The sequence below is a fragment of the Ruegeria sp. C11 genome (assembly GCF_056537725.1).
Window position 1 is genome coordinate 279,940 of record NZ_JBQFSB010000004.1, and the last position, 57,671, is coordinate 337,610.

A 57,671-nucleotide genomic window follows, 5' to 3' on the forward strand; every position below is an offset into this window, starting at 1 on the left:
CCATCCCCTTGGGGAATCAACACCGCCTGCGGGATTCGTCCCGTTTGCATCGACTACCTCGTACAAATGCTGGATTCTCTGGCGTCACTGCCAAGATCAAGCGTTGTGAAAAAAGGTTCCGGAGTTACGGAACCGCAACGAAAAAGGAAAGTGACACGTGGCACGTATTGCCGGCGTAAACATCCCGACTGCCAAGCGGGTACCTATCGCCCTCACATATATCACCGGAATCGGCAACACCTCGGCGAACGCGATCTGCGAAGCCGTGGGCATCGACGTAACCCGTCGTGTGAACGAACTCAGCGATTCCGAAGTTCTGGCCATCCGCGAACACATCGACGCAAACTACACCGTCGAAGGCGACCTGCGCCGTGAAGTGCAGATGAACGTCAAGCGCCTGATGGACCTGGGCTGCTATCGCGGTCTGCGTCACCGCCGCAACCTGCCGGTTCGCGGTCAGCGTACCCACACCAACGCTCGTACTCGCAAAGGCCCTGCAAAGGCCATTGCCGGTAAGAAGAAATAAGGGAGGGTCTGACTGATGGCACGTGACAAGACACGCGTTAAGCGCAAAGAGCGTAAGAACATCGCATCGGGCGTCGCCCATGTGAATTCGACCTTCAACAACACCAAGATCCTGATCTCGGACGTACAGGGCAACGCCATCTCGTGGTCGTCTGCCGGTACCATGGGTTTCAAGGGATCGCGCAAGTCGACACCTTATGCCGCCCAGATGGCTGCAGAAGATGCAGGCAAGAAGGCGCAGGACCACGGTGTCAAGACGCTGGAAGTCGAAGTTCAGGGCCCCGGTTCGGGTCGTGAATCGGCACTGCGCGCGCTGGCTGCAGTAGGCTTTAACATCACGTCGATCCGCGACGTGACGCCGATCGCCCACAATGGCTGCCGCCCGCCGAAGCGCCGCCGCGTCTAAGCGAACGCAATTTTAAGCTGGGGCCGTGTCACGATGCGCGGCCCCGGTTCGCCGTTTTGAAACCTCGGGCGTCTGAGCCTTTTCTGGACATGGGGCGCAGACAGGAATGGAGGGATTACATGATCCATAAGAATTGGGCAGAATTGATCAAACCGACCCAGCTTGACGGCAAGCCGGGCAATGATCCTGCGCGCAAGGCCACCCTGGTTGCCGAACCGCTGGAGCGTGGTTTTGGCCTGACTCTGGGCAACGCGCTGCGTCGCGTTCTGATGAGCTCGCTGCAGGGCGCCGCCATCACCAGCGTTCAGATCGACAACGTATTGCACGAATTCTCGTCGGTTGCGGGCGTTCGTGAAGACGTCACCGACATCATCCTGAACCTCAAGCAGGTCGCCCTGCGCATGGAAGTCGAAGGCCCCAAGCGCCTGTCGATCAATGCTAAGGGCCCCGCAGTTGTCACCGCCGGTGACATCAGCGAAAGCGCCGGCATCGAGGTTCTGAACCGCGATCACGTCATCTGCCACCTGGACGATGGCGCCGACCTGTTCATGGAACTGACCGTCAACACCGGCAAGGGTTACGTATCGGCTGAGAAGAACAAGCCCGAAGATGCACCCATCGGTCTGATCCCGATTGACGCGATCTACTCGCCGGTCAAAAAGGTTGCCTATGACGTTCAGCCGACCCGTGAAGGTCAGGTTCTGGACTATGACAAGCTGACGCTGAAGATCGAAACAGATGGTTCGATCACGCCGGAAGATGCCCTGGCCTTTGCCGCACGCATCCTGCAGGATCAGCTGTCAATCTTCGTCAACTTCGACGAGCCGGAATCGGCTGGCCGCCAGGACGAAGACGATGGTCTGGAGTTCAACCCGCTGCTGCTGAAGAAGGTGGACGAGCTGGAACTGTCGGTCCGTTCGGCAAACTGCCTGAAGAACGACAACATCGTTTACATCGGCGACCTGATCCAGAAAACCGAAGCCGAGATGCTGCGCACCCCGAACTTCGGCCGCAAGTCGCTGAACGAGATCAAGGAAGTGCTGTCCGGCATGGGTCTGCACCTCGGCATGGATGTCGAGGACTGGCCGCCCGACAACATCGAAGATCTGGCGAAGAAATTCGAAGACGCGTTCTAAGCGCGTCTTCCCCAATGCCCGGGCTGCCGGGGACCATATGGGCACTTCCGCCCCAAGGAGAGCCGGTGACACGCATCGCCGGCCAGACAAAGCAAAACGCGAAAGAAGGAACTAGAAAATGCGTCACGCACGTGGTTACCGCCGCCTGAACCGTACTCATGAGCACCGCAAGGCGCTGTTTGCGAACATGGCTGGCTCGCTCATCGAGCATGAGCAAATCAAAACAACTCTGCCGAAGGCAAAAGAACTGCGCCCGATCATCGAAAAGCTGGTCACTCTGGGTAAGCGCGGCGACCTGCACGCCCGTCGTCAGGCCGCAGCACAGCTGAAAGAGGACAAAGACGTCGCCAAGCTGTTCGAAGTTCTGGGGCCCCGCTACGCCGAGCGTCAGGGCGGTTATGTCCGTATCCTGAAAGCTGGCTTCCGCTATGGCGACATGGCTCCGATGGCGATCATCGAATTCGTTGATCGTGACGTCGACGCCAAAGGCGCAGCCGATAAGGCCCGCGTCGCAGCTGAAGAAGCGGCTGCTGACGAAGAATAAGAAAGCCCGGCTTTCTGATTTGACCCCTGCGTCCCGGACGCGGGGGTTTTTTTGTTGCGGAACAAAAAACAGGCGGGGACTGTCCTAGTTGTCTTCTGCTTTGTGAATGTTGTCCTCTGACGCGCCTGCGGACAGGTCAGCATCGGAAAAGGCAGGTGTTTCCGGCAATTCCAAATGCAGGGACGACGTGTGGTCGATCTCCGCTTGCCCCCTTGTCAACGTATAGTCCAGAACGTGCCCTCCGGTCTTGAGGTCGTTGGAAATAAAGTGCAGGTGATAACCGGGAACTCCAATCCCCACGGCGTAATCGGGACAACGAAATCCAAGAATGGTGCCGTCCACGTCGTCCAATTCAAACTCGGCCTGTGTTTTCACGACTTCAAGCAAGGGTTTGTAGGGTCGTTCCTGCCGAAGCACGTTTCGATACCTGATATATTTGATCCGGCCGGTAAAGCGGATTGCGTAAAACAGGTTCCGCTCTGCCGCCCTTTCGTCCAATTGGCTTTCAAATTCTGGTTTGTCGGTCTCAACGTTCATTTCAAATGAATCCGTCGGCTGGAAATTGATGACGGCCGCATAAGGCGTAAGGTCGCTATCCTTTGCCATGTTGGCTTTACCTTCACCGTCCAGCCGATAGGCCACGCCGTCCAATACAATCATTTCGCCATCCAAAGCGTTGAACGTACCCAATCCAAAATCACCATGTTCGAGCAGCTCTTTGACCGACACCGTGCCGTCGTAGACCCCTTGCATAATCGCGCTGAGCAGTGAGGCCTGATAGTATTCGTGAGCGTTTTCTCCCGCGCCTGATCGCCTTGCCTGATGGTGGCTGGCGACCGCGGTTGCAAAAGTCAGTTCCCGATCCTGATCCATGAGGTGTTCTCTCTCACGTTCAATGGCGTTGTGAATAATGTCTTGCATCGTACCCGATTGAAACTGAGTGCGGTACCGCGTGCGCGGCTTGATCACTTGCATTCCGGCCTACAGCCCCGCATATCCGTCTGGCGACGTCGTTGGAGGGCTGTTTATGCTGCGAATCCTGATTTCCCTTTTGTTGCTTGCGGGGGTGGCCAGTGCCGAAACCCGGGTGCCAACATCGCAAGCTGAAATCAGTCTTGGTTTTGCGCCTGTGGTCAAGCAGGCGTCTCCGGCGGTGGTTAACATCTATGCCAAGATTGTGCGTCAGGGCCGCGTAAACCCGTTGTTTTCCGATCCATTCTTTCAGGATTTCTTTGGCAAAGGCTTTGGAACGCCGCGCCCGCGGGTTCAGAATTCTCTGGGCTCTGGGGTTATCCTTTCCGGGGATGGCTATGTGGTGTCGAATTATCATGTGGTTGGCATGGCGTCAGAGATTCAGGTCGTCACCACCGACAGGCGTGAATTCACCGCCAAGGTGGTTCTTGGGGATGAAGAAAGCGATATCGCCATTTTACGCCTGCATGAGGCCAGCGGGCTGCCCTATCTGAAGCTTCGCAATTCGGACCGCGTGGAGGTGGGCGAACTGGCATTAGCTATCGGCAACCCATTCGGTGTCGGCCAGACCGTCTCGTCGGGCATCGTGTCGGGGCTGGCCCGATCCGGGACTGCGACAGGCAATGCGCGCGGATACTTCATCCAGACCGATGCGCCAATCAATCCGGGCAATTCGGGCGGCGCGCTGATCGACGTGAATGGCGACCTGATCGGGATCAATACCTCGATCCTTAGTCGTTCGGGTGGATCGAACGGTATCGGGTTCGCTATTCCAGCCAATCTGGTTGGCGCCTTTCTGCGTCAGGCGCAGGACGGGAATGACAGTTTTGTCAGCCCCTGGGCGGGAATGGCCGGGCAGCATATGAGCGCCGATATTGCAGATTCACTCGGGCTTTCGTTGCCCGAAGGCGTTGTGATTTCCGATCTGCACTCTCTCAGCCCGTTGGCTGAGGCCGGGTTCCGGGTGGGAGATGTCGTTACACATGTGGACGGAGAAGAGGTCAATTCCCCGGCAGAGATGAAGTTCCGCATGTCCATTTCCGGCATAGGTGGCACGTCGGTTCTGTCCCGGTTGCGTGGCACTCACCGGGACGAAGTCGAGGTTGCGCTGATTGTCGCGCCGAATACGCCACCAGCCGAGGAAACGGTTCTGGATGATGGTACGGTGTTACCGGGATTGACCGTGGCGCGGGTCAATCCTGCTTTGATTTCAAAGATGGGTCTGCTGCTGTCACAGGCAGGTGTGGTTGTGGTCGATCCGGGCCGCTACGGCGCGCGCGCGGGCCTGCGACCCGGCGATGTTGTGAGCGAGGTCAACGGAAAGGACATGCAGCGACCGCGCGACGTGGTTCGAGCTCTGACCGATCCGGGCCGCCGAGTACAGCTCGAACTGTTGCGTCGAGGCCGGCCTTTGTCATTGCGATTCAGAATCTGAGGCATGGCTGACCTACCCGTAAGGCCTTGCGCAGCAATCCTGTGAGGGGGTAGTCATAGCCGCGGTTTCCCTAATTGGTTCGGCGGGGCTTTCTGCCGAGCCGATACACTGTCGCCGATACTGCCAGAACGGACCGACTATCCGGCATCTCTGTACAGCATATTCGTAGAGAGTGGGCGCGAAGGATCACACTGAAATCGGGATTTGGCGTTGGCGTTAACCTCGCTGCAAAATTTCTGGCTGGCCACCAATAAGGCTTGACTCTCATATAAATTAACTGACTAAAAGCATCAGATAAAAAATCCCGACACTTTTAGTCGGTTGTGAATAAGAGGGAAACCCCATGCTTAAGCCCATACTGAAACTCACTTCAGCGCTTGTCGTTGCAACGCTCACCGGTGGGGCAGCTCTTGCAGATCAGGCCTACGGTCCGTTTCCGGTCACCCTGAAAGGTTATGAGGGCAACAAAACCAACTCTGTTTCCTATTCCGGTCAGATCGCACGCCACGTGCTGCATGACAGCCTGAAAAAAGTGGCAGGCAAGGGCGACGGTGGCAACAACGCAGCCGAGGTTGAAGCGCTGTTGCTGGCCTATTTCAACGGATCCGAAGAAGACCTGGCCATTATTGCCCCGGCGTCAAAGGATGGCTTCCCGGTCAAGCAGTCGACCGTGAACGAGATTTCCAAAGGCAAGAACATCTCGGGCAAGTTCTACAAGGGCGCAATGACGGCATGGCCCGGCAACCAGTCCGGCGTCGGTGTTGCACTGCAGATGATCAAGATGGCGGCGTCCTCGAACCAAGGCTATGACCCGGTGAACGGCATGGACTGGGGTCAGTTGATCTCGAAATTCACGCTGGGCGCGATGGCGTACAATCAGGCGGTCGACAATTATCTCGACGAGAAGCTGGAAGCCGACAACAAGCCCAACAATGAGCCCTACAAAGAGGGTGCGCATTACACAGGCAAAGAGCATGTTTGGGACGAAGCATTTGGCTATTTCGGCGCTGCTGCGCATTCGGCCAGCCTGTCACCCGAGCAGAACTATGGCGTGTCCAAGCAGAAGGACATGGCAGCTGCCGACGCAAACGGTGATGGCGTTATCGACCTGAAGACCGAAATGGTCTTTGGTCCGGCCTACTATGCCGCAGGGGCTGACAAAGGTGGCAACAAGAACACCCAGTACATGACCACCATCTTCAACGCGTTCCGTGATGGTCGTGCACTGATCGCGTCGGCCAATGGTGAGGCGCTGACCGATGAGCAGCGCGCCGAGCTGAAGAACTATGCCGATATCATCGAAACCAACTGGGAAAAGACACTGGCGGAAGCCACGTTCAAATATGCCGGTTCGGTTTACAAGGACATCGACAAGATCAAATCGGGCGAGGACAGCGACAAGGCGCTGCGCAACTATGCCAAGCACTGGGGTGAACTCAAGGGCTTCTCGATGGCGCTCCAGTCGGGCAAGAACAACCTTGGTGCGACTGCTATCGATCTGAACTGGCTGATCGGTTTTGGCCCCGCGATGCCCGACGGCAAGATGGTTTCCGACATCGATGCCGACGGCAACTTTGTTCGCGACCGCGAGATGACGCTGGATGACTATCAGGTCAACATGCTGAAAGTTCAGAAACTGTTGATCGACACGTTCGGCATCGAATCCCGCGCCAATGACGCGACTGCCGAGCTGGCGGCGCTGGCTGAAAAGCTGGGCGAGAACGCTTCGGCGGAAAACGACTAAGGGTCTGTTGATCCCCCCCGGCGGCGTGGCTAGAACGCCGCCGGGGCACTGGCCGAAAGGCGTCATTTGGAACTTCTCGATCACATAGGCTCTGTTTTTGCGGATTTTTCCAACCCAAAGAAGCGTGTCTTCTTTGGGTATCTGTTTTTGACTATCCTGATCGCGCTGCTCTGGTTGGTGGCGGTGCGTGGTTCATCGGTCAAACTGGCGCTGCGGCAAGTCTTTGACCGCCGGATTCTGTTTTCGGCCTCGGCGATTGCGGACTACAAGATCTTTGTGATCAACCGCGTGTTCACACTGTTCATTTCACCGCTTCTGCTATCGCAATTGGCGATCGCAACTGCCCTGTACTATGCGCTGCATGACGTTGACTTCCTGCGGCGGGGTGTATTTTCGGATGCCCCGATGGGTGTGATTGTCGCGCTGTTCACAGCGACGATCTTTATCGTCGATGATTTCACAAAGTATCTGGTGCACCGCTGGATGCACCGCTGGCCGCTGCTTTGGGCCATTCACAAGACCCACCATTCCGCTGAAACCCTGACACCGATCACGGTCTATCGTACACACCCGCTGGAAGGTATCCTGTTCGGCCTGCGCAGCGCCGTGGCGCAAGGCACGACAATGGCAGTGTTTCTGTTCTTCTTCGGCAATGCAGTGGATCTGTATACGGTACTGGGCGTCAACGTCATGTCATTTGTCTTCCACGTGACGGGATCAAACCTACGGCACTCACATGTCGCGATCCGGTACTGGCCGTGGCTGGAGCATGTCCTGATCTCTCCGGCGCAGCATCAGGTGCATCATTCCATCGCGCGCGAACATCACGACAAGAACTTTGGTGTGGCTTTGGCTATCTGGGACTGGCTGTTCGGTTCGCTGCATTTGTCGGAACAGGACAGCCAGCTAAAATTTGGTTTGCACCGGAACGAAGCACACGCATCGAACATCATGGATATCTACCTGCGTCCGTTTGCCGATATGGCGCGGATTGTGCGGCGCAGAACGAGCAAATGGCGCGAAAATATCGAGTGGCGATCTCTGCGCAATCGCTGACGATCGTGGGTGCAGTTAACCCGGCACGGCGCGCTGACCTTTTGAGGCAGGTTCTCTGTAGCTCCTTTTAATCAAATGAGAATCGTCAAATAATAGGGTAACGCCTTGAAAGCAGGCCTTTTGTCCGCGCTTTTGGGAACCTGCCCGACAAGTGATAGAATTGCGGGTACCAAGGTTTGTTCCAAGCCGGATTGGGAACAGCAAGGGAGACCTGAGATGAAGGGCGACAATAAGGTAATCGAATATCTGAACAAGGCGCTTCGGCATGAGTTGACGGCGGTCAGCCAATACTGGTTGCACTATCGCCTTCAGGACGATTGGGGACTTGGCAGCATGGCCAAAAAAAGCCGCGAGGAATCCATCGAAGAGATGGAGCATGCGGACAAACTGATCGAGCGGATCATTTTTCTTGAAGGACATCCAAACCTGCAAAAGCTGGACCCCCTGAAGATCGGAGAGAACCCGCGTGAATCGCTGGAATGCGATCTGGCCGCAGAGCAAAGCGCCCGGGCCCTGTACAAAGAGGCACGGGATGTCTGCAAGGATGCCGGTGATTATGTTTCGATGGGATTGTTCGAGGAATTGATGTCAGACGAAGAGGGTCACATAGACTTTCTTGAGACGCAGCTTGACCTTTATGATCGGGTCGGTCCTGAACTCTTTGCTCAGCTTAACGCAACCAAAATGGAAGACGCAGACTGAACCAATTTTGTGGTGCAGAGTTGATCGTCATCTGCCAAGACGGCCAGAGTCGGGGCAAAGTGGATTGCGCCGGCTTCGTAAACTGATTGCTTGAGGTTCGCCGATTGGGAAATCCTTCGGACGAGAAAACTCTGATCACATCCGGACCGTTACTTCAGCCGGAAATTTTCTCTGTTCGATAAGAACATGTCATTCGTCGCTCGGGCGCAGATGATTGAGCATCGTCTGCCACTTACGATCCTGTCTGATGCCCGGCAGTTTCAAGTTGCCGAAAGGTAGCATTACTCTGGAGAAGGCTGTCGTAAGTTCCCAAGCCGACGATGCGACCGGAAGCCAACACAACTATATGATCGCAATATCTGACAGTGCTTGGTTGCAAAACTCAGAGCACCCGCTTTTGCCAGAATCCTGATGTCAGTGCCCGCGGCCTGTGCGCCTGTCGCAGCCATTCGGCTGATCAAGGCAAGGGCTGCGCAGATCACTCTTTCGCTGGTGACACTGCCCGCTGGTAGAGATGCCATGTGGTGTGACCAAGGATCGGCAATGTGAAGATCAGCCCCAGAAACGCCGGAACCATCGACAACAGAACGGTGACCGAGATGATTGCCGCCCAGCCGAGCATGACCACCGGGTTTTCCGTGACGACGCGAATGGACGTTAACATGGCAGACACGAAATTGGTTTCCCGGTCGAGCAGCATGGGCATGGCAACCACGGTCACCGAGAATAGAACCGCCGACAGAAATGCGCCGGCACAGGTGCCAACAGCAAGGAAGGTCCAGCCCTGCGGTGTGAAGAATACGGTGTTCAAGAACCCCTCGAAATCCGAGAAAGATGCATTTTGAAGGGTAATCGCAAGCCAAAGTCGAACCTGATAGATCCACACCCAGAAAATGAACAGGGTAACAAAGGCCATCCAGCCCATCTCGCGTTTGCGTTGATTGGCCATGACGGTAAGGATTTCCGACCAGCCGAAACTTTCCCCGTTCTGTAACCGGCGTGACATTTCATAAAGCCCGGCCGCGGCGAAAGGTGCGACCAGCGGAAACCCTACAATGGCGGGAATGATCATCCAGATCTTGCCGAGCCAGACCAGGCTCCAAACAAGCAGGATACCGAAAACCGCATAGAACAGGCCGAAGAACCCACTCATGACGGGGCGAGCCAGAAAGTCGGAAAATCCAGCCTTCAGTGACGCAGTAATGTCCCCTGCGCTCACCTTGTTGATCTTGGGCAGTCCCTGCTGCTGCGGCGTCAGATTGTCCGGTGGTGTGGAACCTGCGGTTTTGAATGTCATGACACACTCCTCCCAAAGCATGGCACTGTGCTGGTCCGCTTGCCATGAGGCGCAGCGGCGAAGCAGACATTTCTTTAACGTATTCAAGTTTGCATCAGATGACGCATCGCGGCAAGGAGGGAGTATAGTGGCCAAATCCGCATTCACCCACTTTGACACCCAGAAAGTGCTTCGGATGGCGTAACCATCCGAAGCCTTTAGAGAAGATGAAACTGAGATAGCGGAAACCGTCGCAACGACCCTTGAACCTTCAGATATTTCTACTTTGCAGACCGAGTGGCTTTGACCTCAGGGAGGTACTACAACCAGCCCATCTTATAGTGGTGGTGATCAAAGGTCAGATGTTGCCCGCAACCAGCCAGCCCCGAGCGGTGGTGACGATAAAGTGCCCGCCAATAAGGCTGAATAGCAACACCTTCGTCCTGAATCAGTTTCTGAATCTTTGCCATCACTTCGCGGCGCTGATCCGCATCGGCAATGGCAAGTGCCTCGTCTAGCAATGCGTCGAACTCCTCGTTTTCCCAGCCAAACTCGTTCCAAGCCTCACCCGAGCGATAGGCTACGTTCAGGATTTGCACCGCAAGGGCGCGATGGTTCCAGTTCGTTGCCGAGAACGGGTATTTGGTCCAGTCGTTCCAGAAGGTAGATCCGGGCAGTACCGTGCGTTTGACCTTGATCCCGGCGTCACGCAATTGGGCAGCGATCGCGTCGCAGGTGTTTTTGCGCCAGTCATCGTCGATCGAGATCAACTCGTGCTCGAAATCGGCCATTCCGGCCTCCTCCATCAACTGCTTGGCTTTGGCTGGATCGAATTCCGGTGGCTGCAATTCGGCATAGGCTGGATGTACCGGCGCGACATGGTGGTTCTCGGCCGGGGCGCCCAGATTGTTGTATCCCAGTTCAAGGCAGATAGCATTGTCGACCGCTAGGGCCAGCGCACGGCGCACACGGACATCCTCATAGGGAAGCTTACCGTTGACCTCGGCCAACTGGTTGGGACGAACCACCAGGGTCGAGGCGGTCACAACCTCGGATTTCTCCAGTCCAAGATCGTCGAGGATGGCGATATACTCGCCCACGGATTCATGCAGCATGTCAACTTCTTCGGCGTCGATTGCCGCAAGCCAGGCCGATGGGTCCGTGCCAAAATCAAGATATTCTATGCGGTCCAGGTAAGGGCCACCATAAACTTCGGTTCCCCACCAGATATGATCCGGTACCTGTTCTAGGACACATTTTTCACCCACCGCATATTCGACGATTTTGTATGGGCCTGTGCCGATATTGTTTAACAGGTCGTTGGTGTCGAAACCGGCGTGAATAATCTGCGCCGGATAGTCCGCCATAGCCGGGATCAGTGAGATGTCGGGACGCGGCAGATTCAGTTTGACGGTCAGATCATCGACCACCTGAACACTGCCCGCAATGACCTTGTCGGTTTCCTTGTCTACCAGCGTCGCCATGCGACCGGCCATCGAATTGCCTTCTACGGTCTTGTCGCACCAGCCTTCGATATTGCGAGCCACATCGGCGGCGGTGAAGGGATCGCCATTGTGCCATTTCACACCGGGGCGGACTTTGAGCGTGTATTCCGTGGCGGTGTCGTTCACTTCCCAGCTATCAAGCAACATGCCCCGGAACGATCCGTCATTGTTGTATTCAACAAGATACTCGAATGTTCCCCGGGTGATATTGCCGATTTGGGACCAGTCATAAACGCGTGGTTCTTTCAGCCCTTTAACATCCATCTGTATCCGCAAAGTACCACCCTGTTGCGGCGTCGCTTCCTGTGCCTGTGCTGGATTGGGTTCGCCCAGCAGGCCATAGGCAGCACCGGCGCTAAGACCAAGCGCGGTGGAACGCGCCAGAAAATCGCGCCGCGTGATCTTGCCGTCGCGCAATTCGCGCGCATGCATTTCAGCGGCGGGGTGCAATTGGTGCTTTGGTTGGTTTGGTAACATAGAAATCTCCGTGTGTTGGTCTGAGCGGGCGGGTTTCAGTAGGTTGCAAGAGATGGTCCGCCAGCCTGCGCCGCAGGCGGGAATTCATGCTCCATTCGCTCAATTAGGTTTTGTTTTCTGGTGCTGAATTCCGGGTCGAAGAACAGGTTGACGTGCTCGCCCGGGTCTTTGCGCAGGTCGAACATCTCTCCCCATTCCGGGTTCCCGGGATAGATCGTGATGCGCCAGTCTTCGGTCAGAAGGGTCTGGTTGTAAGTGTCCATACGAGTGCGGGGATGGTATTCGGCAAACAGAGCCTCGCGGCTGGACGCATCCGGTTTCGAAAGCAGTGGCATGAACGAGTGCCCGTCCGTTGGCTGCGACCGAAGATCCAGATGATCCTGCAGTGTCGCGCGCAAATCCAGATGGCTGGTGATGGTATCCCGTTCACCCGGTGTTATCCCCGGACCTGCCATGATCAACGGAACATGCAGCAGCGATCTGTAGGGGCTCGGGCCTTTGCGGATCAATCCGTGATCACCCAGCAGTTCTCCGTGGTCCGAGGTAAAGACAATCAGCGTGTCATCTGTCAGGCCGCACGTTTCCAGCTGGGCGATCAACCGTCCGACGCAGTCGTCAATCATCGATACCATTCCATAGGTGTGGGCGATGGCCTGACGTAATGAGGTGTCTGAAAACCGCGTCGTCGTCTGCATGAACCCCTGTTCGCGCGGGGGACCGGGGTTGCGCAGGAAATCCACATAGCTCTTGCTGGATTCCTCGCGATCGCCATCCAGTATGTACGAAGGCATGGCGGACAGTTCGTCCGGCTTCAATGCTGGTGCAGGTACGTCACTCGGGTCGTACATGTCGCACCATGGAGCGGGCGGTGAGAATGGGTGATGCGGATCTGGATAAGAGACAAACAGGAAAAAGGGTTGTTCCTTGTCTTGCGTCTGAACGAAGTCACAGGCCCTGTCGGTGATCCAGGTATTGTAGTGAAGCTCGGATGGGATCGCGGATTTCCAGACCTCATCCATGTCTTCGGCCTGTGGTTCCAACGCATTTTCAGGCAGATACAACGCCGCCGCCTCCGGCGCGGTCTTGTTCAGCCATTGTGCGTAATGCCCACCTTCTGTGGCACTTACGGATTCACCGATCAGAATATCCACTGTGTCGAAACCATAGAACGGGCCGTTCCAGTTTTCGCTTTCCGGTAAATCCCAAAAGGCATTTGAATCCGGCATTGCGTGTTCAGGCCCGGCCAGGATCGGTTGAAAGTGGAACTTCCCGATCCCATGCGTGCAATAACCTGCCCCTTTCAGATCATGGGTGATCAGCGGCACGTCACCGGGCAAGGCAACTCCGTTGCGGGTCAGGCCGTGATTGCGAGCGTAGAGGCCGGAAAACAATGTCGAGCGGCTGGGCGAACAGATCTGATGCGGGGTGAAATGTTGCCGAAACACGGCGCCACGTGCCGCAAGCGTGTCGATATTCGGGGTTTTGACGACCGGATTTCCAGTACAGCCCAGACTGTCGGCCCTTTGCTGATCGGTCATGATCAGGATGATATTTTTCGGCATCGGTACAGCCCACATTAAGGATGTGCAAAAGCGTAGCGATGAAATTACATTCAGAAAAATAGTACTTTTTGCCTATGATATTTGTTAAACGAATACCATGTTTACTCAGAAGCAGTTAGCGGTGTTCCGGGCCGTCATGCAGACCGGATCAGTTTCAGCAGCCGGGCGGCGCATGAACCTTTCTCAGCCCAGTGTCAGCCGAATCCTTGGCGATTTGGAAAGGCAGTTTGGGGTGCCCCTGTTTCAACGCAAAAGCAAAGGCGTCTCACCAACGCCAGAGGCCGAAGCGTTCCTTGAAGAAGTCGAACGGAACTATTTGGTTCTGGCGAACCTGGAAGAGGCTGCCGCCCAAATCGCCCGAAAGGAGCGCGGGACGTTATCGATCGCAACCATTATGGCAGCGTCATTGGAAATCGTGCCCCGCGCCCTCGCTCGGCTTCAGGTCGCCGAGAAAAACATCAAGGTGGTCTGGCAGGTGAAATCCTCAAAGTGGGTGCTGGATTTCGCACGCTCCGGAACACTCAGAACCGGCTTTGCGAATGTTCTGCACATGCCATCCGGAATGAAAGTTCTTCACGAAGGCGCACTGCCCCATATGTGCTTTGTGCCCGCTGGCCACCCGCTTAACTCAAAACAGGGTCCTTTGTCGTTGCGCGATCTGCGCCCCTATCCGGTTATTGGATTGCTGGGGCAAGTCCAGGATGAGTTGATGCTGCGCAACATCGGCAAAAACGTGCATTCACCTATGACTGCCGAGACGTCGCTGGCTGCACTCACCCTCAGCCAACATTGTGACGGCCTACCCATTGTTGATGCCTTTACGGCCCATTACTGGCAGAGGAACAATGATGGGCAGGCCAGAGTTGTTGAGGATTTGCCGCACTACAGGTTTGCTGTGTTTGAACCTTTGGGGATCAATGCATCCATGATAGACCGCGAATTTCAAACCTGTCTGCTGGAGGAGGTCGAAAAGATTCGAGAGTGGTCAGATTTTGTGTCCAGGCCATCCCGAAGTTGATGAAATACTCTATCCCGATCACCCAGAGAATCGCTGCGCGGAACACTGCTTTCTGGCATCGGTTGTCTAGCGGGCACCGAGTTTATTCTGAAAGAACGCATTGACGTGGGCACATTGGTGCTCGCCCGATAATCAACCCGAAGCTTAGTCGCAAGCTTTGCATCCGAGAATTGAATGGTCGCCCGGCAACCTTTGGCTTTGAAGCTGTGTGTCATCTCTGTTGGAACTTGATGGAACCTGACAGCCTTACGTTCTGGCGAATTCAAGGGCCGCCCTTTGAACGTTCCATCATGCAGATCACTTCTGCTTCGGAATGGAGGTTGAAGCAGCCAAACTCCAACTTGTTTCGGGCAACACTCTGCCAACAAACATTGAGGATCCTTTTTGGTTCATCCGGTGGATCAAAGTCAGTGCAGTGGAAAAACGTTGCAGTTCAGGCCTATTCTTTGGATGCTAAATGCAACGCAAACGTTCTCGCAAATGCTAACGACCGACAGCGCGGCGTGCAAAGCAGTCAATCTAGGTAAGACCGGGATAACATGGCGCTTGAGGATCCCTTCACAAACCTCAAAATAAGAACTCAGCGGACTGGGTTTTACAAAGGATATAGTCTTCCGATTGCGCTGGTGAGCAAGCTCTCGGTTTCCCTGCTGGTCCTTTGGGCGCTGGTGTGGCCACTATCTGCGAACGATACCCTGCGTTCTTGGAAGTCGGGAATGTTGTCCGAGTTCAATACCTTCTACAATCTTTCCGTTGGATTGTTTGTATTCTTCCTATTTCTTATCGCGTTCATTCCTTCAACCGGACGAATGCGGCTGGGTGTCGAAGATGAGAAACCCGAATTTTCGAACTTCTCTTGGTTTTCAATGATGTTTGGAGCGGGGCTTGGCGTGGGTCTCATGGTCTATGCAACCGCTGAACCACTTGGCCTATGGGAAACCAATCCATTGACCGTTTCCGGGGAAGTCACCCCCAAGAGCGAGGAGGCGATTGAAGGAGCTTATCGCTATACGTTTTTGCACACTGGTTTTCACGCTTGGGCAATATACGTAGTCACCGGTCTGAGCCTTGCCTATTACGCATTTACCAGGGGCATGCCGCTGACAATACGCACTGCTCTGACCCCGTTGCTCGGCGAATACTCAAACGGTGTTGCAGGTCATGTAATCGATATACTCGGCGTCGTGGCAACGATACTCGGCGTGGCGGTGACGATCGGATATGGCGTTTCCCAATTGGTGGATGGTGCGTTTCTGATTACCGGTGCGAATTGGCTTGTGGAGAATGCGACAACAACAATGAAGCCGTCGACCAACGGCCTTATCACGGCGTTGGTAGTTGTCATGATGATGTCGACACTCTCTGCCGTCTCTGGCGTAGGGCGCGGCGTCAAATACCTGTCAAATATTAACCTTCTTTTTTCGCTGGTTTTGCTGGCGGTTTTTATTGTTTATGGCTCATTCGCATTTGCGGCGACGACCTATGCTACGGCGTTGGTCGACTATATCAAAAACTTCATCCATCTGAGTTTCCAGACGTTTCGCCCGATTTCCGAAGTCGAGTTTGCATCCGTATTACCAGCGGAGGCGGTCCCCTTTGTCGGAGAGCTCTTCCCAGGTGCGACTGATCCTTGGAGAACAAAAGCAACCTTTCTTGAAGGTTTGAGCAATGATACCGCCGGTCTTTCCGATGCAACCAAGACTGCAGCTTATGACGCAGGCACACGAAGCAGGTTGTTCGGATGGCAGGCCGGATGGACTACATTTTATTGGGCATGGTGGATCGCGTTTTCGCCCTTTGTCGGCCTTTTCCTCGCACGTATCTCCAGAGGGCGAACCGTGCGCGAATTTATACTTGGAGCGGTCATTGCGCCGTCCCTGGTTTGTTTCGCCTGGATGGCCATTCTTGGTGGGGCTGCCATCGATTTGGAACTAAACGGGGATGCCAATGGGTCAATCCTCGCCGCATCAACGACGGCCACACTGTTCGTCACCTTGGGGGAGATGATATCGGGCAACTTGCTTACGGTAGTGAGTATCATGTGTGTTCTGTTAACCATGACATTCCTTGTTACATCCGCCGACTCTGGCATCCTTGTGATGAACAAGATCATGTCCGGAGGGTCTGAAGATACTGGCTTGCTTCACCGCGTCATCTGGGGCGTTCTACTGACCCTTGTCATTGGAACTTTGCTGATTGCGGGCGGCGGCGGATTAGAGGCTTTGACCAATTCCATGATAATCGGCGCGCTGCCGTTCAGCGTCGTCTTGCTGCTCATGTGCATCTCTCTGGCCAAAGCTATGATAAACGACTTGCGCCGATTGAACCATGAAACGTGAGCGGGTTCGCGATTATCTGCGCTTGGTTCCTAGTTGTTTCAGGCCCGGTCACCCGCCGAACGACTGGGTTTTAATGTGTTGTGGAAACACTGACTGCAATACAAACAGGAAGATATCTGAGTGCAAATGGTAGTCTGCCCAAAGTTCTTCCAGCAAAGTAATCAACGCGTCTGTTGCGAGTTTCCCCACCGCTAATCATTACGGAGGGCGAGTTGAACAAAATGTTCGACATTCTTGAAAAAGGGATCCGGCTGGCAACCGACGACCTGACGCGTCGCGGTGTATTTATAACTTAGGTACAACCACGAAGCGGCTTCGCAATGTTACGTGTTGCGAAGCCTGCTCGGCGCTCAGTACCGCTTACCCGGCGCGCATTGCCTCTGGGGGCAATTTGATCGGGAACTTTGACCGAACCTCTGCATCGGCTTTGCTGCCAAAGTAGTTCGGGTAGTGATTGGACAGAATGTCATCCACAACGGATCGGCTCCGTTCGAACATGTCCTGACGACCGGCTTTCTCCCAGGTATCTGTCAGCTCTCGGTCCATCAGTGTCGGGTAAACATACTCGGTTTCCATGAACTGCAAGGTTTGAGCGTTGCCGAGGAAATGCCCGGGGTCGATTGCACATTCATGAATGACGTCGACCGAAAGCGTGTCGTCGCTCACCTCGATCCCGCGAAGCGTTCGCGAGATCATGCCCGCAGCCTCGTTATCGATGACCATTGACTCAAAGCTACAGCCCATCAAGCTGCCGAGCATTCCACCAAATTCGCAGAGCCGGTTGGCTCCGGCATGGGCCGCCAAAGCGAATGTAAGCGCCTTTTCCAGCCCGTATTGCGCGTCGGGGATTTTGGAATCGGTCATGCCGCATCCGACACTGGTCGGCAGGTTGTAGAAATTGCCCATCTGGATGGCTGCGGCTGATATCAACGCCTGTTCGCCACTGCCGCCCGTAAACGATCCAGTTCGCAGATCGGTGATAAACGGCCATGCCGCAAAGACCACCGGCGTGCCCGGGTTGATCAGGTTGGCAATGGCTACACAAGAAAGGGTCTCAGCGACGGCCTGCGCCAGCGTGCCAGCCAACGGCGCAGGAGACGTAGCCCCGGCTTGCGGTGGGACGGCCAGATCGCAGACAAGCCCCATCTTCGCGGTATCAATCAGGATTTCCAGATTTTCCTGCCCAAACCGAAGCGGGGAGACGATGGGACAACCACCAAAAATCACCGAGGGTTTTTCAAGGAACTTACCCTCCCCACCCGAAGCGAAATCGAACAGATGGATCGCATCCTGAATATGCTCGCGCGTGCGGAATGTCAGACAGGATGGTTTTTCGCTACCCGCCAGAATGGCGTAAAGCATGCTCATGTCATGCTCATAATCCTGGGGTACATCCGTCGCCAGAACTGTGTCACCAGTCATGTGGATGTTGTCGAGCCGGTCCACCAGACGGGTGAAATCATAAATATCCTTGAGCGTTGACGGCCGGTAACTGCGTGTTTCCGCATCGAACGTGGTCACGGCGGTGCCGGAATTTGCATAGTACACCTTGTCCTTGGTGCAGTGCATGTCATCCTTACCGGCCCGCGATCCACGGGCATGGACATAGAATTCGCTGGCCGCTTTGGCCAAAAGGTCCTCCATCAACGCCCGGGGAAAGCACAGCCTGCCATGCTCGTTCACCGTCGCCCCCTTTGGCAACACGAGATCAAGAACTTCTTGCGTGGGGTCCCCGATCCCGGTCCGTTCCAGAATGCTGAGCGCGGCTTCGTGTATGCGCACCATATCTGCGTCTGACAGCGGCTTGTACCGGCCACCCGAGATGCCGGGCCAGATTGCCTGCGAGGCTGCGTTGCTGGTTCGCACAGCTGCTCGCGCTTCACGTCCGCCCCCGCGCCGCCTTGATCTGCGCTGAGTTAACTCTGTCATGTTTAGTCTCCGAATACTGAGCGTGTCAGATCATGCTGAAGTAGTTGCGATAGAAACCGGGAATGCTCCATTCCATCTCGGACAGCGGACCCGGGACGAAATGGTACGAATTCACGCCCTCCTGATTGTGACGGATGATCCGTTCGTCATCGAGCGACGTGACATGCCAGAGCCATGTCAAGGCGTCCTTATCATAGTCACGGCCTTCTTGAGCGTCGCCGCGCACGTACCAGACGATCTGAATATCTGTTTCTTGCAGGGCACGCGGCACAAACCGGTACCCAACCACATGATCTGCATAGACGAGGAAGTAGTTAAGGGTTCCGATCCCCAGATCAGTAGCACCCCCATCATGGCCCTTCAGTTCACCCAAGGGTGGCGCAAGTGGCGCACCATCCTTGCTGCCCGTCAGATAACCGGGGAACAGCGGGTAGCGTCGCCAATAAACATCCGCACCAGGCGCGATTGCGGTTTCTCCGGTCAGGTCCAGCTCCTCAGCAGGTATTCCGGCCTCTTCCATCCGCTCATGAAGCGCACCGCTGAACTCCAGAACCTGCGCTGGATCTTTCAGAGAATGGCTGCGCGAATAATCCTGATGGGACGGCGCGCAGTGATAGCATTCCAGATAATTCTCCAGTGCCAGTTTCCAGTTTGCCGGAACCGGATATGAGGCCTCATGCGCGACTTTCAGGTTTTCAAAATCGAACGGCCTTGAAAGCGGTGCCAGCCTGTCCAAAGCAGCATCCAGCGGCGGAGCATCTTCGGCTGCGCAAACAAAAATCAGGCCCTGGAAAATTTTCACCTGAACCGGGAACAATCCGTATTCGCTTGGATCAAAACCCGCCCCCATTGACCGCCCGTTTCTGAGCTTGCCGTTCAGGTCAAAGGTCCACGCGTGATAGGGGCAGATGAAATTACGCGCCTTGCCTTTTTTTTCAACGCAAACACGCGATCCCCGGTGGCGGCACACGTTCAGATGCGCGCGTACTTCGCCCTCTCGATCCCGAACGATAATCACGGACTCAGGCCCGTAGTCGAAAAGGAAGTAGTCACCGGGTTCAGCGACCTGGCTGACATGACCGACCCAGATCCAGTTACGATTCCAGAACGTACTGATATCGTTCTCGTATACAGCCTGAGACGTATAGAAATGACGCGGCAAGGCGAACCCTTCCCGTTGCGCTTTCATCAAGTCGCGCATAACTTGCAAGTCATCTTTTGGCATAGCGCACCTCATACAGATTCAAGGGAAACGATTTCCCGGCGGAAAAATTCGCGGTCGACATCGCCCGCATCGCGTTCGAAATTTCGGGCAGCCATGTGGCCGGAGTAAACGGCGTCAGCGATCAAACCGGGGTTCGCGGCATCACCGATCAATTCCAACGTAGTCAGCGGATTGTCGGCCAAACCGCGCAGCTCATCGTAAAGGGTGGTTTCGCGCATTCGCTGCGTCACCAACACGACAGAGCTGCATTCAATGGGTTGTTCTCGCCCAGTATAGACGCAATGCAATTTCGCTTGTCCGGGCGCTATACTGGCCAAGGACTGAGACAAAACCAGTCGAACGCCTTTTTCGAGCAGGCTGCGTTGCACTTTGGTCTGTTCCAACGTCAATTCCGTAAACGGCGAAACTACTGAGGCAGGCGTCACAAAGACGACCTCTCGTCCGGCCTGAGCCAAATGATCCGCCAAAACTCCTCCGAGGTAGGCTTGGTCATCATCGTAAACCATGATCGGGCCGTCCCCCGGCACAGCGCCTGACATGATGTCATCCGGAGTGAAAACCTGAGAGCCTGAACCTATCGAAACGCCCTGAAACGCTGACTTTCCGCGGCCATCTCGCCGCCATGTCGCGCCAGTGGCCAGAAAGACATTTGGAATACCCAACTCAACGACCTCGCTTGCTGATAAACGGCTGTCGGTGAACAGTTGAACATTCCCTCGTTGCCGAAGGTCATAAATCCTGTGATCTGTCACCCGCTTCCAGGCGGACAAACCGGTCAGGCCGGATTCCTGCAACACACGTCCACCAAGCTCTTGCTTGGCTTCGGCCAACGTTACCTCATAGCCCCTGCGCGCCAGTTGCATGGCGCATTCAAGCCCGGCGGGACCGCTGCCAACAACGAGCGCGGTTTCTTCTTTTCCCCGGCGTTCGATGGTCTCAGGGTGCCATTTCCTTCGCCACTCTTCGCCCATCGTCGGGTTTTGGGTACAGCGGATTGGAACGCCCAACGTATCGGACGAAACACAGATATTGCAGCCGATGCATTCGCGGATTTCTTCGACGCGACCTTCCTTGATTTTGTTAGGAAGAAACGGATCAGCAATGGATGGTCGCGCCGCGCCGACAAAATCAAGAACGCCTTTCTTGACAAGTGACACCATCAAATCCGGAGACGTCAGGCGTCCGACACCTACAACGGGCTTGGACGTGACCTGTTTGACAAATTCGATATACGAGGTTTGAAAGCCGTCGCGGGGTTCAAAGCGGGTCGTTGCAGAGTCGTTGCTCCAATCCGCGATGTTCACATCCCAGAGGTCTGGTAGCTCGGCCAGTAATTCGACAACGGTGCGACCTTCCTCCTGCGCTTGCATCCCGTCTGACCCCAGCATTTCATCGACCGCGAACCGCAGGGCAATGGCGCAATCGTCTCCAACCTCTTCCCGGGTTTCCTCCAGAAGCTCGCGGGTCAGGCGCACCCGGTTCTCCAACGAACCTCCGTATTCATCCGTCCGGTCATTGAACTGTGGAAGCAGAAAATGATGCGGCAGGGTCATGTGATGTCCGGCATAGACATACACGATGTCAAACCCCGCCTCACGCGAGCGCCGTGCCGCTGCGCGGTGCCACTTGCGAAACTCGCGAATGTCCGTCTTGTCCATAGCACGGGCCTGCTTGGGATACGGGGATTGCAGGGCGAGCTCAGAGGGTGCCAGCAAGGGCGCCCGGCTCAGATGGTTTTGCGCATGGTGGCCGTTATGCGCCAATTCAATTGCCGCCAACGAGCCCTTGTCATGAACCGCTTCGGTCATAAGACGCAGCGCCGGAATATCCCGCTCGTCCCACAGCCGGTTTTCGGCATAGGGAGATAGGTCAGAAGTCGGGTGAATCTCTGTCTCTTGATTGGACACGACAGCCCAACCGCCCTCGGCCTTCATTGCCCGCATGGCGGCTTCGGCCTGCGGTCGCAGGTGCCCCATACCGTTGCAGTGGGGCACTTGATAAAACCGGTTTCGAGCCGTCACTGGCCCGATCTGAACCGGCTCGAAGAGAACAGAGTATCCGTCAGCGCCTGACATTGCCGCGCTTCCTCCAAAAAATCGGAAATAGTTTCGTGGGAATGGAAGGGGTTCTACGTCCCCACCATTCCCGGCTGTGTCGTAAAGGTGCGCTTAGAAGCCAGCTTTGATGCGCTCGAACTCCTTCAACATCTTGGCTTCCAGCTCAGGGTTAACCGCGTCAAAGAAGAGAGATCCTTCAAAGAAGCTGTCCACGTCCGAGAACCCGTAGGTTTCAATCAGTGCCGGATCAGCCTGCGCAAACGCATCCTGGTTGGCATGGGCATACCCCCAACTTTCGATGATGTATTTTCCGCTTGCAGCAGAGCTGAGTGCGTTCAGCATGTCATAGACCTGCTCATCCGACTGTTTGGCGGATTTCAGATGCACGTAACCGCAGACCCAAGTGGCGATGCCTTTGTCCACATCACGCATCATGACGGCTGGGGTTTCGTTCCAGATCAGATTCAGTTCCGATTGGTTCCAGCCCCATCCCAGTGTGACCTCACCGCTGGCAATTGCCTGATCCAACTGGCCCGCATCGGACCAGTAGAAGCGCACATTCGGGTGAATCGACCGAAGGTAGTCTGCCGCTTTTTGGAATTCCTCGTCGCTCATATCGGTATAGCTGGAGGCGCCAGTTGCCAATGCAGCCATGGCAAACGCACTGGATGCTGCGTCCGGAACGGCAACTTTACCCTGATAGGCCGGATCTGCTAGCAGCTGCAGCGAAACATCGTCCGCCGAGATCATATCGGTGCGGTAAATCAGGCCGGTGTTGCCCCATTCGAACGGCACCATGTATGTCTGCCCGTCAATCGTGATGCCATCGACCTCTTTGATCTTTGGCATCAGTTTGTCCCAGTTCTCCAGCTTGCTGGTGTCGATCGGCTTGATCATGTCTGCCGCCACCCATTTTCTGAGGGCGTCCGTGCAGGGATGGGCCAGATCGGCCTCAAACCCGGATTGAAGCTTTGTAAATGCCTCTTCCACGCTGCCAAAATAGGTGTAGCTGGGCGCGCCACCGTACTTTTCTACGTAGTCGCCGTAAAACCCCTGATCCTCATATCCGGACCAGTCGAAAACAGTCAGGTCAGCCGCATTTGCTAGCGCTTGGCTGGCCGTAAAGGTGGCAACAACTGCTGCCGTAAGTGATGCTGCTTTATTCATGTTTCTCCTCCCAAAGATTCACGTTTGCCCAAGTCGATCACCGAGGCGCTTTGAACGCCAAGCCAGACGGTATCGCCGCGGCTATGATCGACTGTATGAAAATAGTTCGGTACTGCGACGGCGATGCTGTCCTTCAGACCATCGACACGCACATAGTAGTGGACGCTCTCACCATAGAAGGCGACGTCCGACACCTCGCCCTGAACAAGAGCATCGTAGCCATCCGGTTTATCCGCGCTGATCTCCAATTGCTCGGGCCGAACGCCGACAAGAAGTTTCTTGTCATGCACCTGAACGTTGGGGTTCACACCGATTTCCATCTGCCCAAAGCCCTGAATGTTGACTTCCAGCGTTTCAGCATTCTCTGAAGTCACCTCGGCATCCAGAAAGTTCATTCCACCGATGAAAGACGCCACTTCCCGGTTGCAGGGTTGGGAATACAGGACCTCTGGCTTATCCACCTGCTTGAGCTGCCCTGCGAACATGACGCCGATGCGGTCGGACATGGTCATCGCCTCGTACTGGTCATGCGTGACCATGACGAAAGTAATTCCTAGCTTTTGCTGCAAGCGGCGCATTTCCAGCTGCATCGCTTCGCGTAGATTTTTGTCCAACGCGGATAAGGGCTCATCCAGCAGCAACACCTTAGGCCGCATGACGAGTGCCCGGGCGAGCGCCACACGTTGCCGCTGACCGCCTGACAACTCATTGGCCTTACGGTCCTGCAAGCCGCCAAGCTCAACCATCTCAAGTGCCTCGGCAACTCGTTCTTTGATTTCCTTGCGTGCAAGCTTTGTCTTGCGCAATCCGAATCCAACATTGTCGCCGACATTCAGGTGCGGAAAGATCGCATAGCTTTGGAACACCATATTGGTGGGACGTTTGTTGGCCGGCACCGCACCCATCGTTCGACCATCAATCCGAATTTCGCCTTCTTCGTGATCCTGAAAACCTGCGATGATGCGCAAAGCCGTTGTTTTTCCGCAGCCAGAAGGACCAAGCAGTGAAAAGAACTCACCCTCTTTCAGGGTAAGGTTCAGGTCTGAGACAGCCACAAAAGATCCAAAGCGTTTTTCGACGCCCTGTATTTCGATGATGTTCTGTTCGCTCATCTTGTTCGTTTCCTTTGGCTTCAATCTGACGATTGGATGGAACGGCGGCGGAAATATTCGGCGATCAACAACAGCAGAACTGAGGACAGCAAAAGCAGCGACCCCAGCGCCAACGTGTTGGGCAATTTTGCCGGGAAGCGGATCTGGCTCCAGATATAGACCGGCAGCGTCGGGCTGTTGCCAGACAGGAAGAAGGCCAGCACGAACTCATCAAACGACACGGTAAATGTGACCAGAAGACTGGCGACTATGCCGGGCGCAACAATGGGCAGAGTGACACGCCGAAACGTCCCCACAACGCTTTCACCAAGGTCGAACGCGGCCTCCTCCAAGGATTGGTCGAAATCGTCAAATGCAGACTTCATGATCGACACGGAAAAGGGCAGCGCCACGAACACATGCCCGAGGATCACGGTGGTTAACGATGGTTTCAGGCCGATGCTGATGAATAGAACCAGCATCGAACTGGCAACGATGATGCCGGGGATGACCAGCGGGAGCATGACCAGGCCTTCGGACACCTCGCGCCCCTTGAAGCGGTATCGGACATATGCGCGCGCGGCGAACAGGCCCAGAGACGTTGCCATCAAGGCGGTCACACTGCCAACGATCAGCGAATTCACCATCGCCTGCAACAACGTGTCCTGCTGCCCCAACTGCGCGTACCACTTCAACGTGAAGCCCTTTAGCGGGAAGGCCACGATGGTTCCGTCATTGAACGAAAACAGCGGTAAAAGCAGTACTGGCAGGTATAGAAACACCAGATAGCTGACTGCGTAGACAAGTAACCATGGGATCCGGATGGTATTGGTCATCTGATCCTCCGTCCCAAAGCGGTGACTATGACCACGAACAGGATTGCAACGCAGCCAACCGATAGCATGGCGAGCAGAGACAGGGTTGCACCCAACGGCCAGTTATTGGCGGCACCGAACTGCACCTGGATCAAGTTCGCCACCATTTTACCCTGCGATCCGCCGACCAGAGCTGGGGTGACGTAGTCTCCCACCGTAGGGATGAAAATGATCAGACAGGCTGCAATGATCCCCGGCACCGTCAGGGGCAATGTCACGCGGACAAATCTTTCCAACTTGCTGCACCCAAGGTCAGTTGCCGCCTCCAACAGGCTACGGTCGATCTTTTGCAGCGACACATAGATCGGTAGGATTGCAAACGGCGCCCAGGCATGGGCCAGCGTTAGAACAACGGCGAACTCGTTATAAAGAAGGAATGTCAGCGGTTCCTGTATCAGCCCCAGCGAAATCAAAGCCGAGTTCAGCACCCCGTTAAAGCCTAGGATCAGTTTCCAACTGAACACCCGCAGCAGGTAGCTGCTCCAGAAGGGTATGGTGATTAGCAATAACCATAAGGTTTTCTTCTGCGTCCTGAACGCAATGAAGTAGGCGATAGGGTAGGCAAGACAGACTGTTGTCAATGTCACCGCTCCCGCAATCGCAACGGAACGGATCATCAGGTGTCGCACCAAGGGGTCGGTGAACGCCTCTTGGTAATTCGCCCAGGTCAGTGTCCGGTCAACCTCGACATATGTCTGGGTCCAAAAGCTGTAGGCGACAAGAATGCATAAAGGTACAGCCACAAGCAGGCCGACATAGAGCGTCGCAGGCGCGCTCAGTGCCAGGCCCTTGCCCGTTTCACTTCGTAGTACTCCGGTCATGCTTCCCTGCTGAACTTTGCTTTCGGTGGCGCAACAATGTCGATCACAAAATGGACAATCGTCCATTTAAATCTGGAATTTTTGGACTACTTGTGTCAACTGATATTTTCACAGCCGGGGTTGGCCAATTTCGCACAGGCCACTAGAAGGCACCGCAAGAGACTGAAAACAAACAGAACCGCCTGATCAAATGACTGGAAGACGACAAGAAATACGCGAACGAAATCGACTTTCCCTGATCGAGGCAGTACTCGACTCAGTCGCAGAGAAAGGGATTTCCGAGACCTCGGTCACCGAAATCATTCACCGCGCCGAGCTTTCCCGTGGCATGATTCACCTTCATTTTGGTGGCAAGGACAACTTGGTTGATGAAGCCGCCCGCTACTCATCCGAGCAATACTACAACGGTCTCTATGCTTTGCTGGAAAAGACCGGACAAACGGGTCAAGAACATATTGAGATGATCGTTAGGGGAGACTTGAGTGAAGCCATTCTCAACAAGAAAAATGTTTCAATTTGGTACGCATTTCGCGGTGAGGCCCGAAACAGAGCTGCAATCGCTGCGTTTTCAGATACCCGCGATGTTAAGCTTCGGACTCTAGTTTTCAACGCTTTCGCTCGAATTGCGAAGGAAGCTGGACTTGAACACCCCAATCAGGTCGCACGGGACGCTACGCACGGCACACTCGCAATGCTTGAAGGCATGTGGACCGATTATCTACTCCACCCGGATTCCTTCGACCGCAACGAGGCATTGAGAATTGTTTTTCGATTTCTGCGTGCAATGTTCCCAAAGCATTTTGACCTGAGCGGTGCCTTGCTATTTGAGTAGGATTTGCGACAAATTTTTTTATCTGACCACTTTTGAAGTGGCTAATCTCCATCTTCCAATCAACAAGATGGAAGCAGGGTACGGGCACAAGAAGTTCATTTGAACAAACGGCTAAGGCGCTGCCTCGACCCCCCAATGCGGCTTCGCCACGTGGCAGACCAGCAGGAACAGGCGACTTCGGAGTCTTATCGAACAGCCGTTCTTCTCTCTGCAACGGCGCTCCCTACTGTGAACTCTCGAATGTCTGCTGTGAGCCCTTTTCAACCGGCTTCTGCGAGCCGCGCGAAAGTCGGCTTTTCAACAGCCTTGAGGGGAATTGGCTATCCGAGCCGACTTTGGAGGTATCCTATCAGTTGCTTACTTCTCAGGGCTGAACCTTGACTCCAGCTCAGTGTGTGGAAGAAGCCCTATCATGGATACGAGTCAAATGCGTTTTCCGCGTCTAGTTGAGGACACCATGTTGGTCGATACTGGTTTTGCACGGTGCTTGAAATTTTAATTGCCGACGGGTCGTCGAGGCACCCAAGGGAGACTAGTCGCATCCCCGGGAACTTCTTGGGGTTCACCCAATGCACGTTCGAATAGCAATTGGGGCAAACGTATCGTTTAAGCCCCGGCCAATTCTCCATTTTGGGGTCAAGTTCGTGCGCATCTGTCATTGCCACGACGTCTTCTTCTCGAAAAAGCGCAACAGCATTTCCAACTGAACCAGTCAACCGTTGGCAGTAGTCGCAATGGCATACAAAACACTGGAGCGGTTCGTTGGCCAACTCTATTGATACAGCTCTGCAAGCGCATTGTGCTCTGAATGGCAAATTTCCGTTCCAACTCTGATCATTGAAAGGCCCGTTCTTTAGCCCAAGAAACACCACGAGGGACCATTTGTCTATCCGATGAATCCGGTAGATGGATAGGACCAACTATTTGAGTTTAGCCCACAGCGGAATTGATGTGACTACGATGAATGACCGCTTCGTCCGCAACTCGGAAATTCGACAAATTTTTGCGAACGGCTGCCGCTTGACGAAAGTGGTCGTGGATTGTCGCTGATCCGCGCCTTTGTGGCCTAAGGTCGGCTTAGCGGTGTAAGAAGACCTTCCTGAAAAAGGCTCAAGGTCTGAGTTGCGGATAAAAGCTGACACGCGGCGTAATTAAACATTCGATCAAAACAGAGCACATCGCCGCCCAGATGACAGTTCGGACATATCGCACGATTTCGTGTATGATGCCGCCGAGCCATACGCTCAAAAAATTTCGAACAACGGCAATTTTGGAGACGATAGATGCAGCATTTGTATGCCAAAGCCAGCAATACTTTTGTCGCCTGTATTAGCTCGTTTTTTGTTTTCGCACCTGCAGCCTCAGCGGAAGCTAATTTCCAGACGACATGCAACCAGAATGCGGATCAGGCTTTCAATGAAGGTCTGAACCTCATCCACAACATGATGTATATTCAAGCCGAAGAAGCGTTCAATAAAGCGGCGGCGGCAGATCCAACATGTGCTATGGCGCAATGGGGTATCGCGATGTCGAACTTTCATCCTCTTTGGCCCGGCACTCCAAGTGAAGCCGAAACAGAAAGAGGGTCCGCTGCAGCCGAAAGACTCGCGTCAATGTCATCCGAGAGCGCCCTTGAGCAAGCATTGATTGATGCTGCCGCTGCTTTCTATGCCCCGAACCAAGAAGGCTACCGTGCTCAGCTTACCTCGTGGGCGGAGAAACAAATCGCAGCTGCGGACCAACATACGGACGACGTAGACGCTGCGGCTTTCGCGTCGCTGGCGCGGCTTGCAACGGCGCCGCGGGGCTCCGAAGGGATCAAAGTGAAGTCGCAGGTGGGAGACACGCTCGACAAACTTCACCAAAAGGCACCAGACCATCCAGGTGTCATTCATTACGCTATCCATGCTTATGACAATCCGCCACTAAAGGATCGCGGCAGGCCATATGCTGAAATTTATGACAAAACGGCTCCTAGCGCTCCACATGCGCTGCATATGCCCGCCCATATCTTTACACGGACAGGGGAGTGGGAAAAATCAATCGACCTGAATGGCCGGTCGGCCGAAGCTGCTCTTGAGCAATCCAAGGACGTTGTGCAAAGCCATTATGCACATGCCATCGACTATATGGTTTACGGCCACTTGCAACTTGGCGACGTGGATGAAGCGGCAAGGCTCGTCGACGAAATGCTAGCAATCCAAAACCATCAAGTCAGTTTCGGCAGCGCTTATGCACTGGCGGCTGCGCCTGTTCGGCTGCCGCTGGAGCAAGAACAATGGGAAGTCGCCGCAGCGTTGTCGGAGGAGATGCATCCGGTCATCCCATGGGAGAAATTTCCTCAAACCGTTGCCATGCGGTTGTTCGCCATCGGAATAGGCTCAGCCCGTAGTGGCGATGTTGACAAAGCGCAGAACGCGGTTGCCGAGCTCAAGTCTCTGCACGCCGCAATGGAGGAACGCGGACAAGGCTACTGGGCGCAATTGACCGAAGCGCAGATATTGACAGTGGAAGCTTGGATTGAGTTGGCCAACGGTGAAGTGGAAAGTGCGGTAGTCAAGCAGGCTACTGCGGCCGATCTCGAGGATAAGATTGGCAAAAGCCCGGTTACACCCGGCCACGTACTCCCGGCTCGAGAACTTCTGGGGGACATGCTGGCGGTGCTAGGAAAGACCGATGAAGCTGCGGTCGCATATCAGGCGACGCTGGATATTTCTCCAAACCGAGCACGAAGCCTCGCAGCCCTTCAATAAGTGGGTATAACTAGCTCGGTTGGTGCTGGTAATTTTTGCAGTGGTATTGACCGCTGTGGGCTTGATGCGGTCTATCGCTAAATCGCAACGGATGTCCACTTTGCGGGACAAACCTGCGTTAGTGTTCTGAGCGCGAACGGCTGCTTTGTGCGCTCTGCTACCGCAGTGGAACGCACCTCGGGCGGAGAGCGGTCATTCGCTGCGTTTGCAGGGATTTTGGAATGGCAGGTGTACTGCAGGCGTTTGCCGTGTCGCCTCTGAGGTCCGCGATGAGCCCAAAGCGGACCCTGCGACCGGTGCATCAGCAGGTTTGCAATTGCATTGCTAATTTGCATTCAACGCTTGATCGATAGCTGGTAAAGATGACTTTAGACCCAATTTCACAGCATCATCGCGAAGTGCTTGCAGAACGGCGCGGCCTTCAGCACTTCTATGGTCGGAATGCCATGCTACAAGAGCACGAGCTCTAGCTACATAAAAGTCTGACCACGGCAGGTCCTCGTGCGCAAAAAAAGCCTTGAGAGATTCAGCATGTCGCTGGGCCTGCGCCCACTCTTTGCGCTGCAACATAACTTCGATAGCGTCGCGGTAGAAAAAGGGTTGATTGTGTCCCACACAGCCGTTGGCGATTATTTCTTCCGCTTCCGATATCGCTTGGTCTTGCTCTATTTTGTCCTGAGTGACGCGGGCAAAGTGACCAAGCATTCGGGGCCCACCGAAAGACATTCCCAGTTTTCTTGCTCCAATAATTGCCTGATTGATCGATTCAAGTGCTTCCTGATGCCGCCCGATTGCGTTCAAATAAATGCTATTGAACGACAATGCCTCCTGGATGAGCCTGCTCGCTCCCAGCTTTTCGCCCAGAGCTTTCACATGCTCACATAGCGTATCCACCGATGACCAGTCGCTGAGTTCAACAGCTGCAAAGAGCGCTGCAGCAGCAGCGTTCATTTCGGCACGGTCGTGTCCAACGCGGCGAGCTGCATCCACTGTCTTGCGAGCCTGTTCGAGTACTTCATCAAGCTCGAGCATATAGACCTTTGTGTGACAGACCTGCGCCGCGTTTGCCACTTCGGTCCGCCCATAACCATTGGCTCTACTAATTTCTACACAGCGTGACAGCATATCATGAGAAGTGCGCATGCGCCCGGCCACGTAGGCTGCATCGCCCAAACCACCGAGCCCTATTGCTTCGCCCTCAGTCGAACCGATCTGTCTTGCATATTCGATGCTTTGCCGATGCCCCGCTTCACACCCAGTGATATCGCCCTTCGGGAACAGCAAGTTCCCACGTAAATGATGAAGGCGCATCAAGGTTTCGATCAAATCATTGGCTTCTGCAATGGGTTGCACTTGGGCCACAAGGTCGAGTGCCTCGTCGGTGCGGTCTATGATGCGCATGCCTTCAGCAATGCCGAGTAATGCAACACATTTTTCCGTATTGTCCGAATGACGGGAAAGAGATTCCTGATACGCTTCAATCGACTTTTCAGTCTCACCCAGTTCCCTTAGCAATTCGCCTAGCAGGCAATACAAAGCGAAGGACATCTCAGTTTTGTCCGCCACGGCAACGCCGCGTTCAGCCAGCCGTTTTGCACTTTCAAACCGCAACGCCGCCTGTTGAGCTTCTGCTGCGTGAAGATAAGCCTGTGCCGCGTCCTTGTGGCCGGCACAGTCCAGATGTTCGGCATGCAGTGGAAGATCCTTGTCTGCAAACCAGTCCGCGGCGGCAAGGTGAATTTCATTTCGACGCGCTCGAAGCAGTGAACCATATACACCATCTCTGACCAGCGCATGAGCAAATAGATATCCGTCACCCTGCTCGCGGATAAGTTGATGGTCTACCAATTTCGCACTGTCATACGAGTCATTGCTGATCAACCGACGCAACGAAGCCAGCGTAAACCGTTGTCCCAGAACTGAAGCGGCTTGAATGGCCGATTTGTCAATCGCTGGCAGACGGTCAAGTCTTGCTTGTACAATGCTCTGAATTGATCCCGGAACTTGAACGTCGTTGGCCTCATGAGCGCTTCTGAGCAATTGCTCTAGGAACAAGGGGTTTCCAGCTGCCCGCTCTACACAAGAACGAGCGAATTTGTTGGCGATGTCGACAAAGTTGGCAGCCATTCCCATGGCGTCGGCCTCGCCAAGAGGACCCAGATCCAAGGTTATGAAGGGTGCGCCAGCCAGGGCCCCACGCCAAGCTGGATCAATCGGGTCGCCTTCAACCCTCGAAGTAAGAACGATCATGATGGGCGCGCCAATTGAACCAAGTCCCAAACTGGCAATTTGCTTTAGCACAAGCTTGTCCGCCCAGTGGATATCTTCGAAAACGATAAGTCTAGGAATCTTCTTACTGAGCGCCCGGACAAGCGCGACAACAGTATCTACCTTACCGGTGTTACGCGTCAGATTGTCCATAGCGTCGTAAAGCGCCTGGTCCTCTGGCGATCGCGGCAGGTTCAGGAGGTCGTTGAGATGGATTTCATTTTCTGCGGTAACAAAACCTTTCGCAACCGCGTTCTTGGCCGCTCCCCACCGACCTTCAAGATCTTCTCCTATCGGCACTTCGAGTAGACTATGGACCAACGAGCGTATCGGATCCTGCCCCAGGCCGACACCGAAATCGAGGATAAGAGTGCGGTGACACGAAAAGCCGTCTTCTTCGGCCAAATGGCAGTATTCATCCGTTAGACGGGTCTTTCCGATCCCGGGATCGCCGCGAACTTGGATCAGCTGCCCTTCTTCGGCGTCCTTACACACTTTCAGGGCACTCTTGAATTGCTGGATCTCAGCCACGCGGCCAAGAAATGGACTTGCACGCTGCGTTTTTGGAGAGTCCTGGCTACCTTGCACTGAATGCACTCGCACGGGCTCCAAAAGACCTTTGACGGAAACGTCCCCTACATCTGTAGCGCCAACTTTCCCTTCTATGGACTGGCGGACCAACTCAGATATCAGGATTTCCCCAGCGGAAGCCTTATCTGTAAGTCTGGCGGCTAAGTTCACCGACTCTCCGACAACAGTATAATGGCTATCAGGACCAACGCCGCTTGCGACGACCTCGCCACAGGCAATACCAATGTGAGTTTCGAGCGGCCGACCAACCTGTTCTGAGACACCTGACATCGCTTCTTGGATCGCTATAGCTGCGCGGACAGCCCTTTCAGCGTCATTCCCATGTGAAATTGGTGCTCCGAACACAGCCATAACGCTGTCGCCCACATGCTTATCAACCGTTCCTCCGAAATCATTGACTATGCCGTCGGCAGCTTCGAAGTACGCAGCCAAAAGCTCGTGAGCCGCTTCGGAATCAATCGATGAAGATAACTTGGTGAATCCACAGATGTCCGAAAACAAAACAGTTACTTGTCTGCGCTCACCTGAGCGCTGAGCGGCAGTCTTTGCTTCGGTATTTTTTTGCGCTGTCTCCGCTTTTTCATTTGCGGTTTCGTCGATTTTCGCAATCGCCTCTAGCAATTTCCGCCTGTGGCCGACGGCAGTCACGCCGATATCTTTCAGGTCTTCTACTGTGAGGTGCGCAAGAACATGCCCATCGACAAAGTTCTCCTCAAAGGCATCGGCATATTCGCCGAGCCCGAGGTCTTCGAGCCAGGTGCGTACGTCGATTTCCATGCAGGCTCTGTTTTTTGTTTCGGGAGCAAACTAGCATGGAAAGTGTCAAATGGTCCATCGAGGCGCCCCCAAAGAGCTGTGTGACACAGCCTGATCGCCACGCGATCACTGAGCAGCCGATCGACAGTCGGCAGGCTGTACAGCAATGCCCTTGCACCGATGTAATCGCTGACCTGCCCAACGGTCACAAACAGGTTCAGTGGGCGGCGTTTGCTATCGCAGATGGCGTGCAGTTTGGTATTCGTGCCGCCCTTGGTTCGACCGATCAGGCGTCCACGCCCCCTTTTTTTGCGCCCAAACTGGTCGCTGTGCGGTGTGCTTTCAGGTAGGTCGCATCTATCATCACGGTCCTATCTTCGCCGTGCTCAGCGGCCAATCCGGCCATCATCCGGGCGAAGATGCCTTTGTCGCTCCACCGTTTCCAACGGCTGTAAAGCGTCTTGTGCGGGCCGTATTCCTTCGGCACATCGCGCCAACGCAAACCATTGCGATTAATGAAGACTATCCTGCTCAACACCCGCCGGTCATCGACGCGGGGTTTGCCGCGAGACTTTGGGAAGAAGGGCTCAAAATGCACCATCTGCGCGTCGGTCAGCCAAAACAGATCAGACATGTACACCGCTCGTTTTTCAACCGTGAATCACGCAACCCCGCAGAAATCAATGGGTCCTGACCCTAACGACCTCCAGGCCAAAAAACCGCTGTTTTCCGAGCCTCGGTTGGCCTAATGGTCGAATGGTTCAAGCGAGTCGTCGAAGGTTCAGGCGTAGGCCAGACGCCAAAGAGAACAACACTTCAGAACAAAGAAAGTGATGTACAGAATTGCTTTGGTAGGCCGTGGTTTAATTGGTGTTGCGGGCCAGAACCCAAGGATTACAGGCCTTGCGGGATTGTACCGGTTTGTACCCGCGCCAAAGCGAATTGCAGTGAACTTTGAAATTATGAAAAGTTCGTATAATATCTTGGGTGCGCGCGCTTGAACTTGGCGAAGTTACCTAAACACTTGGCTAGGATATTTGATCAGGTAACCCATTCGAAGACTATAAACTTTCTTGTTGGTCAAAGGCAGAAAATTAGGAAAGGGGGGGCAAATTTTATTGAAAACAACCTCAATCGGAAAACAGAAACATCTCTGTGACTACGACTTCTGATTTCGGAAATAACCCATACTGCTGCCAGATCTCGCCAATAAAATCTTTGGCGAAATACACAAAATAGATGACCTGCAATGTTCCACGTTGGTTATTTAGGCAGCCCTTCTGAGATGTGAAGCTTTTGAAGAACCGCTGACTCAAATGGAAATGAATTCGATTGTGAAATGAGCTGACAAACATCCATTGTGCAGTTCACCTTGAGAGGTGGTTGTGTTCATCTATTTCAACATGCGCCGCTTGGGGGTATCTTGGCCTGAAAGAGGCGAAACGGATAACAACTGAATGCTGTCGCAGTGAACGGCGCCCGGATTCCTCAATCAGAGCTTGTGCGGTGTTCGGGTAATCCGCAAAGCGATCCCATTCGAAAATACTCCAGCGAGTATCAGGGGAATTGAACTGAGATTCCAAAGTCCAGAAAGCTTGAATTATTCCCGTATTGCGGTCTTTCGTACGCGACCCAAAAAGTAAGAAGCTCGCACCAATACGCAGAAGACCCCGGCGCTGCAAATTTCTTCATCAAAGAGTATGATTAATGCCATCGAATAATTTCACTAATCAAAACAAGGGCCACGAACCCCATTTTGGGTCGCCATCAGTGTTGACCAAACTCACCGCGAAAACTAAGTCGGCTGCCGCGCGCCTTAAGTACTCAGTTTCAGTTTACCTGCTAAACAATCCAAGGGCAGCGCGAGTCGGTTTTGCCATTGCGCGGCGAATTCGGCCTATTTTTTGCATTGGAACGACATTCATTGCAGTACGGGACCGTGATGTTCAAAACCTCTTGCATCGAGACGAGGACCTGCTGGTCGGTAAATTCATGAACCCACGCATGGTCTGTGGTCCCTTCATTTTGGGCATTGACTGGCGGGAACAACACACATCAGAGCGCGCCGCCCTTGAAAACGCACGACATAAGAGTGCCGACCAACGGATAATCCGCGATTATGCTGTCAACTCTGCGCAGCGTCTGATCAATAATGCCACAAATGGTGCAGTACATGGTCGAGCACATCTCGACATCGCGCGAGGATTTTCCGAAATCGTGGCGATTGAGGTTCTCACTCGCTATCTGGGGCTGAAAATTCCAACTGATGCGAAAGCGCGCGATGAGCTGCGGAATATCTCTACAGCGATTCTGGATCTTCCGCCCGAAGGATCGGTACAGGCGGACCAGCTCTTTCGCTCGGCGACGACAATATCGGAACAGGTTGAGCTCGAAATCAGGCGGATCTTCAGCGCGGCTAACCTGAAGGGTTCGGTACAGGGCGGACCAAGCAACAGCTTCATAAGTCGGCTGGCGCAGGGTTCGCTTGCGACATCCAGCGCTGGAGAGGAATGTACCCGCCGATCTATTTTGGGATTGTTGACCGCAGGTGTCGCAACTGTTGCACGTGCGACGACCCACGCGTTTGATCAATTGCTCGCCCGCCCGCACGAATTCGCTCTTGCACAAGAAACCGCACGGGCACTTTCGGCACGCATGCAAAAGGTTCCCAATCGCCGCGCACAGGATTTGGATACCGAGGTGATTGAATTACGGAACGTGCTATCCGGCTATATCGACGAGGCACTGCGATTTCGTCCCACTTTTCCCTTTCTCGTTCGCTTTGCCCCCCGACGCACCATAATTGGAACCCAAGAAGAGGACAGGCGCTGTGTGAGGGGTGGAAGCACTGTGATTGCAGCGCCACTGGCGGCGATGTTCGATCCGACTGTTTTCGAGTGCCCGGCAGAGTTTCGCGCCGATCGGGGGTCGATCCCGTATCTGCACTTCGGGACTGGACGACACGCGTGCTTTGGACGCTACATCGCCGAAACCGAAATCTTCGAGATGATCAGGGAACTTCTCTTGCTCAAGGACTTGAGACAGGAGTCACGGCTGCGTCACGAAGGGCCAACAGTAAAAGAGCTCAAAGTATCGTTCGATGCCATTAGCTTCAGTCAGGGTATCGAACCATGACTCTGCAACGACTGTGCTTCATTGAAACGATCCGGGCCGAGTATGAGGATGAGCTGCGAAAGGCGCTTTCAAATTACAACCCGGGCATCGCGACCGAAGCGCCCGGGATGCAACCCGACGCAAAGGAGAGCAGCCATCAGGGGGGGGCGACCGGTATTTCGAGCCCTCGTTCAATCCGCGCAAAGTGCAACCTGGACTTTGATTTTTCGGCGCTGCCCAACTTGCACATGGCAAGTTTCCTGATCATCCCCGGGGAAGGGGATAGCCCGCCAGCGCTCTGTTTCGAAGGTACATTTGACGGAGAACGCACGCGCTTTGTGCAAGATTTAGTGCAAGCCTGCAGCGAAGGTGTCCGCCGCACATTCGGAGCATGTATTGATTGCCCGGATCCGAACGAGGCGGCAGCCGAGATTATCGTGCGTTACATTCTCGACCGTCATGTGGACGCAAACCTCTCGTTTTCCGGTGCGCCAGGGCGACCAGTGTCGCGCATACTTGGCGAGCAAGATCTGCGGGATGCAGCTGTCGACTACGTCAAGACGTATCGCTCTTTCATGGTTACTGCACCATCAAGCTATGAGGCGATACTCGAAGACATTCTGGCAAATGTTGTCCGTCGAGGCACCGGTACCGGTACCCACACCGACCTTCGCTGGGCGGAAGAGGTACCCGAAACCGCTTTCCGGGTTAAACATGGCAGATTGGCCCTCTTCGCAGCGGCAGCGGCAGCTGTTGTGTTCCTTGCGCTGATCCTCAAGTGGGCACTTGATTTGTTCGGCATTTTGTCAAGCGAAACGCTAGTTCAACGCGCGCAAGATTGGCCTTCTATTGTCAAAGCCAGCGCAGGTGCGTTTAAAACCCAACTGGACTGGATACACAGGGCGTTCGACGGTTCCGGCCTTCTTATTGCTGCGGTTGTATTCGGCGCGTCTGGTTTCCTGCTCGACCGTATAGGAACCGCGCGGCCAACGGGCGGTGTGATGAAGTCACCTGTCCTACAGGCCAAATTGCTCTTCTACTGCCTTCTCTTCTTTGTCTTCTTCAGCTTTTCGACTTCTTGGGCGACCCATGCCTCGATCCAGGCGGGAGGTTTCGCACCGCTCGGCCTGATTGCAACGCTGGCGGTCTGGCTCATAGCGAGGTGGATCGGATTTACTGTCGAAATCGTATTTCCTGATCCGCGAAGCCGGGACTACTATCCTGAGATATTGCTTCTGGTCACTCGCTTCGTCGCCCGCGCAGCTTCGGTAGCACTTATCATGTTAGTAATCGACTATGTGCTTCGTATCGGTGCCCAGGATGTCTACAATCTAAGGTACCTTGGAACATGGCTTGTCGGAGATAATACAGCCTATCCAATCAGCGTCGGAGCGCTCGCTCTCCTGGCGGCTGTCGCGTCTTATTTCTGGCTGGGCTATCTGCGTTCAACGCTATTGTTGCCGCTTGAGACGCGGTTTTTGTTGCCGACTGAAAAAGTGTTGTTGAGTCTGAAGTTGCATTTTATCAAGGTTCTCCGCATTTTGGTGATGACGTTCGTCGGCCTTCACCTCGCATTTCTGATCCTGCCCTCAACCTGGACCGACGCGCCATTATCCGCGAACCTGCTGCTGTCGCATGCTATCCCGTTTGGGATCTACATCCTTTTTGCGATTGTTTTTCTGTTTTTGATCTTTCTTCTGATCATAGTCTGGATGCGGTTTTGCGAGACTTCCGACCTCCGTCGATATGATCATCCAAAGCGCTTGCTTTTGCGTCCGAAAGAGCTGGCTCGTGCAACCGCACGTGAAGAACACGGAATAAATCTGCTTCAAAACCATTTGGCCAGTGTGACCCACGTGAAACCCGGAGTGCTCAGACTGTACTTCCTGCGATTTACATTATTTGTCATCAATCTGCTTTCTCACTACGTGTTCACACGCGGTACGTTGGGTGGAATTCCAACCATTCTGCATGCGCAATGGACGCTGATCAACGAAGGACGGCGGCTGCTCTTCCTCGTAAGCTATTGTGGCTCGTGGGAGAGCTATCTTAATGAATTCATCGATCTTGGGGCGGTTTGGGGAGTTAATTCCATTTGGACGCATACACATCTTCGTCCAGAGCCCGAGTCACAGGTAATCGGATTTTCTCCAACACGGGGTATCCTTTTTGGTGGGGCGCAGGATGCCCGGCCCTTCAAAGCTTATGTTCGCACCAGTCAGATCGAGACACTGGTGTGGTACAGCGCCTACCCCGGCATCAACACTACCAACATCAATAATAACAGCCGTTTTCGCGAGGGGTTGCTCAAACCTCAAAGAACCGAAACGGCAAGCACTCTGCTTAGGAATATCTGAGGGTTAACAATGGCGGTTCAAACGGTCGAATGGGAAGACGTCCAGTGCCTTTTGTTGAGCGGATTGGCCCATCACAAGCAGTCCAGAAATCTTCTCTTGCGGGTCAAGAACAGATCCGAAGCCAAGTCATGGCTGCGGGCTTTACTGGCAAGAGGCGTCGTGCGCTCGGCGCATCAGGTCAATAGTCACAATGTCGATGCGAGCGATCTGCCCGATCATATTGTAAGCATTGCCATGACGTTCTCAGGGCTTCGGGCGCTGGGGATCGAAGAGGATACTTTGGAAACCTTTCCGCCAGAGTTTCAGGAAGGGATGACCGGAACGGATCGGCGGCGGCACATGCTTGGTGATGTTGACGCAAGCGCGCCAAGCAAATGGACATGGGGCTGGCGCGCACTCGAACCACATGTATTGATCCAGGTGTTCGCGCGTTCAAAGGCTCATCTCGATCCAGTAGAGCTTGAGCGCGCGATAGGTACTCCAACCGGGTTCGTTACCGTTGATGGCGACGAAATCGGCTCCGAGGGTACGGCTGGGCTGCTGACCTACGTGCCGGAAGACCGTCGTGAGCATTTCGGGTTCGTAGATGGTATCTCGCAACCGCTGATCGAAGGAACACCAAGTGCCGAATGCAGGAGATACGGCCCAAACGAAATCTCGATCATCAAGGCTGGGGAACTCATCCTTGGATATGACAATGAACGTGGGCTGCGGGCACCCAGCCCGAGCATAGATACAAATGCCCATGGGGCTGACGTATTGCCATCCACGCCGGGAAGACGGGATTTGGGGCGAAATGGCAGTTACCTCGTGGTCCGTCAGATCGCACAGGATGTCGCCGCATTCCGCAAGTCGGTAGCCGCAATAGCGCCCTCTAAGCAGGAACAAGGACTTGCCGCTGCCAGGCTCATGGGCAGATGGCCCAGCGGCGCTCCGCTCGTTCGTCATCCCCACACTGATCCGCTTGCTTCTGGCGATGAGTGGTCGCGGGAAAACGATTTCCTGTTTGATCGAGAGGATCCTGAGGGTATTCGCTGCCCAATAGGTGCCCACATCCGAAGGTCCAACCCAAGAGATTCTTTGCTGCCGGACCCGGAAACCGCACTTCGACTGTCCAAGCGGCGACGGATATTGCGACGCGGGCGGCTGTATGACCGTGGGGCCTGTGTCAGTACCGCACACAAGGAAGAACTCGGCGGGATTTTCTTTATGTGCTGTAACGCTGACATCGCGGATCAGTTCGAACTCATTCAGCATTCCTGGATCAATAATCCGCATTTCTCGACGCTGTATGACGAAAGCGACCCAATAGCGGCCACACATAAGCCGCGTGGAGACCGATTTACCGTCCAGGGGAGCCCAACCAATGTCCAGACGCCAGAATTAGAGGCGTTTACGACCGTCAGAGGCGGAGCCTACTTCTTCCTGCCGGGGCTCCGCGCTCTGAATTACCTATCACATTCGTAACAATGTTGAGTGTCATGACCAAGAACGAGATCGAATTTGACTATATCGTAATAGGCGCTGGCACCGCCGGTAGTTGCCTGGCGGCTCGGTTGTCCGAGGATCCGGACGTCAGCGTTTTGCTTGTTGAATATGGGATTGAAGACAACCCAGATTTGACTGGCAACTCTGACGTCACAAACGTCTTCGGCCTTTGGTCCAACCCCGGTCTGTCGACAAATTTCCCGATGATCAAACGAAACCAAACTCTGAATCGGTGGCGGATGCTGACACGTGGCACCATGATCGGAGGTTGTAGTTCAGTGAATGCAATGATCCACATCCGAGGAAGCGAGCAGGATTATGACGCCTGGGGCGCCGACAACCCGGGGTGGAACTACGATGCTGTCTTGCCCTATTTCATGAAAAGCGAGGATTATCTCGGAACCGATGCCACGCATCGTGGTAAAGGAGGGCCGATTGTCGTGCGCGATCTCCCGCGCCGCTCGTCGGCTGCATCGGATTTCATTGCTTCGGCAGCAAAAGTGGGCTTCAAGGCCTCGGACGACGCCGATCTAAACGGGCGGTCGTTGTCGGATGTCGGCGGCTTTTACCAATTCGCGATCGACGGCAACGAGCGACGCTCCAGTTCGGCCACGGGCTATCTGGGGGCCATCAGAAATCGGCCTAATTTGACCGTGAAGCCGCTGACCCAGGCGCTCTTCCTCGATGTGAGCAAGAAAGATGGCGGCCGAGCTCAGGTTTCGGGGGTTCAGTGCCTCGACCGAAGAAGCGGATTTTCTCAGATGTACAATGCGAACGAAGCGATCGTGCTGTGCGGTGGCACCATCGGATCACCGCATCTGATGCTCGTATCAGGGATCGGCCTTGATGAGGATCTGAAAGGAGTTGGCGTTCCATCGGTCCATCCTTTGCCGGTCGGACATAATTTGAGGGATCATATGATTCTGTTAACCCGCTTCGAAGCCAAGAATGCTCTTCCTCAGCCCATGTTCTTTTCCGAAGCAGGTCTGTTTGCTGAACTCGATGCCAGCGCCGGGGTCAAACCAGGCGGAAGGCCGAATATTCAGTACTTTGCACATTCCGGGATTCAGATAACGCGACCTCCGGGGTTCCCGGAAAAATTCCTTGTAATTGCACCAGCATTAACGCGACCAAATAGCCAAGGGAAGCTTTCGCTTCTCAGCAGCGACCCACGAATTTTTCCAAAGATCGATCCCAACTATCTATCCGCAGGCAGCGGCGACCTTGAAACCTTGTTGGCAGCAATCGAACTGACGCGCGAATTGTCGGACAACCACGCGGGGATCGTGCCTGGCGGCAATACGAACTTACCCGGATCGAAGGCGAGCAAAGCCGCTAGAGAAGCGTTTATCCGGTTCGAGGCGCGTGGCCTTTGGCACCCCACCGGGACCTGCCGGATGGGGCCGGATACGGATTCAGGCGCGGTTGTGGGCGCAGACCTTCGGGTTCACGGGGTTGATGGGCTGATGGTTGCGGATGCCTCGGTTATTCCGGATGCGATCTGTGCCAATACCAACGCCGCAGCTCTGATGATCGCCGAGAAGGCGGCATCGCTTTTGCGCGTTAGGGGGCGACCTGCGCGTTGACGGCATCGGGCAGCAGATTAAAGCCGATGCGCCTCGCGATTTGCAGAGCATTCTCGCGATAGGATCGGGCCTGTTCGGCACCGGCTAATCCACGGCGGCTATGCAATTCGCTTAGACTCCAATTGCACAGCACGGCCTTTGGCCACTCACCCCGGAATGAAACAAGGGCAAGGCAAGACTCAAGTTCGTCTTGCGCTTTCTCTAACTGGTTCGCCGCCAACAAGGCCCGCCCCTTGGCAAGCGCCAAATGAGAACGGCCAAAATAGTCTTCACCATCAAATCCAGCATTGATTTCAGGTCGTTCGAAGACATCGATTGCCGAGTAAATCTTTCCACTGGCAAGATGTATTTCGATCAATATTGAAGCAGCGAACGCATACATCTTGTCGATCTGAAATCTTTTTGACAGATCAAACACAAGCTCAATGGCAGAGAGCGCCGCTTTCAACTCACCACGCTCGGCATGGATCCTGGCACGGATCACATACGCCATAGTCTGCGTATACGGATGACGGGCTGCGTCGGCACGTGCAGTTGCGTCACTTGCAACAGCTTCAGCGCGATCCACTTGCCCCATCTCGAGAAACGCGCTGGCCAGGAACGCGTTGATCGACACGCTGGGAATGGATGGCCAACCCGGGTGCTTCTGATCGTATTCTGGCGTGAGCAGGTCAAGGGCGGTGCATAACTCGGTGACCGCCTTGTTGTAGTCGCCTACCTCGTAGGCGATCATTCCTAAGTTGTAGCGCCCGGCGAGCTCAAGGCCGGTATTACCTATGCGACGGCTAAGGTCGATTGCACTCCGCGCATGCTCCAGACCCTTGAGGTGTGCGCCAAGGCGCCAGTTCGCTGCGGCAAGCTGACAATTGATTGCGGCGTGGCGATCATCCTCACCATAGTTGACAGCGATGTTTCGGGCCTCTTCAAGCAGTTCCAGAGCCCGGGTTTGACGCCCGAGAGGCGTCAGTGCGCTGCACGCCAATAAACGAAAATCAATTTCCGCGCATGCCTTCTCCCTCGAGGGAGGCACGCGCTCCAATGCTGCAATCCCACTTTCCAGAGTGGCGATTGCGTCTCGATTGGCCCAATGGCGAACCGAGCGGGCCATAGCGGCAAGGTAAAATCGCCCGGCATTTGCCCAATCTTCGGCTTGATAGGCATGATCGGCCAGCCGATCCAAATGGGCGTCGAGTCGGGTTTTTTGCAAGGCGACGATTGCCTCAAATGCGCGACCGTGAAGCTGCTTTCTCTGTTTGCGCAACATAGTCAAATAGGTGACTTCGCGGGTAAGTTCGTGTTCGAATGAGAAATCGGTACCCGTGGCTCGATCAAGTTGGCGAAGAAAGCGCCCGTCAACAAGCGTTCTCAAAATGCCGTCAAGTGTTTGGTTCTGCGACACGTTAGCCACTGCCTGTAGCACCGCAACGGAAATATCTGTGCCCAGAACTGCCGCAGCTTGCAGGACGGATTTCTCTTTCGTGGACAACCCGTCAATCCGGCTGGCCAAAACGTTTTGAATTCTTGGTGGCACCTCAGATGCATCAATAAGCCCTGTCAGGCGATACCGGCCATGCGTACCCTCAAGCACGCCGAGCTGTGACAACGAACGTATCAATTCTTCAAGGAAAAGAGGGACACCGCCCGCCTTGCGATAAAGTTCAGATGTTATCTGTGCAGAGCTGGCGTTCTTTCCCAACAACGCAACGGCCAGAGTGTCAAATTCATGGCGAGCAAGAGGCGGCAGCTGCAAGTTGATTTGATTTGCATGTTTCTGCCAGTCAATCGCCCTTTCGGGGCGGAGCGTAAGGATAAGGACAACCCGAAATCCTTTCAGATGGGCAATCAGGTTCTCGAGAACTGCCATACTGCCGGCGTCCATCCAGTGCACGTCTTCGAAAACCGCAATCAAAGGTTGCCGAGCGGAAGCCGCTGCGATCAGCCGTTCGAAGGCCTCGAAAACCTGCCCACGCTGTTGCACCGGATCAAGCGCTCGCCACGTGGAATTTCCGTCATCCTCAGGGTTTAGCAATGAGGCGAGCGCTGGCTGCATCGACTCCAGACTAAGATCAAGGGAGGCGGCAGTTCGCAACATGTGCCCAAGCCCGGCCGAACCATCCTCTACCGGGTCTAGGAGGGCCTTGAGAAACTGCGTGATTTGACGGTATGTCGTCCTCTGATCTTGACGATCCGCCGCGACTTCAATCGTTTGGAAACCCGTCGTGTCTGCGGTATCCAGAAAATGCCGGACCATTCTGGATTTTCCGAAGCCCGGACCGGCGGTCACCGTGATGACCTGGCCCTGGCCGCGCCGCGCTCCTGCGACTGCCTCTTGCAGCACGGAAAGCTCTGCCTCGCGGCCTACAAATGTTGCACCAAGATCTTTCGCGTTAGCAGTCGCGCGTGGTGCATCCCTGAGACCGGTTAACTGACATACCTCAACCGGGTGAACAAAACCCTTGATCTCGCGGCCGCCCAAGCTCACGATTGAGGCTTCACTTTCAACAAGGGCCGGTAGATCTCCACAGGTCAGAATCTCGCCTGCTGCCGCGATCTCCTGCATTCTCCTCGCGAGCACTACCGAAAGTCCGGTTGCATCGTAGTTTCCAAGAACGTCAGTCTCAACAAGACGAAGGATAGCGTTGCCCGAGCAGAGCCCCGTGCGAACCCGCATCGCCGATCCAAATTCAGATCTTATTTTGTCATGCAGCTCCAAAGCTGCCTTGCAAGCGCAAAGCGCGTGATCCTCCTGCGCGACCGGTGCACCAAACAGCGCCATGAGGCCGTCACCCTCGATGTAGTTTACCAAACCACCGTATTGTCTGATTGCTTTGCGCATCACTGCGATGATGTCGTTGAGTCGATCAACCGCCTCTTCTGGTTCAAGGCTTTCCAGAATGCCGGTTGAGTCGACCAGATCGGAAAAAAGGATAGTAATGTGTTTTTGTTCTTCCACAAAAGTGGGACCGTCTTGTATCGAAAATCCCGAAAATTGGCGCTGGGCTGTGTTGCGCAAGCTAGCGCCACAATTCATGCAATACCTGGCTTCGGCACCGCATATCGCGCCACATCGTTGGCAATGGGTTTCCAATTGCTCTGGAGCTTCGTCACTTCTATTTGTCGGGAGCCTACCCATTTCACACACCCGGATTCCGAGACTGACTGGTTACAAAACTTCAGTGTCACGCTTACATTATATCAATTAGTAGAAATTGGAAATTTCACATGAGGATCTGACGCGGCATTGCTGTACAATTCGGTTGAAGGCTTCACTTTTGGAATCCAGTGAAATGGCCGGCCGACAATAGCAGTTGGGTACCGACGAAGTAAGAGACTAGGGTAAGGACGCATTGATTTTCAACGCGCTGCGTGATTCACGGCTTCCAAAATGGAGTGGTGATATGAGCGGCCTTTACTGGCTGACCGACAAGCAGATGGCCAAGCTTTCCCCTTGCTTCCCGAAGCCGCCCGGCAGGCCACGGGTCGATGACAAGAGAGTGCTGAGCGGGATTATCTTCATCAATCGCAACGGGTTGCGGAAGGGAAGTTAGATCAAACGAAACATTCTGCGGGAGTATGACAAGGGGGTGTTGGGTCAGTTTATGACGCAAAGGTCAAATTCTTCTGTCGTCCCACAATTACCAAGTGGCTGACCGAGGAGCAACTAAGTATTTTATGTAACTTTTTGTTAAATATACATAAAAATATATGCGTTCAAATGCATACCACTAAATATACCACACGGAACATTGGAACTGGCTGTTCAAAGCCTCAGGTTCGAGCATGACGGTACGACCGGTAAAACATAAGAATAGCAGACACTCATACAAAGTGCAGCGAACGTCTTCTTCGAGCCCAATCCTACTAATGCTGCGCCGTGCTCGAATGTCCGCATTTCGAGAGCGCGCGAGAAATATCCAATAAACAAGTCTTGGAACAGACGTAACGTGGCAAGGGATTTGGCCCAAAATCAAACGCACCAGGTACTTGTCTAACGCACTTCGCTCGCCTCTGGTGGCAAAAAGGGGGTTGCACAAATTCGTTGTAGAACTCGAGTCCTTGGGTGGGACTGAAAAAAATTCGTCACCCGCGCACACAGATGGAAGAGTGCATTCTTCGCTTCTATTTGGCTCGTTGTGTCAGTTCATGACGCAAACGCCAATTTCGTCTGATATCTTACCCATTGTGGGACGCCCATAGATATTCCATCGCACTGTCGGTATTTGGATGCCACTGTGGTGGCGGGGCATCCTTTCAAAAACTCAATTCGGAAAGGTTGATTTTTTCCGCGAGTTAAGAAAGAAATTCCTGTGTAAATATTGCAGCGCAGAAGAAGTGAACATGCGTAAAGTAAACACGATGGAGGAATTTGCGCAGGTCAGCGGGATTTCCAGACCAACGCTTTCCAAATACTTCAACGACCCCAACTCGGTCCGCGCCTCGACCCGCAAACGAATTGAAGAAGCGCTGGAAACCTTTGACTACACTCCCAACGTTTATGCCATCAACCAAAACCGCCGGACGACGCGAAATATTGGCATTATTGTTCCAAACCTTGCGGACCCGTTCTTTACAGAAATTGGCCGTGAAGCTGAGCTGGCTTGCATCGACGCTGGGTACCGCCCGATCATTCTCAGCTCTCACGGGGATCCTGAACAGGAGGTCGCCAATTTGGCGTCCCTGGCTGCGTTAAAACCGGCAGGCGTACTGTTGGCACCTTTTGGTCGCATATCGCAACAGGATGCAGTTCTGGAATTCAGCAAACGTCTGCCGATAGTTCTCTTCGATGCCAACATTGAAGGAAGCGGGCTGCCTTTCTACGGAACCGACAATTTCCAAAGCATCGATCTGATGGTGGAATACCTGTGCCGCAGTGGGTCGCCTCCTTGCTTTTTTGAGATGAAGACGCCCCTCAATCCAAACGCACGAAAGCGTCATGCGGCCTATCTGGAAAGTATGGAACGCCTGGGTTTCACGCCGAACATTTATCAGGCGGAAGGGGAAGGTTGGGCTTTTGAAGACATCGGATTCCGGGAAGGAGGACAGATGATCAGCAAGGGCTATTTTGCGACTGACACGGTGCTTTGCAGCAATGATCGTCTGGCCATCGGCATGCTGGCGGCAGCCTACGCGCATGGGGTTCGAGTCGGTTTGACCGAGGCCAGTACGCTGCGAATTGCGGGGCATGATGATCATCCTTTTGCCCGTTTCACTGGACCCCGTTTGACGACTATTGCGCAAGACTACAAAGCAATTGCGAAATCTTCCGCTCAGCGGCTTGTTGAAATTATTGAAGGTGAAACAGATGGTTCTGACGCTCTGTTGATTGAAAACCCGGGACAATTGGTTATGCGGGAATCGGCATAAATCTAAAATTTACGCGCGTAAAAAATAATATTGACGCAGAGAAATGTTTCGATCTAGGATTGTCCATTGTCTACCTTTGGGAGGAATCAGGATGACATTGCGAGGTTCACTGCTCACCGCGACCGCCTTGACGCTGGTTGGTGTTGCGGCCAACGCAGATACCATCACCATTGCTACCGTGAACAATGGCGACATGGTTCGGATGCAGGGCTATACCGACGAATTCACCGAGGCGACCGGCCACGACGTTGAGTGGGTCACGCTGGAAGAAAACGTGCTGCGCCAGCGCGTGACCACCGACATCACCACCAAAGGCGGCCAGTTCGATATCATGACCATCGGCATGTACGAGACGCCGATCTGGGGTGCAAACGGCTGGCTGGTACCGCTGAATGACCTGAGCGCCGAATATGATGCAGCAGACATCCTCCCTGCCATGGCTGGTGGCCTGAGCCATGACGGCACGCTCTACGCCGCGCCGTTTTACGGTGAAAGTTCCATGATCATGTATCGCACTGATCTGATGGAAAAGGCAGGGCTGGAAATGCCCGACAGCCCGACCTGGGAGTTCATCCGTGAAGCGGCCGCAGCGATGACCGATCGCGACGCCGATATCAACGGCATCTGTCTGCGCGGCAAGGCCGGTTGGGGTGAAGGTGGGGCGTTCATCACTGCCATGTCCAACTCTTTTGGTGCGCGATGGTTCGATGAGGATTGGAAACCTCAATTCGACACCGAGCAGTGGGCGAACACGCTCAATTTCTTCAAAGGTATGATGGATGAAAGTGGCCCCACCGGCTATGCCACCAACGGCTTCAACGAAAATTTGAACCTGTTCCAGCAGGGCAAATGCGGCATGTGGATCGACGCCACTGTTGCGGCATCATTCGTGACCAACCCGACCGACAGCACTGTCGCTGACCATGTCGGTTTCGCGCTGGCGCCGAACACCGGTCTGGGCAAAAACGCCAACTGGCTGTGGGCCTGGGCCCTTGCCATCCCGGCAGGCACCCAGAAGGAAGGTGCCGCAAAAGAGTTTATCGAGTGGGCCACCTCCAAGGACTACATCGAACTTGTTGCCGCCAACGAAGGATGGGCCAACGTTCCGCCCGGCGCACGTCAGTCTCTCTATGATAACCCGGAATACCAGAAAGTACCCTTCGCACAGATGACGCTGGACAGCATACTTTCGGCTGACCCGAGCAACCCAACGGTTGATCCGGTGCCATATGTCGGTGTCCAGTTCGCTGCGATCCCGGAATTTGCAGGGATTGCCAGCCAGGTGAGCCAGGAATTCTCGGCCGCTTACGCTGGTCAGCAGAGTGTCGAGGAAGCGCTTGAAAAAGCGCAGGCAATTGCCACTGAAGAGATGGAAGCCTCGGGCTATTGATCTTCCTCCCGGAAGGGGCGGCACACCTGCCGCCTCTTTTCCGCTAAGTTTCCGTTCAATACGACGCGAAAAGGAGCTTTGTCATGGCGACACGGCATTCTCGATCTGCGGCCCGATTGATGATGGCCCCGGCAGTTGTGCTGCTTTTGGGGTGGATGCTCGTGCCCCTGATTATGACTTTGTACTTCTCGTTCCGAAATTACTTTCCTTTACGCCCGGACCGGGTGCCAAGCTGGGCCGGATTTGACAACTATATACGGTTCATCTCCTCCAGCGCATTCTGGCCTGCTGTCTGGACCACGCTTTTGATTGTTGGGTGCGTGCTGGTGATTACCGTGGTGCTCGGAGTTTTACTGGCGTTGTTTCTGGATCAACCGATGTGGGGTCAGGGCGTGGTCCGCATTCTGGTGATTGCCCCCTTCTTTGTGATGCCCACGGTGTCGGCTCTTGTCTGGAAGAACATGTTCATGGACCCAACCAACGGGCTGCTTGCGCATCTATGGCGGTTTTTCGGGGCCGAGCCCGTGTCATGGCTCTCGGAAGCCTCGATCCCGTCGATCGTGATGATCGTATCCTGGCAATGGCTTCCCTTCGCCACACTGATCCTGCTGACAGCCGTGCAGTCGCTCGACGGTGAACAATTGGAGGCTGCCGAGATGGACGGCGCACCGCCATTCGCGCGGTTCACCAACCTGATCCTGCCTCATCTCAGCCGGGCTATTACCATCGTCGTACTGATCCAGACGATCTTCCTGTTGTCGATCTTCGCGGAGATCTTCGTCACCACCGGCGGCGCCTTCGGCTCTCGCACGCTGACATACCTGATCTTCCAGCGCGTGCTGGAAAGTCAGAACGTGGGTTTGGGCTCTGCGGGCGGTGTCTATGCAATCATTCTCGCCAATATCGTGGCCATCTTCCTGATGCGCATCGTTGGCAAAAATCTGGACGCGTGAGGAGGCGGACATGGCACGCGCAGTTACAACGCAACGTAAAATGGTCAACACCGTGGTTGCCTGGGGAATTGGTCTGCTCATCTTCTTCCCAATTCTCTGGACCATTCTCACCAGTTTCAAACCCGAAGCTCAGGCAATCGCGGACCCGCCGCTGTTCCTGAACTTCGACTGGACGCTGGAGAACTACGCCACAGTGATGGAACGGTCGAACTATGCACGCTTTCTGTGGAATTCGATCCTCATTGCGGGCGGGTCCACGATCCTTGGGCTTCTCGTCGCCATTCCGGCGGCCTGGTCCATGGCCTTTGTACCCAGCAAACGGACCAAAGACGTCTTGTTGTGGATGTTGTCCACCAAAATGCTTCCGGCGGTCGGGGTGCTCTATCCGATCTACCTAATCTTCATCAGCCTCGGGTTGCTGGACAGCAAAGTGGGCCTTGTCCTGGTGCTGATGCTGATCAACCTGCCGATCATCGTCTGGATGCTCTACACTTATTTCAAGGAAATCCCCGGTGAAATCCTTGAAGCAGCCCGAATGGACGGCGCGACACTAAGAGAAGAAATCCTCTACGTGCTGACGCCCATGGCGGTGCCCGGTATCGCATCCACCTTGCTGTTGAACTTCATCCTCGCATGGAACGAAGCCTTTTGGACACTGAACCTCACGGCGGTCGATGCAGCCCCGCTGACGGCCTTTATCGCCAGCTATTCCAGCCCTGAGGGCCTGTTCTTCGCAAAACTCAGTGCCGCCTCGACCATGGCGATTGCACCGATCCTCATACTCGGCTGGTTCAGCCAGAAACAACTCGTCCGTGGTCTGACCTTCGGCGCAGTGAAATAAGGAACGAAATCATGGGACAAATCAAACTTACACAAGTCACGAAGTCCTTTGGCGACGTCAACGTTATCCCACCGCTGGATCTTACCATCGAAGACGGAGAGTTCACTGTTTTTGTCGGCCCTTCGGGCTGCGGGAAGTCTACGCTATTGCGGATGATCGCGGGGCTCGAAGATCTGACCACCGGCGCTATCCACATTGACGGGGCCGAGGCCACCGACACACCACCCGCCAAGCGCGGTCTGGCCATGGTGTTCCAATCCTACGCGCTCTATCCGCATATGTCGGTGCGCAAAAACATCGCGTTTCCGATGCGCATGGCCAAGGTACCGGAGGATGAGCAGAACCGGCGGATCGAGGCTGCTGCCAAGGCGCTGAACCTGACGGATTATCTGGATCGCCGCCCGGGCCAACTGTCCGGTGGCCAGCGTCAGCGAGTTGCCATTGGGCGGGCGATCGTGCGCGAGCCTCTGGCCTTTCTCTTCGACGAGCCACTGTCAAACCTCGATGCCGCGCTGCGAGTGGGGATGCGGCTTGAGATCACCGAGATGCATGAGCGGCTGAAAACCACCATGATCTATGTGACCCACGACCAGGTCGAAGCCATGACCATGGCCGACAAGATCGTCGTGTTGCGCGCCGGCCTGATCGAACAGGTGGGCAGCCCGCTTGAGCTGTATCACAAACCACAGAATGAGTTTGTTGCGGGGTTCATCGGGTCTCCCAAAATGAACCTCATCAAAGGTGACGAGGCGGCCAAACACGATGCCGTCACCATCGGCATCCGGCCTGAACATACCGACGCGTCCACGACCGAAGGGCTGTGGAACGGACGCGTCGGGGTGGCTGAGCATCTTGGCTCTGACACCTTCGTTCATGTTCACGACACCGGGCTTGCCGACATGATCACCGTACGGATCAGCGGTGACATGGCCGTTAAACACGGCGACCCCATCTTTCTGACCCCGCAGGCGGACAAACTGCACAAGTTTGACGCCAACGGACAGCGGATCGGCTGATGCGTCTGGCTGGCAAAACAGCCCTGATCACCGGCGCCGCCCGTGGCATCGGGCGCGCGTTCGCCGCGCGTTATATCGCGGAAGGCGCCTGCGTGGCGATTGCGGATATTCACCCCGGCGTGGTCGAAACCGCCCGGAAAATCGGGGCGGTGGCAATCACGCTCGACGTCGCTGATCAGGCCAGTATCAAAGCAGGCGTGGCCGAAGCTGTCGCCGCGCTTGGCCGGGTCAACATCCTGATCAACGACGCCGGGTTTTTTACCGCAGCGCCCATCGTGGATGTTACCCATAGCGACTATGATCGCACTTTCGTGGTCAATGTCGCGGGCACGCTCTTCATGATGCAAGCCGTCGCCCACCACATGATTGACCGCGGTCTGACTGGCAAGATTATCAATATGGCTTCGCAAGCCGGTCAGCCAGGTGAACCGCTGGTTGCGGTTTACTGCGCCAGCAAGGCAGCCGTTATTTCACTGACACAATCAGCGGGGCTCAACCTGATCCAGCATGGAATCAACGTGAGTGCCATCTCTCCGGTTGTGGTTGACGGGGGCCATTGGGATGGCGTTGACGCCCTTTTCGAACGCCTTGAAGGCAAAGCGCCGGGTCAAAAGAAAGCAGAGGTCGGGGCGGATATTTCCTATGGCCGCATTGGACGGGCGGAAGATCTGACTGGCATGGCCGTGTACCTGGCCAGCGACGAGGCCGACTATGTCGTCGCGCAAACCTATTATGTGGATGGCGGATAATGGATGAGCTAATCCCCCTTTCAGACCAAACCCTGTCCCGGATGGCGGTCGATATCCCCCGCTATGACCGCAGCGCGCTTACCCCGGGCATCGTCCATATTGGCGTCGGCAATTTTCATCGCGCCCACCAGGCCTGGTACATTCACCGGTTGATGCGGCGCGGTCTGGCGCAGGATTGGGCCATCATCGGAGCTGGTGTGCGGCCCTATGATGCGTCCATGCGTGAGAAACTCATGGCTCAGGACTGTCTGACGACTTTAATCGAACTGGACCCCGATGGTATCTCGGCCGAGGTCACAGGCGCCATGATCGATTACCTGCCCATCGAAGATGGAAACGGCGCGCTGATCGAGCAGATGGCGGATCCGGCCATTCGGATCGTATCGCTAACCGTAACCGAAGGGGGTTATTTCATCGACCCCACAACCGGCGGCCCGGACCTTTCTCATCCGGAACTGGCGGCCGATATCGCCCGGATCAATGCCCCGAAGTCCGCCTTCGGCGCCATTGTAAAGGCGCTGGAATTGCGTTGGAGAGCGGGGCATCGACCGTTCACGGTGCAAAGCTGCGACAACCTCTCCGGCAACGGGGCAATCACTCGCAATCTCGTGGTCGCACTGGCAGAACAGATAAATCCTGATCTGGCTAAGTGGATCGATTCACATGGTGCCTTTCCCAACTCGATGGTGGATTGCATCGTCCCTGCGACCGGCCCAAGAGAAATTGCTCATGCGCACAGTTTCGGTATCGATGACGCTGCTCCGGTAACCCACGAAAACTATCGCCAATGGGTCATTGAGGACGATTTCTGCGCCGGTCGCCCAGAATGGGAAAAGGTCGGCGCGGTGCTGGCAGACGATGTACATACCTATGAGGCGATGAAAATCCGTGTCCTCAACGCGGGCCATCAGGTTCTCGCCAATGCAGGAGAGTTACTGTCGGTCACCACCATTGCGGACTGCATGGCCAATGACACGATCCGGGCCTTCTTTGCCAAAGTGCAGACCACCCAGATTGCCCTAACCATAGAGCCTGTGCTTGGTATGACGCCTGAGACCTACGTGGAACTAGTGGAACGGCGTTTTGCCAACCCGCAAATTCACGACACGACACGCCGGGTCGCTTTCGACGGTTCCTCCCGCCATCCCGGTTTTGTGCTGCCGATAATTCGCGATCTGCTTGCACAAGGGTCTGAAATCGACGGGTTATGCCTCGTCGAGGCGCTCTGGGCACGCATGTGTGCGGGGCTTCGGGATGACGGGTCAGAGATTGTTTCGAATGATCCGAACTGGGCTGTACTCTCCGAAGCAGCCCGCATCGCGCGAAGCAATCCCCAACACTGGCTGGCGCAAGAGGAAATTTATGGAGAGCTGGCGCAGAATAATGTGATGGCCGAAAGGTTCGCCCATTGGCTGAATAGGCTCTGGTCGGACGGGTGTCGGACAACGCTGCACCGGTATGTCGAAGAGGACGCATTGGAAACGTTCCCAATCCGAACCCCAAGGCTGGTCGTCAAATGATCTTGTGTTGCGGGGAAGCCCTGATTGACATGATTCCGACAGAAAGCGTCACCGGCGAAACGGGATTTGTCCCCCATTCTGGGGGCTCTGTCTTTAACACCGCGATTGCATTGGGGCGTCTTGAAGTGCAGGTCGGCATTTTCACCGGGCTGTCTATGGATTTCCTCGGTCGCCAGCTTGAAGCGGCTTTGCGGGCCAGCCATGTGGACACACGTTCCGCTGTGCTGTCGGATCGCCCCACGCCCCTTGCTTTCGTGCAGCTTTCTGCAGGGCAAGCTTCTTACACATTCTATGATGACAACTCGACCGTGCGCATGTTGAGCCAAAGCGATCTGCCGGACCTGACAGGCGACATGACTGCGCTTTATTTCGGCGGCATAAGCCTGTGCCAAAACCCGGTCGGCGATACCCTCCTGGCCATGTGCGAGAAAGCGGCCAAAGATCGCGTTGTTGTCCTCGACCCAAACGTGCGCCCCGGCTTTGCCACTGATGTGGACGCCTATCGAACCAGGTTGATGGCGATGATCTCTCAGGCAGATGTAGTCAAGGTCTCGGACGAAGACCTGAACTGGATCTTTCCGGGTTCTGAATCGCTGGAGGAAAAGTTCTCTTCGCTGCTGAAGGCTGGTGTGTCTGTTGCTGTTCTAACCCGAGGCCATCTCGGAGCAACAGCGCAAACGTCTACGGGCCAGTTGGCATTTGCTCCTGTCCCGAAGGTGGACGTCATAGATACGGTCGGTGCGGGTGATACCTTCAACGCGGGTTTCATCGCAAAGCTGATGGAACTCGGTCAACTCAAAAAAGACCACCTGAACAGCATTTCGAGCGAAACTCTAGAGGAAGCCCTGTTCTTTGCCGCCAAAGTAGCTGCGATAAACGTCTCGCGCGCAGGCGCTAATCCGCCTTGGCTAAGCGAGCTGTGCACATCTCAATAGAACTAAACCGCCAAGCATTTGGGTGAAACGCAGATTGAATTTGCAAGGGCGCACTACTAGAGATTGGTCGTTACTGAAAACACCTTTAAGGATTCGGCGCCGAGCGAACGAACCTCTACCCTAAGAACAACGATTAAATGAACAAGGACTAGCTAATGCCTTCCAGTGCTCAGCAGGAGCGAGTGCCAATGGTGGTAGCTCCGAAGAACAGCTGACGGTCTACACTAACACGTTTCTGTAACCGGTTGTCATGAACGTTTTTGGCTTGCCGTCCGAAAGCCGACATCGATGCAGCCATTGCGAAAGCCCGCTTTGTCCGCACAGCAGACATTTACTGAATTCTGCCGAACGGCCGCATCGAGCCCAAAGCGGAAGTTCAAAAGAACATCTTAAATGACCCTCAGTAGCCGGTGGACGCAGATGCTGGTATTCAGAGCATTGGGTAGTTCTATGAGGTCATAAATGCAGCGATCATTTGCCTTAGTCTCAATACTCCTTTTTTCAATTTCTACGACGGCAGCTAGTGCAACGGAAGACATCCGACTCGTTGTGCAAATCACAATTGATGGACTGCGCGGAGACTTGATTTCTCGTTATGAGGCCGCCTTCGGCGAAGCCGGCTTCAAAAGGTTTACGGAAAGCGGCGTCTGGTACACCGACGCTCATCATCGTCACGCCAACACCGAAACCATTGTTGGTCACGCGACACTCGCTACAGGAGCCCATCCCTCTGAGCATGGAATGATTGGCAATGCCTGGTTCAACAGGGCTGAAGAACGACTGGGGTACAATATTGAAGATCCGGACTACCCGATGTTGCCGGTTCCAGGCTTCGGAGGAAACGTTGATCAAGTTGACCCGACACAAGCCGCTGCTGTGACTTCGGGCCGTTCTCCCGTTAACTTGTTGGCGACGACGTTCGGAGACGAGCTGGTGAAAGCCAATGCCGGTCGATCAAAAGTGTTTTCCGTGTCTGGTAAAGACCGTTCGGCGGTTGCAATGGCAGGGCATTCTGGAAAAGCTCTATGGCTGTCGGCGGCTACAGGCGCATTTGAAACAAGTAAATTTTACTATGACGCTTATCCCGATTGGGTTCTCGATTGGAACTCAAAACGCCCCGCAGATGCGAAGATCGAAAGTGAATGGTGGCCGGAGTGTTCAGACGCACCGTACCTAATGGAAAGAAAGGAACGCTCCTTCGTAACGAACCTTGGCACTTTCGGTCGCACTTTCCCGCATTTCTATGGGACTCCGGACGACGGGCTCTATTACACGCAGGTCCTGTTGTCGCCGCATGGGGATCGGATCACGGCCGATTTTGCAAAAACTGTAGTCAAAGAGGAGGGGCTTGGTGATGACAAATGGCCAGACTACCTAAGCATCAGTTTTTCTGGTGTAGACGCAACCAATCATTTCTTCGGACCATCCAGCCTAGAAAATGAGGAAATGATGCGTTGTTTGGATGAGACACTGGCTGATTTCTTTGAGTTCGTGGATCGAGAGGTTGGACGTGCGAATGTGCTTTACGTGCTTTCCGCCGATCATGGCATGCCGGAAGCGCCAGAAGAGATGGCCGAAGCCGGGCTTTCGACATTCCGTAACTCCACCGAAGCATTGATGATAGATGTGAATTCAGTCATCGCCGATGAGTTCGGAGTGGAGTCCGCAATACAGTTCTTTTTTCGTCCTTACGTATATCTGGACAATGCCGCCATTGATGCGTCAGGCGCCGACAGGCGCGTAGTCGAACGACGCATCGCTGAAAAACTAATGGCTGCATCTGGCATTGAGCTTGCTATGCCGACTGAACCACTTGCTGAACAGCGAGGACATACTCTTTAGGAACAGGTTCGGCGAAACTATCACCCAACACGTTCTGGCGACATTTATGTTGTGCAAACGCCATATTCATTTCTCTTTGAAGATGGGCCAATTGCCGTAATGCACGGATCGCCTTGGCGCTATGACACACATGTTCCAATCATTTTTGCTGGTCCAGGTATTAAGCCAGCTCGTGTCAGCCGTCCTGTTTCCACGGTGGATGTGGCTGTCACTCTGAGCACTATTCTAGGTATCAGCCAACCTAGCAGTGCTGCGGGTGAAGCATTGAGCGAGATTGGCGTTACAGATCCATAAGCGGTCTTGTCCTTTAGTCGAGTGACCAACGGTAATACGTCATGGTGGAGAAAACAGTGGTCTTCGGCCCAATCTCCCAAGTTTGGCTAAATCTGGAGAGTTACCTCAACGAACGGCAGGTTTGTCCGCATAGCGGTCATTGATGCACTGCATAGCGAACGACCACTCCGAGCCTATTTTGACCGGTGCTGCGCGATGTCAGAATGACAAGAATGCGCAGAAAGCTGACATTGCAAAGCCAAGTTCGCATCGTGAAAGCGGACATAGACCACAGATACTGCAAGCGAGCCATTTTTGCCGCATGCGCCAGATTTGATCAATTACGCGCCCATAGTAACATCTATCAACCAGATGGAACATAACTAAACGTATTGTGGATTAGACTGTAGAAGCGCCGCTAAAACAGGAGATACCACCATGACCAAGAAGATCACCATCATCGGCGCTACAGGCCATTTGGGGCATCGCGTCACTGCGAAGCTTGTTGAAAAAGGCGCAGAAGTGACCGCTATCGTGCGGGACCCGGTGGCAGCGAAATCCGCTCTGCCCGATGTTGTTCGGCTCGTTCAGGGCGACGTGTCAGACCCGACTAGCCTGACATCGGCTTTGCAGGGCACCAAAGCGCTGTACATCACACTGAACACCGAGACCCTGGACACAACTTTGCCCTTCCACACCGAGCGGGAAGGCGTGATCAATGTCGTCGCGGCCGCGAAAGAGGCTGGTGTACAGCACATCATGCAAATTGCCGGGGTCGACTACGCGTACCCTGAGTTTTCAACTGAGGGTCTAGCCTATGGCACCAATGTCATCCGCAAGGGCGGGATCGATGCCATCAAGGCGTCCGGCATTCCATATACCTTCTTTTATTGCTCGTTCTTCCTGGATTCTCTGCCCAAGCTTTTGATGGAAAACCAGCTGGCGGTCATCGGAAATCACATTCACCCGATCTGGTTCACCAATACCAGCGATCTGGCGGAAATGGTCTACAAAGCCATTGGCAATGATGCGGCAAAAAGCAAGGAATTTGCGGTACAAGGCCAACAGGCCATCACGTATACCGAAGCGGCGACAGAGTTCCTGGCCTCTTATGCGCCAGAAGCAGAGGTGATTGAGTTACCAATGGAAGCGCTCGGCGAAATGGGGCTGCCGGAAGAGCA

40 protein-coding genes and 2 pseudogenes (1 of these 42 running past the window's edge) are annotated in these 57,671 nt (G+C 54.6%); 27 read left to right on the forward strand and 15 right to left on the reverse strand.

Translation table 11 applies throughout. From position 1 onward, the window contains the following. Window positions 1-157 precede the first annotated feature (157 nt). The 4 genes from rpsM to rplQ all read left to right on the forward strand — a co-directional run bounded on the left by rpsM (window position 158) and on the right by rplQ (window position 2,611). Window positions 158-526, forward strand: coding sequence for a 30S ribosomal protein S13 (gene rpsM / locus ACR0NA_RS10135; protein WP_170653920.1), 369 nt, complete (start codon window positions 158-160; stop codon window positions 524-526). 15 nt (window positions 527-541) lie between these two features. Further along, a complete protein-coding gene (rpsK, locus tag ACR0NA_RS10140) occupies window positions 542-931 on the forward strand; it encodes a 30S ribosomal protein S11 (protein WP_170478233.1) in 390 nt (129 codons plus the stop codon). A 119-nt stretch (window positions 932-1,050) separates the two neighbouring features. Then, a complete protein-coding gene (locus tag ACR0NA_RS10145; protein WP_170653922.1) occupies window positions 1,051-2,067 on the forward strand; it encodes a DNA-directed RNA polymerase subunit alpha in 1,017 nt (338 codons plus the stop codon). A 118-nt stretch (window positions 2,068-2,185) separates the two neighbouring features. After that, window positions 2,186-2,611 carry a 50S ribosomal protein L17 gene (gene rplQ / locus ACR0NA_RS10150; RefSeq protein ID WP_170653923.1) on the forward strand — a complete coding sequence of 142 codons (426 nt, stop codon included), beginning with the start codon at window positions 2,186-2,188 and terminating at the stop codon, window positions 2,609-2,611. A gap of 84 nt (window positions 2,612-2,695) precedes the next feature. On the opposite strand, the gene budA is transcribed toward rplQ, so the two are convergent. After that, window positions 2,696-3,484 carry an acetolactate decarboxylase gene (gene budA / locus ACR0NA_RS10155; RefSeq protein ID WP_480728550.1) on the reverse strand — a complete coding sequence of 263 codons (789 nt, stop codon included), beginning with the start codon at window positions 3,482-3,484 and terminating at the stop codon, window positions 2,696-2,698. A gap of 154 nt (window positions 3,485-3,638) precedes the next feature. On the opposite strand from budA, the gene ACR0NA_RS10160 reads away from it, so the two are divergent. The 4 genes from ACR0NA_RS10160 (at window position 3,639) to bfr (ending at window position 8,520) form a co-directional block, all read left to right on the forward strand. Further along, window positions 3,639-5,018: a trypsin-like peptidase domain-containing protein gene (locus ACR0NA_RS10160; RefSeq protein WP_480728552.1), complete on the forward strand. Its 1,380-nt coding sequence runs from the start codon at window positions 3,639-3,641 to the stop codon at window positions 5,016-5,018. Window positions 5,019-5,361: 343 nt separating this feature from the next. Next, window positions 5,362-6,762 carry a DUF4856 domain-containing protein gene (locus tag ACR0NA_RS10165; RefSeq protein ID WP_480728554.1) on the forward strand — a complete coding sequence of 467 codons (1,401 nt, stop codon included), beginning with the start codon at window positions 5,362-5,364 and terminating at the stop codon, window positions 6,760-6,762. Between the two features lie 66 nt (window positions 6,763-6,828). Further along, window positions 6,829-7,818 (forward strand): sterol desaturase family protein, encoded by a 990-nt coding sequence (locus ACR0NA_RS10170; protein WP_480728556.1) that lies wholly within the window; start codon window positions 6,829-6,831, stop codon window positions 7,816-7,818. 216 nt (window positions 7,819-8,034) lie between these two features. Continuing rightward, on the forward strand, window positions 8,035-8,520 hold the full coding sequence (gene bfr / locus ACR0NA_RS10175) for a bacterioferritin (protein WP_480728558.1): 486 nt from the start codon (window positions 8,035-8,037) through the stop codon (window positions 8,518-8,520). Between the two features lie 478 nt (window positions 8,521-8,998). Here bfr and ACR0NA_RS10180 read toward each other — a convergent pair whose 3' ends face one another. The 3 genes from ACR0NA_RS10180 to ACR0NA_RS10190 form a co-directional block, all read right to left on the reverse strand. Continuing rightward, on the reverse strand, window positions 8,999-9,817 hold the full coding sequence (locus ACR0NA_RS10180; RefSeq protein ID WP_480728560.1) for a DUF2189 domain-containing protein: 819 nt from the start codon (window positions 9,815-9,817) through the stop codon (window positions 8,999-9,001). A 299-nt stretch (window positions 9,818-10,116) separates the two neighbouring features. Then, a complete protein-coding gene (locus ACR0NA_RS10185; protein ID WP_480728562.1) occupies window positions 10,117-11,778 on the reverse strand; it encodes an ABC transporter substrate-binding protein in 1,662 nt (553 codons plus the stop codon). A gap of 35 nt (window positions 11,779-11,813) precedes the next feature. After that, window positions 11,814-13,340: a sulfatase family protein gene (locus tag ACR0NA_RS10190; RefSeq protein ID WP_480728564.1), complete on the reverse strand. Its 1,527-nt coding sequence runs from the start codon at window positions 13,338-13,340 to the stop codon at window positions 11,814-11,816. A 97-nt stretch (window positions 13,341-13,437) separates the two neighbouring features. Between ACR0NA_RS10190 and ACR0NA_RS10195 the strand changes: the two genes are divergently transcribed. Both ACR0NA_RS10195 and ACR0NA_RS10200 read left to right on the forward strand, forming a co-directional pair. After that, window positions 13,438-14,358, forward strand: coding sequence for a LysR family transcriptional regulator (locus tag ACR0NA_RS10195; RefSeq protein WP_480728566.1), 921 nt, complete (start codon window positions 13,438-13,440; stop codon window positions 14,356-14,358). 539 nt (window positions 14,359-14,897) lie between these two features. Continuing rightward, window positions 14,898-16,697, forward strand: coding sequence for a BCCT family transporter (locus ACR0NA_RS10200; protein ID WP_480728568.1), 1,800 nt, complete (start codon window positions 14,898-14,900; stop codon window positions 16,695-16,697). Window positions 16,698-17,057: 360 nt separating this feature from the next. Here the strand turns inward: ACR0NA_RS10200 and ACR0NA_RS10205 are convergent, their stop codons facing one another. The 7 genes from ACR0NA_RS10205 to ACR0NA_RS10235 form a co-directional block, all read right to left on the reverse strand. Next, window positions 17,058-18,626, reverse strand: coding sequence for a trimethylamine methyltransferase family protein (locus ACR0NA_RS10205; protein ID WP_480728570.1), 1,569 nt, complete (start codon window positions 18,624-18,626; stop codon window positions 17,058-17,060). A 25-nt stretch (window positions 18,627-18,651) separates the two neighbouring features. Continuing rightward, the gene (locus tag ACR0NA_RS10210; protein ID WP_480728572.1) at window positions 18,652-19,851 is read right to left on the reverse strand and encodes an aromatic ring-hydroxylating oxygenase subunit alpha; all 1,200 of its coding nucleotides are present in this window, start codon (window positions 19,849-19,851) and stop codon (window positions 18,652-18,654) included. An 8-nt stretch (window positions 19,852-19,859) separates the two neighbouring features. After that, window positions 19,860-21,926: an oxidoreductase gene (locus tag ACR0NA_RS10215; protein WP_480728574.1), complete on the reverse strand. Its 2,067-nt coding sequence runs from the start codon at window positions 21,924-21,926 to the stop codon at window positions 19,860-19,862. Between the two features lie 93 nt (window positions 21,927-22,019). Next, window positions 22,020-23,075 carry an ABC transporter substrate-binding protein gene (locus tag ACR0NA_RS10220; protein ID WP_480728576.1) on the reverse strand — a complete coding sequence of 352 codons (1,056 nt, stop codon included), beginning with the start codon at window positions 23,073-23,075 and terminating at the stop codon, window positions 22,020-22,022. Next, window positions 23,072-24,187, reverse strand: a complete 1,116-nt coding sequence (locus ACR0NA_RS10225) for an ABC transporter ATP-binding protein (RefSeq protein ID WP_480728577.1) — start codon at window positions 24,185-24,187, stop codon at window positions 23,072-23,074. The genes ACR0NA_RS10220 and ACR0NA_RS10225 overlap by 4 nt, the downstream gene beginning before the upstream one ends. A 20-nt stretch (window positions 24,188-24,207) precedes the next feature. Continuing rightward, window positions 24,208-25,002 carry an ABC transporter permease gene (locus tag ACR0NA_RS10230; protein WP_480728579.1) on the reverse strand — a complete coding sequence of 265 codons (795 nt, stop codon included), beginning with the start codon at window positions 25,000-25,002 and terminating at the stop codon, window positions 24,208-24,210. After that, on the reverse strand, window positions 24,999-25,862 hold the full coding sequence (locus ACR0NA_RS10235) for an ABC transporter permease (RefSeq protein ID WP_480728581.1): 864 nt from the start codon (window positions 25,860-25,862) through the stop codon (window positions 24,999-25,001). Before ACR0NA_RS10235 ends, ACR0NA_RS10230 begins: the two co-directional genes overlap by 4 nt. A gap of 190 nt (window positions 25,863-26,052) precedes the next feature. On the opposite strand from ACR0NA_RS10235, the gene ACR0NA_RS10240 reads away from it, so the two are divergent. Beyond that, window positions 26,053-26,694: a TetR family transcriptional regulator C-terminal domain-containing protein gene (locus ACR0NA_RS10240; RefSeq protein ID WP_480728584.1), complete on the forward strand. Its 642-nt coding sequence runs from the start codon at window positions 26,053-26,055 to the stop codon at window positions 26,692-26,694. A 410-nt stretch (window positions 26,695-27,104) separates the two neighbouring features. Here ACR0NA_RS10240 and ACR0NA_RS10245 read toward each other — a convergent pair whose 3' ends face one another. Beyond that, window positions 27,105-27,566: a GFA family protein gene (locus ACR0NA_RS10245; protein ID WP_480728701.1), complete on the reverse strand. Its 462-nt coding sequence runs from the start codon at window positions 27,564-27,566 to the stop codon at window positions 27,105-27,107. A gap of 411 nt (window positions 27,567-27,977) precedes the next feature. Here ACR0NA_RS10245 and ACR0NA_RS10250 point away from each other — a divergent pair, with 411 nt between their 5' ends. Beyond that, on the forward strand, window positions 27,978-29,447 hold the full coding sequence (locus ACR0NA_RS10250) for a tetratricopeptide repeat protein (protein WP_480728586.1): 1,470 nt from the start codon (window positions 27,978-27,980) through the stop codon (window positions 29,445-29,447). A gap of 324 nt (window positions 29,448-29,771) precedes the next feature. On the opposite strand, the gene ACR0NA_RS10255 is transcribed toward ACR0NA_RS10250, so the two are convergent. Next, complete coding sequence (locus ACR0NA_RS10255) at window positions 29,772-33,083, reverse strand: adenylate/guanylate cyclase domain-containing protein (protein WP_480728587.1); 3,312 nt, start codon at window positions 33,081-33,083, stop codon at window positions 29,772-29,774. 101 nt (window positions 33,084-33,184) lie between these two features. After that, a pseudogene (locus ACR0NA_RS10260) lies at window positions 33,185-33,696 on the reverse strand (IS5 family transposase); the annotation flags it as partial. Window positions 33,697-34,835: 1,139 nt separating this feature from the next. Between ACR0NA_RS10260 and ACR0NA_RS10265 the strand changes: the two are divergent. From ACR0NA_RS10265 to ACR0NA_RS10280, 4 genes are read left to right on the forward strand one after another with little or no spacing between them, the layout of a single operon-like run. Next, window positions 34,836-36,197: a cytochrome P450 gene (locus ACR0NA_RS10265; protein ID WP_480728589.1), complete on the forward strand. Its 1,362-nt coding sequence runs from the start codon at window positions 34,836-34,838 to the stop codon at window positions 36,195-36,197. Continuing rightward, window positions 36,194-38,533: a hypothetical protein gene (locus tag ACR0NA_RS10270; protein WP_480728591.1), complete on the forward strand. Its 2,340-nt coding sequence runs from the start codon at window positions 36,194-36,196 to the stop codon at window positions 38,531-38,533. Before ACR0NA_RS10265 ends, ACR0NA_RS10270 begins: the two co-directional genes overlap by 4 nt. A gap of 9 nt (window positions 38,534-38,542) precedes the next feature. Then, on the forward strand, window positions 38,543-40,000 hold the full coding sequence (locus tag ACR0NA_RS10275; protein WP_480728593.1) for a Dyp-type peroxidase: 1,458 nt from the start codon (window positions 38,543-38,545) through the stop codon (window positions 39,998-40,000). A 14-nt stretch (window positions 40,001-40,014) separates the two neighbouring features. Then, complete coding sequence (locus tag ACR0NA_RS10280) at window positions 40,015-41,607, forward strand: GMC family oxidoreductase (RefSeq protein ID WP_480728595.1); 1,593 nt, start codon at window positions 40,015-40,017, stop codon at window positions 41,605-41,607. On the opposite strand, the gene ACR0NA_RS10285 is transcribed toward ACR0NA_RS10280, so the two are convergent. Then, a complete protein-coding gene (locus ACR0NA_RS10285) occupies window positions 41,585-44,560 on the reverse strand; it encodes an ATP-binding protein (RefSeq protein WP_480728597.1) in 2,976 nt (991 codons plus the stop codon). The genes ACR0NA_RS10280 and ACR0NA_RS10285 overlap by 23 nt on opposite strands. A gap of 445 nt (window positions 44,561-45,005) precedes the next feature. Between ACR0NA_RS10285 and ACR0NA_RS10290 the strand changes: the two are divergent. The 11 genes and pseudogenes from ACR0NA_RS10290 to ACR0NA_RS10340 all read left to right on the forward strand — a co-directional run. Beyond that, a pseudogene (locus tag ACR0NA_RS10290) lies at window positions 45,006-45,143 on the forward strand (transposase); the annotation flags it as partial. Window positions 45,144-45,945: 802 nt separating this feature from the next. After that, on the forward strand, window positions 45,946-46,971 hold the full coding sequence (locus ACR0NA_RS10295) for a LacI family DNA-binding transcriptional regulator (protein ID WP_480728703.1): 1,026 nt from the start codon (window positions 45,946-45,948) through the stop codon (window positions 46,969-46,971). 91 nt (window positions 46,972-47,062) lie between these two features. Next, complete coding sequence (locus ACR0NA_RS10300; protein WP_480728599.1) at window positions 47,063-48,361, forward strand: ABC transporter substrate-binding protein; 1,299 nt, start codon at window positions 47,063-47,065, stop codon at window positions 48,359-48,361. A gap of 83 nt (window positions 48,362-48,444) precedes the next feature. Continuing rightward, complete coding sequence (locus ACR0NA_RS10305) at window positions 48,445-49,314, forward strand: carbohydrate ABC transporter permease (protein WP_170651125.1); 870 nt, start codon at window positions 48,445-48,447, stop codon at window positions 49,312-49,314. A 10-nt stretch (window positions 49,315-49,324) separates the two neighbouring features. Continuing rightward, window positions 49,325-50,155: a carbohydrate ABC transporter permease gene (locus tag ACR0NA_RS10310; protein ID WP_480728601.1), complete on the forward strand. Its 831-nt coding sequence runs from the start codon at window positions 49,325-49,327 to the stop codon at window positions 50,153-50,155. Between the two features lie 11 nt (window positions 50,156-50,166). After that, entirely contained in the window at window positions 50,167-51,171 is a 1,005-nt protein-coding gene (locus tag ACR0NA_RS10315) for an ABC transporter ATP-binding protein (RefSeq protein ID WP_480728603.1), read from the forward strand. Continuing rightward, a complete protein-coding gene (locus ACR0NA_RS10320; protein WP_480728706.1) occupies window positions 51,168-51,920 on the forward strand; it encodes an L-iditol 2-dehydrogenase in 753 nt (250 codons plus the stop codon). The genes ACR0NA_RS10315 and ACR0NA_RS10320 overlap by 4 nt, the downstream gene beginning before the upstream one ends. Then, window positions 51,920-53,440 (forward strand): mannitol dehydrogenase family protein, encoded by a 1,521-nt coding sequence (locus ACR0NA_RS10325; RefSeq protein ID WP_480728605.1) that lies wholly within the window; start codon window positions 51,920-51,922, stop codon window positions 53,438-53,440. The genes ACR0NA_RS10320 and ACR0NA_RS10325 overlap by 1 nt, the downstream gene beginning before the upstream one ends. Before the next feature lie 29 nt (window positions 53,441-53,469). Continuing rightward, window positions 53,470-54,375, forward strand: coding sequence for a carbohydrate kinase family protein (locus tag ACR0NA_RS10330; RefSeq protein WP_480728607.1), 906 nt, complete (start codon window positions 53,470-53,472; stop codon window positions 54,373-54,375). A 462-nt stretch (window positions 54,376-54,837) separates the two neighbouring features. Beyond that, window positions 54,838-56,217 (forward strand): alkaline phosphatase family protein, encoded by a 1,380-nt coding sequence (locus tag ACR0NA_RS10335; RefSeq protein WP_480728609.1) that lies wholly within the window; start codon window positions 54,838-54,840, stop codon window positions 56,215-56,217. A 711-nt stretch (window positions 56,218-56,928) separates the two neighbouring features. After that, window positions 56,929-57,671: the 5' portion of an SDR family oxidoreductase gene (locus ACR0NA_RS10340; protein WP_480728611.1), read on the forward strand. Its footprint extends 139 nt past the window's final position; the window shows 743 of its 882 coding nt (coding positions 1-743); the start codon lies at window positions 56,929-56,931; its stop codon lies off the right edge, out of view.

What these genes read in the sequence shown, in the direction of transcription:
- rpsK (WP_170478233.1), top strand. Translation starts at nt 542, where the DNA reads ATGGCACGTGACAAGACACGCGTTAAGCGCAAAGAGCGTAAGAACATC.
- ACR0NA_RS10145 (WP_170653922.1), top strand. Translation starts at nt 1,051, where the DNA reads ATGATCCATAAGAATTGGGCAGAATTGATCAAACCGACCCAGCTTGAC.
- rplQ (WP_170653923.1), top strand. Translation starts at nt 2,186, where the DNA reads ATGCGTCACGCACGTGGTTACCGCCGCCTGAACCGTACTCATGAGCAC.
- budA (WP_480728550.1), bottom strand. Translation starts at nt 3,484, where the DNA reads ATGGATCAGGATCGGGAACTGACTTTTGCAACCGCGGTCGCCAGCCAC.
- ACR0NA_RS10160 (WP_480728552.1), top strand. Translation starts at nt 3,639, where the DNA reads ATGCTGCGAATCCTGATTTCCCTTTTGTTGCTTGCGGGGGTGGCCAGT.
- ACR0NA_RS10165 (WP_480728554.1), top strand. Translation starts at nt 5,362, where the DNA reads ATGCTTAAGCCCATACTGAAACTCACTTCAGCGCTTGTCGTTGCAACG.
- bfr (WP_480728558.1), top strand. Translation starts at nt 8,035, where the DNA reads ATGAAGGGCGACAATAAGGTAATCGAATATCTGAACAAGGCGCTTCGG.
- ACR0NA_RS10180 (WP_480728560.1), bottom strand. Translation starts at nt 9,817, where the DNA reads ATGACATTCAAAACCGCAGGTTCCACACCACCGGACAATCTGACGCCG.
- ACR0NA_RS10185 (WP_480728562.1), bottom strand. Translation starts at nt 11,778, where the DNA reads ATGTTACCAAACCAACCAAAGCACCAATTGCACCCCGCCGCTGAAATG.
- ACR0NA_RS10190 (WP_480728564.1), bottom strand. Translation starts at nt 13,340, where the DNA reads ATGCCGAAAAATATCATCCTGATCATGACCGATCAGCAAAGGGCCGAC.
- ACR0NA_RS10195 (WP_480728566.1), top strand. Translation starts at nt 13,438, where the DNA reads ATGTTTACTCAGAAGCAGTTAGCGGTGTTCCGGGCCGTCATGCAGACC.
- ACR0NA_RS10200 (WP_480728568.1), top strand. Translation starts at nt 14,898, where the DNA reads ATGGCGCTTGAGGATCCCTTCACAAACCTCAAAATAAGAACTCAGCGG.
- ACR0NA_RS10205 (WP_480728570.1), bottom strand. Translation starts at nt 18,626, where the DNA reads ATGACAGAGTTAACTCAGCGCAGATCAAGGCGGCGCGGGGGCGGACGT.
- ACR0NA_RS10210 (WP_480728572.1), bottom strand. Translation starts at nt 19,851, where the DNA reads ATGCCAAAAGATGACTTGCAAGTTATGCGCGACTTGATGAAAGCGCAA.
- ACR0NA_RS10215 (WP_480728574.1), bottom strand. Translation starts at nt 21,926, where the DNA reads ATGTCAGGCGCTGACGGATACTCTGTTCTCTTCGAGCCGGTTCAGATC.
- ACR0NA_RS10220 (WP_480728576.1), bottom strand. Translation starts at nt 23,075, where the DNA reads ATGAATAAAGCAGCATCACTTACGGCAGCAGTTGTTGCCACCTTTACG.
- ACR0NA_RS10225 (WP_480728577.1), bottom strand. Translation starts at nt 24,187, where the DNA reads ATGAGCGAACAGAACATCATCGAAATACAGGGCGTCGAAAAACGCTTT.
- ACR0NA_RS10230 (WP_480728579.1), bottom strand. Translation starts at nt 25,002, where the DNA reads ATGACCAATACCATCCGGATCCCATGGTTACTTGTCTACGCAGTCAGC.
- ACR0NA_RS10235 (WP_480728581.1), bottom strand. Translation starts at nt 25,862, where the DNA reads ATGACCGGAGTACTACGAAGTGAAACGGGCAAGGGCCTGGCACTGAGC.
- ACR0NA_RS10240 (WP_480728584.1), top strand. Translation starts at nt 26,053, where the DNA reads ATGACTGGAAGACGACAAGAAATACGCGAACGAAATCGACTTTCCCTG.
- ACR0NA_RS10250 (WP_480728586.1), top strand. Translation starts at nt 27,978, where the DNA reads ATGCAGCATTTGTATGCCAAAGCCAGCAATACTTTTGTCGCCTGTATT.
- ACR0NA_RS10255 (WP_480728587.1), bottom strand. Translation starts at nt 33,083, where the DNA reads ATGGAAATCGACGTACGCACCTGGCTCGAAGACCTCGGGCTCGGCGAA.
- ACR0NA_RS10270 (WP_480728591.1), top strand. Translation starts at nt 36,194, where the DNA reads ATGACTCTGCAACGACTGTGCTTCATTGAAACGATCCGGGCCGAGTAT.
- ACR0NA_RS10275 (WP_480728593.1), top strand. Translation starts at nt 38,543, where the DNA reads ATGGCGGTTCAAACGGTCGAATGGGAAGACGTCCAGTGCCTTTTGTTG.
- ACR0NA_RS10280 (WP_480728595.1), top strand. Translation starts at nt 40,015, where the DNA reads ATGACCAAGAACGAGATCGAATTTGACTATATCGTAATAGGCGCTGGC.
- ACR0NA_RS10295 (WP_480728703.1), top strand. Translation starts at nt 45,946, where the DNA reads ATGCGTAAAGTAAACACGATGGAGGAATTTGCGCAGGTCAGCGGGATT.
- ACR0NA_RS10300 (WP_480728599.1), top strand. Translation starts at nt 47,063, where the DNA reads ATGACATTGCGAGGTTCACTGCTCACCGCGACCGCCTTGACGCTGGTT.
- ACR0NA_RS10305 (WP_170651125.1), top strand. Translation starts at nt 48,445, where the DNA reads ATGGCGACACGGCATTCTCGATCTGCGGCCCGATTGATGATGGCCCCG.
- ACR0NA_RS10310 (WP_480728601.1), top strand. Translation starts at nt 49,325, where the DNA reads ATGGCACGCGCAGTTACAACGCAACGTAAAATGGTCAACACCGTGGTT.
- ACR0NA_RS10315 (WP_480728603.1), top strand. Translation starts at nt 50,167, where the DNA reads ATGGGACAAATCAAACTTACACAAGTCACGAAGTCCTTTGGCGACGTC.
- ACR0NA_RS10325 (WP_480728605.1), top strand. Translation starts at nt 51,920, where the DNA reads ATGGATGAGCTAATCCCCCTTTCAGACCAAACCCTGTCCCGGATGGCG.
- ACR0NA_RS10330 (WP_480728607.1), top strand. Translation starts at nt 53,470, where the DNA reads ATGATTCCGACAGAAAGCGTCACCGGCGAAACGGGATTTGTCCCCCAT.
- ACR0NA_RS10335 (WP_480728609.1), top strand. Translation starts at nt 54,838, where the DNA reads ATGCAGCGATCATTTGCCTTAGTCTCAATACTCCTTTTTTCAATTTCT.